36 protein-coding genes and 1 pseudogene are annotated in these 44,300 nt (G+C 68.5%); 21 read left to right on the top strand and 16 right to left on the bottom strand.

Going from position 1 to position 44,300, the window contains the following annotated elements:
* Positions 1–341 precede the first annotated feature (341 nt).
* The 6 genes from NOCJ54_RS26890 to NOCJ54_RS0118595 form a co-directional block, all read right to left on the bottom strand.
* Positions 342–953 (bottom strand): MazG family protein, encoded by a 612-nt coding sequence (locus NOCJ54_RS26890; RefSeq protein ID WP_051486070.1) that lies wholly within the window; start codon positions 951–953, stop codon positions 342–344.
* 3 nt (positions 954–956) lie between these two features.
* On the bottom strand, positions 957–1,679 hold the full coding sequence (locus NOCJ54_RS0118615) for a hypothetical protein (protein WP_028656698.1): 723 nt from the start codon (positions 1,677–1,679) through the stop codon (positions 957–959).
* Positions 1,680–1,684: 5 nt separating this feature from the next.
* Entirely contained in the window at positions 1,685–5,197 is a 3,513-nt protein-coding gene (gene mfd, locus NOCJ54_RS0118610) for a transcription-repair coupling factor (protein WP_028656697.1), read from the bottom strand.
* A 97-nt stretch (positions 5,198–5,294) separates the two neighbouring features.
* Positions 5,295–6,620, bottom strand: coding sequence for a serpin family protein (locus NOCJ54_RS0118605; RefSeq protein ID WP_028656696.1), 1,326 nt, complete (start codon positions 6,618–6,620; stop codon positions 5,295–5,297).
* Between the two features lie 55 nt (positions 6,621–6,675).
* Positions 6,676–7,134: a DUF3817 domain-containing protein gene (locus NOCJ54_RS0118600; RefSeq protein ID WP_028656695.1), complete on the bottom strand. Its 459-nt coding sequence runs from the start codon at positions 7,132–7,134 to the stop codon at positions 6,676–6,678.
* A 45-nt stretch (positions 7,135–7,179) separates the two neighbouring features.
* A complete protein-coding gene (locus NOCJ54_RS0118595; protein WP_028656694.1) occupies positions 7,180–7,953 on the bottom strand; it encodes an isoprenyl transferase in 774 nt (257 codons plus the stop codon).
* 129 nt (positions 7,954–8,082) lie between these two features.
* Between NOCJ54_RS0118595 and NOCJ54_RS0118590 the strand changes: the two genes are divergently transcribed.
* A complete protein-coding gene (locus NOCJ54_RS0118590) occupies positions 8,083–9,069 on the top strand; it encodes an AIM24 family protein (protein ID WP_028656693.1) in 987 nt (328 codons plus the stop codon).
* A gap of 94 nt (positions 9,070–9,163) precedes the next feature.
* Positions 9,164–9,904: a PAQR family membrane homeostasis protein TrhA gene (gene trhA, locus NOCJ54_RS26885; RefSeq protein WP_051486069.1), complete on the top strand. Its 741-nt coding sequence runs from the start codon at positions 9,164–9,166 to the stop codon at positions 9,902–9,904.
* On the opposite strand, the gene rlmC is transcribed toward trhA, so the two are convergent.
* Genes rlmC through NOCJ54_RS0118560 form a run of 5 tightly spaced genes read right to left on the bottom strand, consistent with a single transcriptional unit; the run spans position 9,889 to position 16,238 of the window.
* Positions 9,889–11,058 carry a 23S rRNA (uracil(747)-C(5))-methyltransferase RlmC gene (gene rlmC / locus NOCJ54_RS0118580; RefSeq protein ID WP_036518647.1) on the bottom strand — a complete coding sequence of 390 codons (1,170 nt, stop codon included), beginning with the start codon at positions 11,056–11,058 and terminating at the stop codon, positions 9,889–9,891. The genes trhA and rlmC overlap by 16 nt on opposite strands.
* A 28-nt stretch (positions 11,059–11,086) precedes the next feature.
* A complete protein-coding gene (locus NOCJ54_RS0118575; protein WP_028656691.1) occupies positions 11,087–12,574 on the bottom strand; it encodes an aldehyde dehydrogenase family protein in 1,488 nt (495 codons plus the stop codon).
* A gap of 28 nt (positions 12,575–12,602) precedes the next feature.
* Complete coding sequence (locus NOCJ54_RS0118570; RefSeq protein ID WP_157514966.1) at positions 12,603–13,502, bottom strand: DUF1353 domain-containing protein; 900 nt, start codon at positions 13,500–13,502, stop codon at positions 12,603–12,605.
* The gene (locus NOCJ54_RS26880; RefSeq protein ID WP_051486067.1) at positions 13,499–14,251 is read right to left on the bottom strand and encodes a matrixin family metalloprotease; all 753 of its coding nucleotides are present in this window, start codon (positions 14,249–14,251) and stop codon (positions 13,499–13,501) included. Before NOCJ54_RS26880 ends, NOCJ54_RS0118570 begins: the two co-directional genes overlap by 4 nt.
* Complete coding sequence (locus NOCJ54_RS0118560) at positions 14,244–16,238, bottom strand: thioredoxin domain-containing protein (RefSeq protein WP_028656689.1); 1,995 nt, start codon at positions 16,236–16,238, stop codon at positions 14,244–14,246. The genes NOCJ54_RS26880 and NOCJ54_RS0118560 overlap by 8 nt, the downstream gene beginning before the upstream one ends.
* A 148-nt stretch (positions 16,239–16,386) precedes the next feature.
* Between NOCJ54_RS0118560 and NOCJ54_RS0118555 the strand changes: the two genes are divergently transcribed.
* From NOCJ54_RS0118555 to NOCJ54_RS0118530, 6 genes are all read left to right on the top strand, one after another.
* Positions 16,387–17,793, top strand: coding sequence for a hypothetical protein (locus NOCJ54_RS0118555; RefSeq protein ID WP_028656688.1), 1,407 nt, complete (start codon positions 16,387–16,389; stop codon positions 17,791–17,793).
* A gap of 118 nt (positions 17,794–17,911) precedes the next feature.
* Entirely contained in the window at positions 17,912–19,036 is a 1,125-nt protein-coding gene (locus NOCJ54_RS0118550; RefSeq protein ID WP_028656687.1) for a DNA sulfur modification protein DndB, read from the top strand.
* A 72-nt stretch (positions 19,037–19,108) separates the two neighbouring features.
* Entirely contained in the window at positions 19,109–22,204 is a 3,096-nt protein-coding gene (locus NOCJ54_RS0118545; protein WP_028656686.1) for a helicase-related protein, read from the top strand.
* The gene (locus NOCJ54_RS0118540; RefSeq protein ID WP_028656685.1) at positions 22,201–25,635 is read left to right on the top strand and encodes a type ISP restriction/modification enzyme; all 3,435 of its coding nucleotides are present in this window, start codon (positions 22,201–22,203) and stop codon (positions 25,633–25,635) included. The genes NOCJ54_RS0118545 and NOCJ54_RS0118540 overlap by 4 nt, the downstream gene beginning before the upstream one ends.
* A complete protein-coding gene (locus NOCJ54_RS0118535) occupies positions 25,635–26,753 on the top strand; it encodes a DUF3320 domain-containing protein (RefSeq protein WP_028656684.1) in 1,119 nt (372 codons plus the stop codon). Before NOCJ54_RS0118540 ends, NOCJ54_RS0118535 begins: the two co-directional genes overlap by 1 nt.
* Complete coding sequence (locus NOCJ54_RS0118530; protein ID WP_028656683.1) at positions 26,750–28,405, top strand: hypothetical protein; 1,656 nt, start codon at positions 26,750–26,752, stop codon at positions 28,403–28,405. The genes NOCJ54_RS0118535 and NOCJ54_RS0118530 overlap by 4 nt, the downstream gene beginning before the upstream one ends.
* 160 nt (positions 28,406–28,565) lie before the next feature.
* Here NOCJ54_RS0118530 and NOCJ54_RS0118525 read toward each other — a convergent pair whose 3' ends face one another.
* Both NOCJ54_RS0118525 and NOCJ54_RS26875 read right to left on the bottom strand, forming a co-directional pair.
* A complete protein-coding gene (locus tag NOCJ54_RS0118525; protein WP_028656682.1) occupies positions 28,566–29,312 on the bottom strand; it encodes a creatininase family protein in 747 nt (248 codons plus the stop codon).
* Positions 29,305–30,144 (bottom strand): hypothetical protein, encoded by an 840-nt coding sequence (locus tag NOCJ54_RS26875; protein WP_051486066.1) that lies wholly within the window; start codon positions 30,142–30,144, stop codon positions 29,305–29,307. The genes NOCJ54_RS0118525 and NOCJ54_RS26875 overlap by 8 nt, the downstream gene beginning before the upstream one ends.
* Before the next feature lie 136 nt (positions 30,145–30,280).
* Between NOCJ54_RS26875 and NOCJ54_RS28540 the strand changes: the two genes are divergently transcribed.
* The 6 genes from NOCJ54_RS28540 to NOCJ54_RS0118495 all read left to right on the top strand — a co-directional run bounded on the left by NOCJ54_RS28540 (position 30,281) and on the right by NOCJ54_RS0118495 (position 34,869).
* Entirely contained in the window at positions 30,281–30,508 is a 228-nt protein-coding gene (locus NOCJ54_RS28540) for a hypothetical protein (RefSeq protein ID WP_051486063.1), read from the top strand.
* A 212-nt stretch (positions 30,509–30,720) separates the two neighbouring features.
* Positions 30,721–31,077: a hypothetical protein gene (locus NOCJ54_RS0118515; protein WP_028656681.1), complete on the top strand. Its 357-nt coding sequence runs from the start codon at positions 30,721–30,723 to the stop codon at positions 31,075–31,077.
* 65 nt (positions 31,078–31,142) lie between these two features.
* On the top strand, positions 31,143–32,522 hold the full coding sequence (locus NOCJ54_RS26870; RefSeq protein ID WP_036518644.1) for an FtsK/SpoIIIE domain-containing protein: 1,380 nt from the start codon (positions 31,143–31,145) through the stop codon (positions 32,520–32,522).
* Between the two features lie 15 nt (positions 32,523–32,537).
* Positions 32,538–33,806, top strand: a complete 1,269-nt coding sequence (locus tag NOCJ54_RS26865) for a replication initiator (RefSeq protein ID WP_051486061.1) — start codon at positions 32,538–32,540, stop codon at positions 33,804–33,806.
* Positions 33,807–33,808: 2 nt separating this feature from the next.
* Positions 33,809–34,105 (top strand): hypothetical protein, encoded by a 297-nt coding sequence (locus tag NOCJ54_RS0118500; protein WP_028656680.1) that lies wholly within the window; start codon positions 33,809–33,811, stop codon positions 34,103–34,105.
* An 80-nt stretch (positions 34,106–34,185) separates the two neighbouring features.
* On the top strand, positions 34,186–34,869 hold the full coding sequence (locus NOCJ54_RS0118495) for a hypothetical protein (RefSeq protein ID WP_028656679.1): 684 nt from the start codon (positions 34,186–34,188) through the stop codon (positions 34,867–34,869).
* Here NOCJ54_RS0118495 and NOCJ54_RS26860 read toward each other — a convergent pair.
* Positions 34,842–37,169, bottom strand: coding sequence for a hypothetical protein (locus tag NOCJ54_RS26860; protein ID WP_051486059.1), 2,328 nt, complete (start codon positions 37,167–37,169; stop codon positions 34,842–34,844). The two genes, NOCJ54_RS0118495 and NOCJ54_RS26860, sit on opposite strands and share 28 nt — an antisense overlap.
* A 411-nt stretch (positions 37,170–37,580) precedes the next feature.
* On the opposite strand from NOCJ54_RS26860, the gene NOCJ54_RS0118485 reads away from it, so the two are divergent.
* From NOCJ54_RS0118485 to NOCJ54_RS0118465, 5 genes are read left to right on the top strand one after another with little or no spacing between them, the layout of a single operon-like run.
* Complete coding sequence (locus NOCJ54_RS0118485) at positions 37,581–38,732, top strand: S1 RNA-binding domain-containing protein (RefSeq protein ID WP_198020269.1); 1,152 nt, start codon at positions 37,581–37,583, stop codon at positions 38,730–38,732.
* Between the two features lie 2 nt (positions 38,733–38,734).
* On the top strand, positions 38,735–38,959 hold the full coding sequence (locus NOCJ54_RS0118480; RefSeq protein WP_028656677.1) for a hypothetical protein: 225 nt from the start codon (positions 38,735–38,737) through the stop codon (positions 38,957–38,959).
* A complete protein-coding gene (locus NOCJ54_RS0118475; RefSeq protein ID WP_028656676.1) occupies positions 38,956–39,507 on the top strand; it encodes a hypothetical protein in 552 nt (183 codons plus the stop codon). The genes NOCJ54_RS0118480 and NOCJ54_RS0118475 overlap by 4 nt, the downstream gene beginning before the upstream one ends.
* A 32-nt stretch (positions 39,508–39,539) precedes the next feature.
* Positions 39,540–41,060: an AAA family ATPase gene (locus NOCJ54_RS0118470; RefSeq protein WP_028656675.1), complete on the top strand. Its 1,521-nt coding sequence runs from the start codon at positions 39,540–39,542 to the stop codon at positions 41,058–41,060.
* A complete protein-coding gene (locus NOCJ54_RS0118465; RefSeq protein WP_157514964.1) occupies positions 41,057–42,166 on the top strand; it encodes a hypothetical protein in 1,110 nt (369 codons plus the stop codon). Before NOCJ54_RS0118470 ends, NOCJ54_RS0118465 begins: the two co-directional genes overlap by 4 nt.
* 92 nt (positions 42,167–42,258) lie before the next feature.
* Here the strand turns inward: NOCJ54_RS0118465 and NOCJ54_RS0118460 are convergent.
* Positions 42,259–42,450 (bottom strand): annotated as a pseudogene (locus NOCJ54_RS0118460) (DUF255 domain-containing protein); the annotation flags it as partial.
* Between the two features lie 52 nt (positions 42,451–42,502).
* On the opposite strand from NOCJ54_RS0118460, the gene NOCJ54_RS0118455 reads away from it, so the two are divergent.
* Positions 42,503–42,805 (top strand): hypothetical protein, encoded by a 303-nt coding sequence (locus tag NOCJ54_RS0118455; RefSeq protein WP_028656672.1) that lies wholly within the window; start codon positions 42,503–42,505, stop codon positions 42,803–42,805.
* Here the strand turns inward: NOCJ54_RS0118455 and NOCJ54_RS0118450 are convergent.
* A complete protein-coding gene (locus NOCJ54_RS0118450) occupies positions 42,798–43,205 on the bottom strand; it encodes a four-helix bundle copper-binding protein (protein ID WP_028656671.1) in 408 nt (135 codons plus the stop codon). The two genes, NOCJ54_RS0118455 and NOCJ54_RS0118450, sit on opposite strands and share 8 nt — an antisense overlap.
* A 275-nt stretch (positions 43,206–43,480) precedes the next feature.
* Here NOCJ54_RS0118450 and NOCJ54_RS0118445 point away from each other — a divergent pair, with 275 nt between their 5' ends.
* Positions 43,481–44,134: a hypothetical protein gene (locus tag NOCJ54_RS0118445; protein ID WP_157514963.1), complete on the top strand. Its 654-nt coding sequence runs from the start codon at positions 43,481–43,483 to the stop codon at positions 44,132–44,134.
* The last annotated feature ends 166 nt before the right edge of the window (positions 44,135–44,300 follow it).

Genomic DNA, 44,300 nt, shown 5'->3' with positions numbered 1-44,300 from the left:
GGCGCCCGCGCCGGAGGCGCGTCGAGGGCAAGTGCGGGCCGAGCGCAGCGAGCGCCTGCGCGCGAACCTCGACAGGCGACACGCTCGCGCCAGACAACACAGGGCGGCGCGGACGGAGTCCGTGCCGGCAACCGCGCCGCCCAGCCGACCGGCGGGGGCCGGTCGGCTACGGTGCGCGGCCGCCGACACCAACCACGGAGCAACACTGACGTTTGTCGAGGTGCGAGGCGGCCCAGCGCTGAACCTCGAAACCAGCGGCCCCGTGCACCGGACTGTGCCCACCACAGCCTCCACGCAGGCCCGAAGGTTTCAAACCCTCGGCCTAGCCGGCCAGCGAATGCCTACAACCGCTCCCGCACCGCGTCCCGCAGCGCCTGCTCCGGGTCGACGCCGGCCTGCCGGGCCTCGGCGACGAGGGCGAGGAGGCGCTCGCCCAGCGCGGCGGAGGCGTCGGTGGGGTCGACGGGGTCGGCGGGGGTGCCGGCGCGCTCGAGACGGTCGAGGACCTTGTCGGCGTAGAGCAGGGCGGGGAGGGCGGTGGGGATGCCGTCGTCGACGGGGCGGTCGGCCTTCTCGCCGGCCTTCACCTGCTGCCAGAGGTCGTTGACGGCGTCGGCGTCGAGGCCGGCGGCATCGACGTCGCCGAAGACGTGGGGGTTGCGGCGGACCATCTTGGCGGTGATGCCGCGGGCGACGTCGTCGAGGTCGAAGTCACCGCGCTCCTCGGCGACCACGGCGTGGAAGACGACCTGGAGCAGCAGGTCACCGAGCTCCTCGGCGAGGTGGGACCAGTCGCCCGAGACCTCGCCGGCGTCGATGGCGTCGACGGCCTCGTAGGTCTCCTCGAGCAGGTAGCGCACGAGGGAGCGGTGGGTCTGCTCGCGCTTCCACGGGCACTCGGCCCGGAGCCGCCGCATGACGGCGACGAACTCCTCCACCGCCGGGTCGGCCACGGCTCAGCCCACCGGCGCGGCCTGCTCGAGCGGCGAGCCGCAGACCTCGGAGGCGGGGAGGCCGGCGAGCCGCTCGTAGATCGCACCCTCGTCGTCGGTCTCGAGGGCGAGCTCCTCACCGGCGCGGGCGACACCGCTGTAGGCGGCCGAGAGGTCGTCGCCGGTGAAGACCTTGCCGTCCTGCTGGGTGCCGAAGACCGGGTTGAGGACGACGGCGTTCTCCTCGAGCCACTCGTCGACGACGGCCTCGCCGACCTCGGCCGCCGTCTGCGCGTCGCCGGCGCTCCGGCCGTCGGCGAGTGCCCTGGTGCCGATCTGCTCGAGCGGCTGACCGAGGCGCTGGCCGATCCAGGACAGCCACTCGAAGGACTCGAAGGAGTCGTCGTCGGGGCCGACGCCCCAGTTGCGCTTGATCGCGGCCGGCGCGACCTTGCCCGGCAGGGTGAGGTCGTACTCGTCCGCCAGCTCCTCGACGGCGACGGCCTGGGCCCAGTTCCAGGCGATCTGGGCGCGCACCGCGGCGCGGGCGTACGACGGCGCGGTGGGCTCGGACTCGAGCAGCGAGCAGTAGTCGTGCACCGTCTGGTCGACCCGGGAGAGCTCGACCGAGCGGCCGTCCACCTCCGCGGCGACGCCCGGCTTCGCGCCGTCGTCGGTCAGGCCGCATCCGGTCACGGCCAGGGCGGTCGCAGCGAGGACGGAGACGAGGGAGGTACGACGACGCACGGTGCCTACTCCTTGGGGTCGATGACCGAGTCGATGACGAGTCGGGCCCATTCAAGCAGGGCGACCCCCTCGATGGGGGTCCCCGTCTTCCCCGGTGTGCCGGGTCGCGGCACGAGGATCGACTCGAGCTGGTGCTTGACGATCGACTTCGGGTAGAGCCGGTTCAGCCGCACGGTGCGCGACTCGGGAAGCACGACCGGGTGGAAGCGGACGTTCTTCCCGACGGTGGTGACCTCCTTGATGCCGGCAGCCCGGACCCGGGCGCGGAAGCGGGCGACGAGCAGCAGCGCGGCGACCTGCTCGGGCGGCTCGCCGTAGCGGTCCTCGAGCTCGGCGACGATCTCGTCGACGTCGGCGTCGGTGCGGACCTCGGCGAGGCGCTTGTACATCTCCAGGCGCAGCCGCTCGCTGGGGATGTAGTCGTGCGGCAGGTGCGCCTCGACCGGCAGCTCGATGCGCACCTCCTCCAGCTGCTCGGGGGCGCCGCCGTCGGCGCGGAAGTCACGGACCGCCTCTCCGACGAGGCGGACGTAGAGGTCGAAGCCGACGTCGGCGATGTGGCCGGACTGCTCGCCGCCGAGCAGGTTGCCGGCGCCGCGGATCTCGAGGTCCTTCATCGCGATCGCCATGCCGCCACCGAGGTCGGAGTGCTGGGCGAGGGTCGCGAGCCGCTCGTGCGCGGTCTCGGTGAGCGGCTTCTCCGTCGGGTAGAGGAAGTAGGCGTAGGCGCGCTCGCGGGAGCGGCCGACCCGGCCGCGCAGCTGGTGCAGCTGGGAGAGGCCGAGGGTGTCCGCGCGCTCGATGATCATCGTGTTGGCGTTGGACACGTCGATGCCGGACTCGACGATCGTGGTGCAGACCAGGACGTCGAAGCGCTTCTCCCAGAAGTCGACCATCACCTGCTCGAGCTGCTGCTCCCCCATCTGCCCGTGCGCGGTCGCGACCCGGGCCTCGGGGACGAGCTCGCGGATCTTCGCGGCCGCCTTCTCGATCGAGCTGACCCGGTTGTGGATGTAGAACACCTGGCCGTCGCGCAGCAGCTCGCGACGCACCGCGGCGATGACCTGGCGGTCCTCGTAGCCGCCGACGTAGGTGAGCACCGGGTGCCGCTCCTCCGGCGGCGTGGTGATCGTCGACATCTCGCGGATGCCGGTGATCGCCATCTCGAGCGTGCGCGGGATCGGCGTCGCGCTCATCGACAGCACGTCGACCGAGGTGCGCAGCCGCTTCATCGCCTCCTTGTGCTCGACGCCGAAGCGCTGCTCCTCGTCGACGATGATCAGCCCGAGGTCCTTGAAGCGCGTGTCGGCGTTGAACAGCCGGTGCGTGCCGACGACGACGTCGACGGTCCCGTCGGCGAGTCCGGCGAGGGTCTCGGCGGCCTCCTTGTCGGTCTGGAACCGGCTCAGCGGCTTCAGCACCACGGGGAAGCCGCTCATCCGCTCGGAGAAGGTCGCGAAGTGCTGGTTGACCAGCAGCGTGGTCGGCACCAGCACGGCGACCTGCTTGCCGTCCTGCACCGCCTTGAACGCGGCCCGGACCGCGATCTCGGTCTTGCCGTAGCCGACGTCGCCGCACACGAGGCGGTCCATCGGCACCGTGCGCTCCATGTCGCGCTTGACCTCGTCGACGGTGGTGAGCTGGTCAGGCGTCTCGTGGAACGGGAAGGCGTCCTCGAGCTCCCGCTGCCAGGGCGTGTCCTGGCCGAACGCGTGGCCCTGCGTGGCCTGCCGCGCGGCGTACAGCTTGATCAGCTCGGCCGCGATCTCCTTGACCGCCTTGCGCGCGCGGTTCTTGCGCTTGGTCCAGTCGCCGCCACCGAGGCGGTCGAGGCTGGGCTGCTCGCCGCCGACGTAGCGGGTGACCTGGTCGAGGGTGTCGGCAGGGACGAAGAGCCGGTCCGGCGGGCCGCCGCGCTTGGAGGGGCCGTACTCGAGGACGAGGTACTCGCGGACCGCGCCCTGCACCTCGCGCTGCTTCATCTCCACGAAACGACCGACGCCGTGCTGCTCGTGCACGACGTAGTCGCCGGCCTTGAGCTCGAGCGGGTCGATCTGCCGCTTGCGGCGCACCGGCATGGCGCCCTTGTCGCGGGTGGATGCCTTCGCACCGACGACGTCCTCGCCGGTGAGCACCACGAGCTTGCGGGCCTCGTCGACGACGCCGTGCGCGAGCGCGCCGCAGGTGACGGTGACGACCGCCGGGTCGAGCTCGGCACCGGCCGCCACCTCCTCGACGAGACGGGCCGGCACGTCGTTCTCGGCGAGCGCCTCCACCATGCGGTTGGCGGGCCCGTGGCCGACGTGGACGACGGCGACCCGCCAGCCCTCGCGGTGCCAGCGGCGGATGTCCTCGAAGGCCTTCGCCACGTCCCCGCGGTACGACGGCGCCGGCTGCGCCGCGGTGGGCACCTCCTCGTCCAGGCCGAACGGGCTGAAGGTCCACCACGCCTGCCCGCGCTCGCGTGCGTGGGCGCGCACGTCGCCCAGGGACTGGTAGGACGCGGCCTGCAGGTCGATCGGCGCCTGGCCGCCGCTGGCCGCGGTCGCCCACGACGCGGCGAGGAACTCCTCGCTGGTGGCGACCAGGTCCTGGGCCCGCGCGCGGGCGCGCTCGGGGTCCAGGACGAGCACCTTGGTGTCCTCGGAGAGCAGGTCGACGAGCAGCTCGAGCTCGTCGACGAGGGCCGGGATCAGCGCCTCCATGCCCTCGACGGCGATGCCCTGGGCGAGCTTGTCGGTGATCTCGACCAGCTGCGGGTGCTCGCGGCCGAGCTCGGCCGCGCGGGCGCGCACCTCGTCGGTCAGCAGCAGCTCGCGGCAGGGCGGCGCCCACAGGCGGTCGACCTTCTCGATGGTGCGCTGGTCGGCGACGGCGAAGGAGCGGATCTCGTCGACCTCGTCGCCGAAGAACTCCACGCGCAGCGGGTGCTCCTCGGTCGGCGGGAAGACGTCGACGATGCCGCCGCGGACGGCGAACTCGCCGCGCTTCTCGACCAGGTCGACGCGGGAGTAGGCCGCACCCACCAGGCCGGCGACCACGTCGTCGATCTCGGCGGTGTCACCCGCGGCGAGCTCGACCGGCTCGAGGTCGCCCAGGCCCTTGACCTGCGGCTGCAGGACGGAGCGGACCGGGGCGACGAGCACCTTGACCGGCGCGGCGACGCTGCCCGGCGCACCCGGGTGGCACAGGCGGCGCAGCACGGCGAGCCGGCGACCCACGGTGTCGCTGCGGGGGCTCAGCCGCTCGTGGGGCAGGGTCTCCCAGCTCGGGTAGTAGGCGACGCCGGAGGGGTCGACCAGCGCACCCAGCTCGTCGACCAGCTGCTCGGCCTCGCGGGTCGTCGCGGTGACCACCAGCACCGGGCTCTCCCCGCGGGCGAGGCCGGCGACGAGGAACGGGCGCAGCGCCTCCGGGCCGGTGAGCTCACCGGTCGGCTGGGCGCCCCTGGCCTGGTCGAGAGCATTCGCGAGGGCGGGGTCGGCGAGGACGGCGTCGGCGAGGCCGGCGAGGTGCACGAGGAGCTTCTTTCAGCAGGGTCGGACAGCACGAGCGCCCCCGGTCGGGCACGACCGGGGGTGGGCTCCCCAGCGTAGCGAGCGCCGCCGACAGGACCTACGCCGTCGGGTCGGCCACCCGGCCGAGGAAGAGCGGGGTGCCGTGCTCGAGGTCGTGGATGACGAACAGGAAGGGCCGGTCGACCTTGACCTCGACGGTCACCGGCGCGCTGGTCTCGGCCATCACCACCGCGGTCGCGGCGGCGGCCTCGGTGCCCTCCTCGTCGACGGCGATGAAGCCCTGGTGGAAGACGTCGTCGACGTAGAGGTCGAGGTCCTCGTCGGTCATCGGGCGGAAGTCGGCGTCGCCGAACGCGGCCTCCATCCCGAGCTGCTGCAGCGCGTCCTTGAGCGAGGAGCCGAACCGGAAGCTCCACCGCGGGAGGTGGAGGTCGAGGTTGGTGGGCTGGCCGCTGCCGATGAACGGCGCGAGGTCGCGCGCCGCCTGCTCCTCGACCTGCGTGAGGTCCGGGCCGTCGGGCAGGACGACGGTCATCGCGAGCCCGCGGCCGGCGTACGGCACGGTCGCGGCGCGCCACCCGTCGCCGGTGGCCAGCGCGCCGGAGAGCATCGGGTTGCGCATCAGGTCGACCTGCACGGTGGTCCCGTCGGCGCGGCGGAAGTCACCTGCCGCGGTCAGCCCCTCCTCGAAGGGTTGCTCCCACGGCGCCTTGAGGTAGATCGCGTTGACCAGCACCATCCGGGTGCTGGGGTCGAGGGAGCCCTCGGGCAGCAGGTCGACGATCCGGTCGTTCGTCTGCTGCTCGACCCAGTCGTTGACCCGGGTGCGGGCCTGCTCGGTCGCGCCCTCGAAGTCCACGGCGCGCAGGGCGGCGCCGTACTCCTTGGCCAGCAGGTCGAGGAAGTCGGCCGACCAGCCGACGCCCTGCTGGCCGAAGACCTGGTTGGCGGTGGCCAGCTCGAGCTCGGCCTTCGAGCCGTCGGCGCGCCCCTGCTCGCCGGCCAGCCCGTCGACGTACGACGTCAGCGCGTTCGCGCCCTTGTGCCAGCGGTCGCCGAGGTCGCTCGCGCCGAGCACGTCGCGCATCTCCTCGGCGGTGCGGCCGGCGGCGCCGGTCAGCGTCATGCCGAGCGCGACGAGGACCGAGTACGGCGAGAGCACGACGTTGCCCGGCTCGGTCGCGAGGGTGCGGTAGAGCCCGCCGGCGAGGCCGTGCAGCCCGGCCACCACGTCGGGCACCAGCGAGCCGTCACCTGCGGCGCGTTCGACGTCGGAGGAGACGAGCTCGATCCCGTCGAGCTCGTCGGGGACCGGCTCGGAGCCGGGGTCCTCCTGGCCGGTGCAGGCGGCGAGGGTGCCGGTGCCGCCGAGGACGGCGAGGGCCAGCAGGCCCAGGCGCAGCGTGTCGCGTCGGTCGATCATGGTGGTCGGACGCTACTGCGGCGCTGACGGTTCCGTCAGCCCACCGTGCCAGGTGTCAGGACGACTGGACGGGCGGGCCGACGAGGAGCGCCACGACGAACAGCACGGCGACAGCGACGACGCCCACGCCCAGGCCGCGCAGCGGCTTGACCAGCAGCCACGCGACAGTGCGGTCGACGATGCCGGTCCCGGCGCCGGCGGGGAGGCGCCAGGAGTCGCCGAGCCAGCCGCGGCGCAGGGCGACCCACTCCACGAGGATGGTCAGGAAGGGCGGCACCGAGGAGGCCAGGACGAGCACTCCACGGCCGAAGGACCAGCGCCGGTCGACCCAGAGAACCACCGAGGTGACGCAGTAGGCGAGGAACACGGCCCCGTGGATCATGCCGAAGACCCGGACGGCGAGGTCGGTGGTCTCGGTGCCGTACTTCAGGACCAGGCCGAGGATCAGGCCGGCCCAGGAGATCGCCTCGGCGGTCGCGACGACGCGGAAGAGGCGGGTGGGGGTGGTGCTCACGTGGGCCGACGCTACCTCTGTGAGCCAGCCCACCCGGGGTCCGGGTCAGGCGCCGAAGCGGCGCTCGCGCAGGGCGTAGGCACGCATGGCGCGCAGGAAGTCGACGCGGCGGAACTCCGGCCACAGCGCCTCGCAGAAGTAGAACTCCGACTTCGCGCTCTGCCAGAGCAGGAAGCCGCCGAGCCGCTGCTCCCCCGACGTGCGGATGACGAGGTCGGGGTCGGGCTGGCCCTTGGTGTAGAGGTGCTCCTCGATGTGCTCGATGTCGATCATCTGCGCGAGCTCCTCGAGCGAGGTGCCCTTGGCGGCGTGCTCGGACAGCAGGGAGCGGACGGCGTCGGCGATCTCGCGGCGCCCGCCGTACGCGACGGCGACGTTGACGATCATCCCGTCGACGTCGGCCGTGGCCTCGGCCGCGGCCTTGAGCCGCTCCGCGGTGGCGTCGGGCAAGAGGTCCAGCGCACCGACCGGGTGCAGCCGCCAGCGGCGCTGGACGGCGAGCGAGTCGACGGCCTCGACGATGATCTCGAGCAGCGGCTCGAGCTCCTCCGGCGGCCGGTTGAGGTTGTCGGTCGACAGCAGCCACAGCGTGACGACCTCGATGCCGACCTCGTCGCACCAGGTCAGCAGCGGCTCGATGTTCGCCGCGCCGGCACGGTGGCCGTGCGCGGTGTCGCGCCCCACGGCCCGCGCCCAGCGCCGGTTGCCGTCGAGCATGACCCCGACGTGCTTGGGCAGGTTGTCCGGCATCCTGCGAAGCACGCGTGCCTCGTAGGCCGGGTAGAGCACCCGTCGAAGGCCACGCTTCCAGTCCGCCACACCGCTGATCGTAGGCCACGGTGGCGGGCACGGTGGTAGACCAGAGCCGCACCCGGGACCTTCCCGCTCCACCACGGGCCTGACACGATGAGCCCCACCGGACGACAGCACGACGAGAGGTACGACGCGATGACCGCAGCCGCCTGGCACCCGGACCCCACGGGACGCCACGAGCTCCGCTACTGGGACGGCACCCAGTGGACCGAACACGTCTCCGACAACGGGGTGCAGTCCACCTCCCCGCTGGACGGCGGCTCCGACGCCGGCGCGTCAGCCGGTGGGTCGGCTGGTGCCGGGAGCACGGACCAGACCCAGGTCGCGCCCCACCAGCAGGACCAGCAGTGGGGTCAGCAGGGCCAGCAGGGTCAGCAGGACCAGCAGTGGGGCCAGCAGCCGCAGCAGTGGGGTCAGCAGGGCGGCCAGCAGCAGGTGCCGGCCGACGCCTTCGCGGGCATCTCCGGCGAGCTGATCGACGGCCGGTTCAGCGAGGTCGACGGCCACGGCCCGATGCGGCAGAACCACAAGCTGCTGCGGGTGCGGATCACCGAGCCGTTCATGGCCAAGCAGGGCTCGATGGTCGCCTACCAGGGCAACGTGAACTTCGCCTACCAGGGCGGTGGCGCCGCCAAGTTCCTGAAGAAGGCGTTCACGGGCGAGGGCCTGTCGCTGATGCGGGTCGAGGGCCAGGGCGACGTCTTCCTCGCCGACCTCGCGCACGAGGTGCACATCCTGCACCTCAACAACAGCGGCATCTCGGTCAACGGCAAGAACGTCCTCGCGTTCTCGGCGTCGCTGGACTGGAACATCGAGCGGGTCAAGGGCGGCAGCATCGCCGCAGGCGGCCTGTTCAACACCACGCTGCGCGGCACCGGCTGGGTGGCGATCACGACTGAGGGTGAGCCTGTCGTGCTCAACCCGGCCGAGGCGCCGACCTTCGCCGACGCCCAGGCGCTGGTCGCCTGGTCGGTCCACCTGCAGACCTCGATCCGCTCCACCGTCAGTGCCGGTGCTCTGATCGGCCGCGGCTCGGGCGAGGCCTTCCAGGTCGCCTTCCAGGGCCAGGGCTTCGTCATCGTGCAGCCCTCGGAGGGCCCGCCGATCCAGACCGCGGGCTGAGTCCGCGACAGGTGCGTCGGCAGCGGCCGGGTGAGTGTGGGATCACGCTCGTCCGGCCGCTGTTGCTTTCCGGCTCCGTGGGTACCCTCGTGCCATGAGTCAGGCCTTCCACCACGCGAACGACCGAGTCCGCGCCCGGCTGGACGACCTCGGTGACCAGATCAGCGACAAGGTCGCCGAGATCAAGCCGAAGCTCCGCGGCTGGATCCACCTCGTGTCCACCCCGATCGTCCTCGCCGCCGGCATCGTGCTCATCGTGCTCTCCCCGACGGCGACGACGAAGGTGGGCTCGGCGCTCTACGCCGGGTCGGCACTGCTGCTCTTCGGGATCTCCGCGCTCTACCACCGCGGCACGTGGTCACCGAAGGTGTGGCGGATCCTCAACCGGTTCGACCACTCCAACATCTTCCTGTTCATCGCGGGCTCCTACACGCCGTTCGCGCTGATCCTGCTCGAGGGTCCCTCGCGGGTGATCATGCTGTCGGTGGTGTGGACCGGCGCCCTGGCCGGCATCGGCTTCAAGCTGTTCTGGCCCGGAGCCCCGCGCTGGCTGTCGGCGCCGATCTACATCGCGCTCGGCTGGGCGGCGATCTTCTTCATCCCGGCGTTCTTCAGCGGTGCCGTCGCGCTCGGCCTCGGCGTCGGGATCGCGGTCTTCGTGCTGATCGTGGTCGGTGGGGCGCTCTACACGATGGGCGGGCTGGTCTACGGCTTCCAGTGGCCGGACCCCTCGCCGCGCGTGTTCGGCTTCCACGAGATCTTCCACGGCTTCACGATCGCCGCGTTCGCCGCCCACTACGTCGGGGTGTCGCTGGCGACCTACTCGCTGCGCTGACGGCGCTCGAGGAGCACCAGCACCTCCGCGTGCGGGGTCTGGGGGAACATGTCCAGCAGCCGCCCCCGCACCGGCGAGTACGACGCCATCGTGGCCAGGTCGCGGGCCAGGGTCTCGGGGTTGCAGCTCGAGTAGAGCACGTGCGGCACGCCCGACTCCTCGAGCCGCTGCGCCAGCTCCGGCCCGAGCCCGCGACGGGGCGGGTTGACCACCACGAGGTCGGCCTCCGCCAGCAGCGGTGCGTGCTCCGGGGCGGTGGCGTCGCCGACCTCGAACCGGATCTCCCCGGGCAGGGCGGCCTCGTCGCGGGAGCGCTCGGCGCTGGCGATCGCGTCGGCGCTGATCTCGATGCCGGTGACCTGCCGGCCGGGCGCGGCGAGGTGGAGCGCGAACCCGCCGACGCCGCAGTAGAGGTCGAGCACCCGCCGCGGCGCGAGGTCGGCGGTCCACGCCACCGCCTCGCGGTAGAGGGCTGCCGCGACGTCGGTGTTGGTCTGGAAGAAGCTGCGCGGGCGCAGGTGCAGGGTGATCGCGCCGAGCCGCATCGGCAGGGTGTCGGCCGCGGTGAGCACCAGCTCACGGTCGCCCTCGAGCACGGCCCGGTGCGCGGGCTGGACGTTGATCGTCAGCACCCGCAGGTGCGGCAGCCGCTCCTGCAGCCAGGGCAGGTGCTTGCGCACCCGCGCCTCGTCCGCGGTCGAGCGGAGCACCAGGCGCACCATCAGCTCACCGTCGGGTGACTCGGTGACCAGCACGTGCTTGAGCTCGCCGCGCTGGGTAACCGGCAGCGTCGAGGCGACGTCGTAGGGGGTCAGGGCGGCGCGCACCACGAAGTCGGCGAGCACCGGCAGCGCAGCGACGATCCCCGGCGTGTGCAGCGGGCAGTCCCGCAGGTCCACCCCGCCGCCCCGCGGGTCGAGGATCCCCAGGCTCGGCGCACCGGCCGTGCCCGCCACGACCATCTTGGCCTTGTTGCGGAACCCCTCCGGCGGGCTGGTCACCGGCGGCTCCCAGACCATCCCCGCTGCGTCGACCAGAGCCCGGGTCGCCGCGAGCTTCGCGGCCAGCTGGTCGTCGTACCGGCGTCCGAGCCAGGCGCACGAGCGGCACTCCCCCGCCGCGAAGTGGGCGCAGTCGAGCACGGCGGGACCCATGCCGCCATCGTAGGCCGGGGCCGACGAGCTACTTCATGCGGCCGTAGAGCGCGCGCACCACCTTGGTGAGCTGCTGCTCCTCCTTGACCGTTCGGCGGAAGGTCGTGAGCGCGATGGCCGGCTTGAACCGCTGCCGCGCGATCGCGTGGGGGTAGGTGAACTCGCGCAGGCCGTCGGGGCCGTGGATGCGGCCGAAGCCGGAGTCGCCGACGCCGCCGAAGGGCAGGGTCGGGATGCCGGCGAAGGAGATGACGCCGTTGATGGCGGTCATGCCCGCGCGCAGGCGCTCGGCGATCGCCATTCCCTGCTCCTTCGAGAACACCGTGGAGCCGAGGGCGTAGCGGGTGCCGTTGGCCCGCTCGACGGCCTCGTCCATCGACCGCACCTTGGTGACGGTGACGGTGGGCCCGAAGGTCTCCTCCTGGACGGCCGAGGACTCCTCGGGCACGTCGACGAGGATCGTCGGCTGCACGTAGCGGGCGTCCTCGGGGACCGGGCCGCCGATGAGCGCGCGGCCGCCGCGGGCCAGGGCGTCGTCGATGTGGCGGCGGATGATGTCGACCTGGGACGGCATGGTGATCGGGCCCACCTGGCCGCCGGGCTCGGCCTTGACGTTCTGCGCCTCGGCCAGCAGCTTGTCGAGGAACTCGTCGTAGACCCGCTCGTGGACGTAGACCCGCTCGACACCGGCACAGGTCTGGCCGGCGTTGGAGGCGGCGCCCCACAGGGTGGCCTCCGCGGCGTCGTCGAGGTCGGCGTCGTCCGCGACGAGCAGGGCGTCCTTGCCGCCGGCCTCGATCACGACGGGGGTGAGGGTCTCGGCGCAGGCGGCCATGACCTTCTTGCCGGTGGCGGTCGAGCCGGTGAAGGCGACCTTGTCGACGCCGGCGGCGGTGAGGGCGGCACCGGTCTCGCCGAAGCCGGTGACGACCTGGAAGACGGGACGGCCGACGGCCTCGCGGAAGGTGTCGGCGAGCCACTCGCCGACACCGGGGGTGTACTCCGACGGCTTGAACACGACCGTGTTGCCGGCCGCGAGGGCGTAGGCGATCGAGCCCATCGGGGTGAAGACGGGGTAGTTCCAGGGGCCGATGACGCCGACGACGCCGAGCGGGCGGTACTCCACGCTCGCGGCCTGGTTGACCATGAGCAGGCCCGGCGAGACGCTGCGGCGCTTGAGCACCTTCGCGGCGTGGCTCGCGGCCCAGGCGAGGTGGTCGACGGCGAGCGCGGCCTCCATGAGGGCGTCACCCTTCGGCTTGCCCGTCTCGCGCGACATCACCGCGGCGAGCTCCTCGATCCGGCGGGCGATCACCTTGCGCCACGCGCCGAGGGCCTTCTTGCGACCGTCGAAGCCCAGCGCACGCCAGCGCTCGGCCTCCTTGCGGGCGGTCGCGACGACGGCGGCCACGTGCTCGGCGTCGTGGATCGGGTGGGTGCCCACGACCTCGCCGGTGGCGGGGTCGAGCGAGTCGAAGGTCTTCGCGGCGGCCGGTGCGGCGTCGGTGCTGGTCACGGGTTGAAACATACCGGCAGTACGTCTGTCAGCGCATCGGTCCGACAGCCAAGACGAGCACGAGCACCGACGCGCCCGCCAGGACACCGGCGAGGGTGAGCGCCACGACAGGCTGGCGCCGCGCCAGCGACTCGGTCGCGAGGTAGCCGAGCGAGATGAGCGCGAGCACCACCGTCACGTGCAGCAGGACGGCGAGCGCCACCCCGGTGACGGCGCCGGCGACCCGGAACCGTCCCCACGTCAGCCCCAGCAGCAGGGGTACGACGACCGCGCCGGCCAGACCGCCGACGAGCTCCTCGACGAAGCCCCGCTCCCCCATCCACGGCAGCACGTCGACGACGTCGAACAGGTCGAGGGTCGCCAGCACGCCGAGGGTGGCGATGAGCAGGAGGCTGCCCGCCGCGGCGACGAGGTAGCGCAGGTGCTGCCCGCGCGACCACGCGGTCGAGCCGGCGCGGATGGTGCCGAGGGTGACCGCCGACCACACCAGCCAGCTGCGCACCGGGCCGGTGTCGGTGTCGCGCATCGCGTCGCGGAAGACCCGGTCGGCGGCGACCCGGTCGAGCACGTGCCCGTCGACCGACACGTAGTCGGCGGGCTCGTCGGCGCGGTGGACCAGGCCGTCGTGCAGCAGCGCCGGCGGCAGGTGGCGACCGGTGCGCGGCACGAGCCAGGTGAACAGCGCGGGCACGGAGGCGAGGTCGCTCTCGAAGGAGCCGGGGTCGGCGGGGACCAGCAGGACGCCGTACTCCCGGTCGCGGTAGGCGATGCGGCGCTGCATGCGGAAGCGCTCGGTGCGGCGCCGGACGTCGCCGACCTCGACCCGCTCGAGCACGACCCGCGGCGGGCAGGCGGGGTCCGGCGGGTCGGTCACGGTCCCGCCGTCGAAGAAGCGACCGGTGTCGGCGGCGGTCTCGACCGGGTTCATCCGCACTGCCCCTTCCCGAGCCGGACGAGGCCGTTGCGGTCGCCGGTGCCGAAGTCGAGGAGACCGACTTCGTCGGCGTACATCAGCTCGCCCGGGGAGTCGACGTGGTCGAGCCCGACGAGGTGGCCGAGCTCGTGCAGCAGGATGGCACGACCACGGGCCCGGCCGTCGGGGTCGCCGCCGAGCCGGTCGTAGACGTCGCTGTCGAGGGTGACCTGGCCGGTGACGTAGCGCAGCCGTCCGCCGCGGGTGTCGGACTGCGCGACCGCTCCCCCGACGCCGGCGACGTTGCCGCTGAGCTCCTCGACCTCGTCCTCGGTCGCCCAGGCGACGAGCACCGGCTCGCGGCTGCCGCGCGGGACGAGGTCGGCCTTCCACGACGGCCGCCGGTCGGTCTCGCCGAGGTAGTCGAACTGCAGGCCGGTCAGCCCGGAGACGACATCGACCGCCTCCTGCACGAACGCGACCGCGTCGTCGGGGTCACCGGGTGCGCCGTCGGGGTTGATCTCGTAGCGGACCTCGCGGCACGGGTCCCACGCCACCGGCTCGTCGGGGTCGCCCGGCTGGTGCCGCAGGAACGCGTGGACGCCTCCGGGCACGACCTCGGCAGGCGTGCCGAGCGGATCGTTGCCGATGCCGAGGACGCGGCGCACCGCGGCGAGCTCGTTGCCCGGCCCGATGACCACGACGACGGCGAGCAGGAGCACGCTCCCCAGCAGGGTGAGCCCGGAGCGCCAGCGCTCACGCACGGACGTCGTCCGGGTCGGTGACCGGCCGCTCGCACACGAACCCGCGGCAGACGTACGCCGCCGGGCGTCCGTCGACGGGGGCGCGGCCGGCCAGCAGCGGGATGCCGTCGACCGGCCCGTCCGCGACGACCACCACGGCGCCCGGGATGCGCAGCGCCCGCTCCTCGAGGGCTTCACGCTCGGCCCCCGCGGGGCCGACGACCGCGACCTCCAGGGGGCCGTCGAGCATCGTGGTCGCCGCCGCCAGCGACCAGCCCGCGAAGCGCGGCGCCTTCGCGGCGAGCGCGCCGACGGTCGGCAGGGCCCGCTCGGCTGCGTCGCGGTAGCGGCCCTCCCCGGTCAGCGCGTGCGCGTCGACGAGCGCGTGCAGGAGGCTGCTGAACCCGCTCGGGCTGGCGTTGTCGCCGGGGTCGCGGGGCCGGACGACCAGCGCCTCGGCGTCGGCACGGGTGTCGAAGAACCCGCCGTCCGGTGCGGCGAAGCCGTCGAGCGCGATGTCGACGAGGTCCGTGGCGAGGTCGAGCCAGCGCGGGTCGGCGGTGGCCCGGGCGAGGGCGAGGAAGCCGGACGCGACGCAGCCGTGGTCCTCGAGGACGCCGGCGTGCGGCCCGGCGACGCCGTCGCGGGAGACCCGCAGCAGCCGCCCGTCGCGCAGGTGCACCGAGGCGAGCAGCTCCGCCGCCCCGACCGCCGCGTCGAGCAGGTCGGGCCGTCGCAGGCGGCGGGCGGCGTCGACGAGCCCGCTGATCGCGAGCCCGTTCCACGCCGCGACCACCTTGTCGTCGCGCGCCGGGCGCGGGCGCTGCTCCCGCGCGGCGAGCAGCCTGCGTCGTACGTCGGCGAGGCGGGCCTGGTCGTCAGGGTCCGTGGGGAAGTGCCGCAGCTGCAGGGTCGAGGTGCCGTGCTCGAAGGTGCCCTCCGCGGTGACGCCGAACGTCTCCGCAGCCCACGCGCCGTCGTCGGGGCCGAGCTCGGCCACCAGCTGGGTCGGGGTCCAGACGTAGAAGAGCCCCTCCTCCGCGTGCCCGCCCGGCTCACCGACGCTGTCGGCGTCGAGCGCGGAGGCGAACCCGCCCTCGGGCGTGCGCAGCTCGCGCAGCAGGAAGTCGGCCGTCTCCCCCGCGACCCGGTCGCCCTGCGCGGTGCCGAGGCGCGCGTAGAGGCCGAGCAGCTGAGCGTTGTCGTAGAGCATCTTCTCGAAGTGCGGCACCACCCAGCCGCGGTCGACGGAGTAGCGGGCGAACCCGCCACCCAGCTGGTCGTACATCCCGCCGCCGGCCATCGCCGCGGTGGTGCGGGCGAGCATGTGGCGCGCCTTCGCGGCCAGGTCCTCGGGTCCGTCGTACCTGCGCAGGAGCTCGAGCACCATCGTCGGCGGGAACTTCGGCGCCGTCCCGAAGCCGCCGGCCATCGGGTCGAACTCGGCCGCCAGGGTGCCGACCGCCGCGTCGACCACCTCCCGGGTCAGCGGCGCCGCCGGCAGGGCCGCCTCGCGGCGCAGGTGCTCGGCGACGTTCGCCACCGTCGCCCGCACGTCGTCCCCGCGCTCGGTCCACGCGGCGCTGAGCGCCTGCAGGACCTGGGTGAACGACGGCGAGCCGTGCCGCGGCTGGTCCGGGAAGTAGGTGCCGGCGAAGAACGGCACCCCGTCGTGGTCGAGCACCACCGTCATCGGCCACCCGCCGTTCCCGGTCATCGCGGTCGTCGCCTGCATGTAGACCGCGTCGACGTCGGGGCGCTCCTCGCGGTCGACCTTGATGCTGACGAAGTGCGCGTTGAGGAAGTCCGCCGTCGCCGGGTCCTCGAACGACTCGTGGGCCATCACGTGGCACCAGTGACAAGCTGCATATCCAACCGACAGGAGAATGGGCACGTCGCGCCGCCGGGCTTCCTCAAAGGCGGACGGCCCCCACTCCCACCAATCCACAGGATTTTGAGCGTGCTGGAGCAGATATGGGCTGGTCGCGGAGGCCAGTCGGTTCGCCATCAGCAGTGCTCCTGATCCAGTGATCCTTGTATCAATCTGGTCCCGATGATACAAATAGTTGATACGAATTTCTGGATCTCGTTGGTCGAGTAGGCCGAGGAACGCGGCCGTATCGAGACCCAGTCCCCACCCTACGAGGGAGGCAGCGATGGCGACCCGCAGGAAGTCCACCCTGCTCGCCCAGGGCAAGGAACGCCGCCTCGACGGCACCGGCTGGCCCTGGCGCGTCCGCCTCTACGCTCCCCCGCCGGGCGGCACGAGCTACCAGATCAAGTTCAAGGCGCCCGCCGGCGAGGGCGAGCCATGGAAGCCGGTCCTACGCCGAGCCAACACCGAGGCCGAGGCCCGCAAGATCTTCGCCCAGGCCGAGGAGGCGCTCGACCACGAGCAGGCAGCGCCGGCCAGCGCGAAGGTGCGAGCCACCCGCACGATCGGGGCGCTCGCCGCGGAGTACATCGCCGACAGCAAGCGCCGCGGCAAGGCGCCCCGCACGATCCAAGGTCGCGAGTCGCGCGTGAATGCGCATGTCCTGCCGGCCATCGGTCATGTGCCCGTGGCGAAGTGGCGAGTCGAGCACAGCCAGCTGGTGATCGACCGAGCCTCGAAGACGGTGCACTCGGCCCGGGGGCGTGAGGACGTGCGCGGCGTCCTGGCGGCGATGCGCAAGTTGGCGTGGCGACTGGAGTGGCTGGATCGCCGGTTCGATCCGTTGGACGGTCTGGAGATAGGCCGGTCGACGGTGTTCCACGGGACGACGACGCAGTTCGTAGACCCGCGGCTGCGACCGGAGACCCGCCAGGTGAAGGCGATGGCCGACGCGGCCGACAAGCTGTGCGGTCCGGAGGGCACCGATCCCCTGCTGACCCGACTGCCACTCTTCGGCACCAAGATCCGCGTCGCCGGCTTCGGCGGGCTCCGTCTGGGCGAGCAAAACGGCCTCCGCGCAATCGACGTCTTCCTCGAGCGCGGCTACGTCCAGGTCAACGGCAGCTGGATCACGCCCCGCCACTCGCCGGGCTTCCGCGGCCCGGTGAAGAACCACGTCATCCACGAGGTCCCCCTCCCCCGCTCGGTCATGCACGACGAGCTGCTCCCGCGAGTGAAGGAACTACTCGGGCTGCCGGCCAACGCATCAATGCAGCGCGTGGTGAACGCCCAGGAGGAGGAGCGCCAGCGCCGCGCCCAGCTCGCGGCGCGCGAACCCGACAAGAGCGTCGCCTGGTGGAACTACCCCGTCCCACCGGAGGACGAACAGTGGATCTTCGTCGACACCGTCACCGGGTTGCCGGTCAAGCCCGAGCTCCACAACGAGCGCTGGCACCGGATCCGCAGGTGGGTCGACGAGAACGACCCCGACAACGCCTGGCCCCGCACCATCGTCTACCGCAACCTCCGCCACCACGCCGCGACCAAGTGGTTCCACGAGGAGCTCGGTGAGTCGTGGGAAGTCGTCGCGCAGTACCTCGGCGACAAGCTCACCACCGTCCTGAACCACTACGTCCGCGCTGGCGAGGACGCCCTCCGCGACTCGGTCACGAAGCTGGCAAATCGATAGATCCAACCGCCAGCAGGACGCCCCTACGCACGATCTACGGGTCTACGTTTGCTTTACGTACCTACGTATGATTTACTGACACTCGTCCGCACAGCACCCGTAGCAACGTAGGAGCAACATGAACATGCAGCAGCCCAAGGTCGTCCTCCACGATGTCCGCGAGGTCGACGACGCCGCCGGCACCCACTACGAGACCGTCCTCACCGGCAAGCAGATCATCGACCTGATCGACACTGACGTCCTGAAGTTCGAGGGCAACATCCGCCCCGACTGGCAGAAGAACACCATGAGCGCCAAGACCAAGCGCAAGGTCAACAACTGGGCGGCTGAGCTGCTCGAGGGCAACGGCGTGATCGGCAACCTGTCGATCCGGTTGAACCCGGACGCCGCTGACACCGACTACGAGATCGAGGACGACGCCCTCGCTCTCTTCTCGGGCTACTTCGACACCGGCATCGACTCCCAGTCGCGCATCACGGCGATCCAGAAGGCTTCGGACAACATCACGACCATGAACCCCCACGGCGTGCACCTCTATGACCGCCGCTTCGCCGTCCGCATCTGGCTGGCGAACGACACCGACGCGCCGCGCATCGGACGGTCGTTCAACAACGACGGCGACAAGGTGAACGAGAGCGCCGCGAAGTCGGCCTACCAGGAGGACTTCACCACCGATGACCTCGTGAACCGCCTCGTGCGCGGCTCGCAGCATCTCGGCACCAACAACGTCGAGTTGCTGTCCAACTCGGTGTCGGCGTCCTCCGCGAAGTTGGTTGCCTTCAACACTCTGTCCAAGGCCTTCGAGGACCACTGGTCGGACCTGCCCTTCAACGAGCAGGCGCGCACCGACCAGGTCGACTTCCTCATCAAGTTCTGGGACGCGCTCGTGAGGGTCCGCCCGGAGTTCGGGCGAGTCACCACCGACGTCCGCAAGAACCTCCGCGGCTCGTCCGTCGCCGGCTCCGCCCTCTCGGTCCACGGCGTGATCGCGATCGCGGCCGCGATCTGGGCGACCTCGACGAAGGACCTGAGCGTCCTGGACCACCTCAAGGACCCGGCGACCACCGGGAACGGTGCCACCGTCGACTACTTCTCGTACAACAACCCCGACTGGCAGAAGATCGGCGTCCTCGTCTCCTCGGTCACGTCCGGCGGGATCGCGAAGCTGACCCTGCGCACGTCCTTCCAGACGCGCAAGGCTGCTGCCGACTCGATGCTCGCGAAGGTCGGCCTGAAGCCCTGATCGTGAAAGCGCCGCTTTCCGTCGGCGCCCGCCAATAGAGTTTCAAACCGCAAGGGAGCAAGGGGACACCGCGTGGCAACACCAGAGCAGTTCATCGTCGACAACACCGCTGAGGACTGGAAGGCGCTCCAGTACGTCCGCGAGTGGTGCGACATCAGCTCGGCGATCGACATCGCTACGGGCCACTTCGAGATCGGCGCCTTCCTCGCCCTGGACGGGGCGTGGCAGAAGGTCGACAAGATCCGGCTTCTGATCGGCGGCGAAACGAGCCGCACCACGGCCGACGCCATCGTTGCTGCCCTCGACACCTCGATCGTGGTCGAGCGGCAGACCCGTGACGCCTTCCTCACCGGCGTAGACGCGGTCGTTGACGGCATCCGCACTGGCAAGATCGAGATCCGCGTCTACAAGCCGAAGAAGTTCCACGCCAAGGCGTACATCACGCACAGCAAGCTGAAGGTCGTCGGCTCGGCTGCGCTGGTCGGCTCGTCCAACTTCACCCGGCCGGGCCTCACGCAGAACGTTGAGCTCAACGTGAGGTTCCAGGGGCCGGAGGTCGCCGACCTTCAGGAGTGGTACGAGAAGCACTGGGCCGAAGCCGCGCCGGTCAACGCCGAGCTGCTCTCGGTCCTGGAGCACAACGTCCGACAGTTCACGCCGTTCGAGGTGTACGCCAAGGCCCTCCATGCACTCACCGCGAACGTCGACCCCACGGACAAGAGCTGGGAGGAGTCAGACTCGGTCATCTACCCGATGCTGGCTCCCTATCAGCAGGAGGCCTTCCACTCCCTCGTCGAGATGTCACGTCGCTGGAACGGCGGCTTCCTCACCGATGGCGTCGGTCTCGGCAAGACGTTCGTCGGCTTGATGCTCACTGAGTACTACGCGGTCCGTCACCACAAGAACGTTCTGATCATGGCCACCAAGACCGGCCAGGACGCCGTGTGGAACCCCGAGCTTCAGGAGAAGTTGCCCGACCTGTTCGGCCAGTTCTCCAACGTCCTCGTTAGGGCACACACCGACCTCAGCACCCAGAAGGGTGCCGCCGAGATCGAACACCTCGCGAAGCGCGCAGACGTGATCATCATCGATGAGGCGCACAACTTCCGGAACCACGGCAAGGCACCCGATCAGGACGACGAGGACAACCCGTGGGGATCCCGCTGGTGGCGGATGCAGGAGATCTGCAAGGGCAAGACGGTGTTCCTGCTGACTGCGACCCCGATCAACAACTCGCTGTTCGATCTGGTGCACCAGGCGGAGCTGTTCACCGGAGTCGATGAGGACGACTATTTCGCCAGCATAGGCATCAACAGCTTGCGCAAGTACACGATCGAGCTTGAGCGCCCGTTCAAGAGCGCGGTGCCGGACAGCGCGGCGATCGCAGCGCTGATGGCCCAGGACAAGCTGTTTCAGTCGGTCATCCACCAGAACAGCCGGAAGTACGCCGTCGAGAGCTCCAAGATCGCCGGCGGCAGCGAGGTCGTCTTCCCCGAGACTCAAGTCCCGCGCGTAGTGGAGTACGACTTCGGCACTCTCTACTCCCCGTTGTTCACCGAGCTTCAGAACGCGTTCAGTCGGGCCACACCTCTCTTCGTGTTGCCGATGTACTACCCGCTGGCGTTCTCGACGAACAAGGACGTCGACACCAAGGCCGAGAACCGACAGAAGCAGGTCGTGGCCCTGATCCGCACGACCTTCCTCAAGCGGTTCGAGTCGAGTCTGGCTGCCTTCGCCGGCTCCTGCCTCGATCTGTCGGCGAAGGTGCTCCGGTGGCTCGACGTCAACACCAAGATCGACCCCGATCAGGAGATCCGGCTGGCCGAGTGGCGCACCGTCAACGAGCCGACCCTCAAGGCGATCCACGACCGCTACCGGGCCACGCTCGAGGAGGTCTGGCACGAGGAGGATCTCACGGAGGAAGAGCTCAACGAGCTGGAGTACAACCTCGTCGGCGGTGACTACAAGCTGCAGGAGATGATCGACGCAGCCTTCGAGGACCTCGACCAGTTGCGGCGCTTCATGGGCCTGATCCTCGGGGGCGCGGGGTACGACGACAAGTACCTTCGTCTGCGCGACCTACTGCTTGGACCCTCGAAGGAGGGCAAGAAGACCATCGACAACACGGTCTTCACGCCCGAGTTCCGCAACGAACCGGTCATCGTCTTCACCGAATTCGCCGACACCGCCCGGTACCTCGAGGAGCAACTTCGCAAGGACGGTCTTGTCGACGTCGACCGGATCGACGGCACCCGCGGCGCCGACCGATACGCGATGATCAAGCGGTTCGCTCCCTTTTACAACAAGGTGTCTGCCGAGGACCGCAAGAAGCTCGCGCCCCTGCGCGTTCTGGTCTCTACGGACGTGTTGAGCGAAGGCGTCAACCTGCAAGACGGCAGCCTGCTCGTCAACTACGACATCCACTGGAACCCCGTGCGCCTGATGCAGCGCATCGGCCGCGTCGACCGGCGCATGAACCCCGCCATCGAGAAGGAGCTGGTCAAGGAGAAGCCGTCGGCGAAGAAGTCCCGCGGTCACATCCAGATCCGGAACTTCCTGCCGCCGGCCGAGATCGAGGACCTGCTCACCCTCTATAGCCGGGTCCACGGCAAGACGCTGATGATCTCCAGCACCCTCGGCATCCCGGGCGGCAAGCTCATCGACGAGTCCGACATGTACGACGACGTGAAGGTCTTCCAGGCCTTCAAGGACGAATACAACGGCGACATCGCGCCGATCGAGGATCTCCGGCTGAAGTGGCTCCATCTGGTCAAGGAGAACCCCGGCCTGGACGAGCTCGTCGAGCGGCTCCCCGATGGAATCTCAGCGGCCAAGGACGGCAAGCCGAGTGGTGTGTTCATCTGTCGACGAGTTCCCGTTCTCACCAAGGTCAAGGACGACGACCACGAGGCTGAGTGGACGATCGAGCCCGGCGAGATCGAGTGGTCGCTCCGCACGGCGGACGGAGTCGAACGTGCCCTGCACACCGTCGACGGCGCCATCGGAGCCGACCCGTCCACTCCGGCTGCGGCATTCAGCGACCGCGCCGAGGTTCACCGCGCTCTGCGCGAGTTCGAGCGGGACGAGACCAAGCGTCTCCGCAAGGAAACACAGTTGCCGATGGATGCCCCGACCCCGAAGACGCTCTGCTGGATGGAAGTGCGATGACTGCCAACGAACAACGCCTCCGCCAGCTCCTGAGGTCGGCGCCCCGCTCGACCGACGACCTCCTGACGTTGCTCCTCGACGGCCTGGAGTGGCCCATCCCGGATGGGCTGACTTGGGACGACCTCCAGTTGGAGTGGGAACCGGAGGAGCTCCACCTCGATCCGGAGAAGGTCGCGAAGCTCAAGCACATCTCTCAGATTCCGCAGCTCAAGAAGGATCAGGCGTTCGGCGTCTGGGTGTTGGAGTTCGACGGCGGCCGGTTGCCGGTCGGGGCGATCCGCCGCCTCGTGCAGCGTCTTGTCAAGAACGAGCGCGCCCGCAAGGGCAGCGGCACCCACGCCCAATGGGATCTCCCTGATCTGCTGTTCTTCTGCCTCTCCGAAGGCAACGAGCACCTCCTGCACGTCGTCAACTTCCGCGAGAAGGACGGCAAGCGCGTGCTCAATGTCCTTTCCTGGAGCAACGAGCCGACCTCCGCCCGACTCGATCTCCTGGTACGCCGTGGCGTACCCGACCTGTTCTGGGAATCCCCGGACGGCCCGAAGATCGTCATGAGCCCTGAGTTCGGCCAGGGCTTCCGGGGCTACCGTGAGGGCATCCGGTCAGCCAAGGCACTGTCGGCCCGCATGGCTGAGGTCGCTCAGGACGTTCGCGACGAAGTTCGTGCGCTCTACGAGGTCGAGACCGAGGGAGGTCCGATCCGGGCCCTGTTCAACGATGTCCGCGAGCAACTGCTGGGGAACCTGACGCCTGACCGGTTCGCCGATGTCTATGCCCAGACGATGGTCTACGGGCTGCTGACCGCCCGCATCGCGCACCCCGAGGAGTTCAAGGCTGACCAGTCCGTCTCCGCCCTGAAGTTCGACAACGAGTTCCTCGACGCGATCTACTCGCGCTTCCGCGACGACTCCGATGGGGTTATCGACGTTGACGAGCTGGGCCTGAACGAGCTTGCGGAGCAGCTCGCCGTAACGGACGTCGACGAGCTGCTCGCCGACTTCGGTGCCGACAACCAGCGCGACGACCCGGTCGTCTACTTCTACGAAGAGTTCCTCGCTCAGTACGACCCCGACCAGCGGAAAAACCTGGGTGCGTTCTACACGCCCCTTCCGGTGGTGCGCTACATCGTCAAGACCGTCGACGACGCGCTGAAGTCCTTCGGGCTGCCGCTTGGTGTCGCAGACTCCACCACCTGGGCCGAGTACGTCGAGGCGAACCCCGACATCGACATCCCGAAGCGCGCCAGGGCGGACGACGCAGTCGTCTCGATGTTCGACCCCGCCAATGGCACCGGCACGTTCCTCGTCGAATGGCTGCGGCAGGCCAGGCGCAACGACAAGGAGTCCGGCGAGGCAGCCGCCCTGGCCCATGCCTCCGCATGCGAGATCTCACTCGCCTCCTACGCTGTCAGCCACCTCAAGGTATCGCTCGACATCTCCGAGGAGCTCCGGGAGAAGGCACGCCTGCCTATCTACCTCGGCGACACGCTTGGAGCCAAGCACCCACACGTCATCGAAGCGCTCGCCGACCCGATCAGCACGGAGGGCGCACACGCCGATGAGGTCAAGTACGACTGGAACCACAACGTCCTGATCGGCAACCCGCCCTACGACCGCGTCGAGAGCAGCGGCACGGGCGGCTTCATCACCGCCCTACAGGACGGCGCATCTCGGTCGCTGTTCGACGACATCTTCGACGATGCCAAGAAGCACGTGATCTTCAGCGCGCATGCCAGCCTCTACAACCTCTACGTCTACTTCTGGCGCTGGGCGATCTGGAAGGTGTTCGAGGAGAACACAGGCCCTGCCGTCATCTCGATGATCACAGCGTCGTCGTGGCTCGACGGCCCCGGATTCCTCGGCCTTCGCCGACTCGCCCGTGAGGTCGCGGACGAGATCACCGTCGTCGACCTCCACGGCGACAACAAGGGCACCCGCAAGGACGAGAACGTCTTCGACATCGAGTCGCCGGTCGCGATCGTGACCCTCGTGCGCCATGGCAACGGCGATCGAAGCAAGCCAGCGCCCGTGCGGTACGCCAGCTACTGGGGCACCAGGGCTGAAAAGCTTTCCGCGCTCACCGACCTCGCCGCTGGCAAGACGACACTCACCACCCTTGAGGCGAGTACTGACTGGCACGCGCCCCTGATCCCGACCGCAGGCGGCGCCGACTGGGCAGCATGCCCGAAGGTGACCGACCTGTTTCCGTGGCAGCAGCCGGGGTCGATGATCAGCCGCACCTGGCCGGTGGCACCCATCGCCTCGCTGTTGGAGGAGCGCTGGGAGCGGTTCGTCGACACGACTGTGCCTGACGAGCGGCTGAGGTACTTCTCGCCCTCGAAGACCGGGCGCAGCATCACGACGAAGGTGCCGGGCATGACCCCGCTTGTCGATCTGAAGGGGGGCGCTCCGCACCAGGCGATCGTCAGGTTCGGGATGCGCTCCTTCGACCGACAGTGGACGTTCCAAGATCCCCGGCTCGCCAAGACGGAGAGTCCTTCCCTCTGGGCATCCCTGTCGGACAAGCAGGTGTTCCTCACGACGATGACGACCACGAGTCTCGGCAGCGGACCGGCCGCGACCCTGACGACGGCCGTGCCAGACAAGCATCACTTCCGGGGCTCCTACGGCGGCAAGGACATCGTCCCGCTGTACCGCGACGCCAAGTGCACCCCCAACGCAGACCCGGCGGCGCTCAAGGTCCTCGGCGGCAAGCTCGGCACCAAGGTCACCGTCGAGCTGCTCTTCGCCTACACCTTCGGGGTGCTTGCTGGCACCGACTACACCGATCGGTTCCACGAGGCCCTCGAGACTCCAGGCCCCCGCGTTCCGCTCACCGCCGACCCCGAGCTGTTCGCCCGTATGTCGCAACATGGCGAGAAGTTGATCTGGCTCCAGACCTTCGGCGAGCGCTTCGGCGCTGGCTCGCTGCCGACCTCTGGTGTCGCCTGGCAGGCCGAGCCGTCCCGTCTCCCGGACGCGAAGGCAGACATCAAGTTCGACGCCGCCTCCGAGACCCTGAAGGTCGCCGACGGCGTACTCACCGGCGTTCCGGAAGAGGCTTGGGTGTTCGAGGTCAGCGGCATGGCCGTGATCCCCAAGTGGCTCGGCTACCGCATGTCGAAGCCGGCTGGCCGCGCTGCTTCCAGCGCTTCACCGCTCGACCACATCCGACCCACTGCTTGGGCGCCTGAGTGGAGCCATGAGCTCGTCGAGATCGTCGCCGCCATCAAGGAGACTCTCGCGACCGTGCCTGACGGAATCGCCTTGCTGGAGCAGATCCTTGCGGGCCCGCTCATTCCCGCTGACGAACTGCCTCCCGTGCCCGACGCTCTGCGCAAGCCGCCGAAGGGCGGTACGTCATCGGACAACGCTGCCTTGTTCTTCGAGGACGGGATGCTTCCTGGAACGCAGGGCGAGGTGATCTTCTGATGACCTTCAAGCCGAACCTGTCCGTGAAGGAAGGGCTCGACCACCTCGCGAAGAGGCTCGATCCGATCATCGCCGCGAAGCTCGCACCCAACCTCGGCGGCCACGCGTGGACTGTGGTGCTCGACATCCTTGACCAGAAGAAGGGTTTCTCGGGCGGCTACCAGCATTGGACGTACGACCTTCAGGCCCAACTCCGCATGCTCACCGAGCGGCTCGGCGACTTCGGTTACCCGTTTGATGACAAGCAGCGCACAGTCAGCACCATCGGCAACGAGCTCCGCATCGTCCGGAAGCAGATGGCGCACATGTACGACTTCTCGGTCGAGGAAGCGTTCCGCGCCAACGACTTCTGCGTCCGCCTCCTGGAGCATTTCGACGACGACGGTATTGAGGATGCACGGAGCATCCGTCACGAGGCGCTCACCGCACTGGCCGTGGAAGCGGGAGTCACCGAGCAGGCTGCCGAAGCGTCAGCAACGCCACCCGCCTCGCCCTCTCCAGCTCGCGCCGAGGTTCCCACCCCCGGCAACACAGAGGGCACTGACAACCCCGAGGTCGTAACCCCGGATCCGGAATTGTTGGAACGCGAACCCAGCGTCATTGGCAGCATGCGCCTGGAGTTCGAGCCATGGACTGTAGTCCCGGTCGGCGCGGTCGACGTCCTCGATGACCTGCCCAAGAAGGTGGCCAAGGAGAAAGTGAGGGCAGTCGCCGTCGAGATCGCGACGTACGAGGGTCCGATCCATCTCGATCGACTCGTGGACAAGACCGCTCAGTCGTTTGGACTGCAGCGTGTGCGGGCGAACCGTGAGAAGAAGATCGCCTACCAAATCAGGCAGGCCGGTCTCTTCGTCGACGAAGACGAGTTCGTCTGGCCTCGTGAGATCGACCCCGGTTCCTGGACCGAGTTCCGCCCCAACGACAGCAACGCTGACCGTCCGTTCATCCACATCAGCCCAGTCGAGATCGCCAACGCAGTGCGGCACATCAAGACCAAGCGCGTCGGCATCACCGACGACGAGCTCGACGTCGCCGTACTGCAGACCTTCGGGCGCAAGCGTCGCACCAAGCCGGTCGCTGCCCATCTATCGCGGGCGAGGGACCTGGAGCTGCAGTGACCGAAGACGCCCTCGATCGGCTGAGACAGACCCGAGCGCTCCAAGAGTTCCGTGCCAATGGCACCGGTCCGTGGACCGTCGTCTACTCGTCCTGGCGTGATGATGCCGGTAACGGTGCGTACTTCTCGGCGTTCTCCGAACCTGGTCGACGGGCGGAGGCGGTGGCCGATGCTAGTTGGGACTTCCACATCGGCTACGGGCTCCCCGGGTTCTCGCAGTCCTACGGGGAGGGCGGAACTGAGACCCATTACCACCGCTACGGCACCGACGATGGGTTGGAGCCGCTCGTTCTCATGCAGGAATTTCACGGCGGCCTCCCCGACATGCTTCCGCAGCTCTCGGAGGAGTTTCGGCTCTACCACAACCTGTGGATGAGCCCGGACGCCGCCAAGCTCATCAAGCTGAGTGACGACGGCACTGAGTACGTAGCCGCGACGGTTTCGAGCACCGAAGTGCGTATCCGGACCAATCTCCTCAAGCAGTTCCAAGCCGGCCGGCAACTCGACCTGCTGCTATTCACCGACTCCGTGCAGTTCGTCGAAGACCTCGCCGACGCTGACACGGTTGACTACGACGCGCTGGATATCGAGATCGAGGGCGACCAGGAACGCATCTCGTTCACCGCCCAGCGCCACCTCGGTGGCGGCATGCGGAAGGGACCGTTCTCCCGGTTGCTCGGGACGAGGGTTCTGCCGGCGCCCGAACAGCGCCACGCCGGCGTCTGGCCGTTCGACGAGACGAGCCCCGAGCACTACCCCGAGTTCATCATCGGGGAAGACGAAAATGGACGGCCAGTTCGCCACACCTGCGACCCAGACACCCTGGCCAACTACTTCGGCAAGAACCCGGACGCGCCCCACTATCTGACGCCCGTTTTCTTTCGCCGAGACGTCCTGCAGAAGTACTACGAGGATTCTCGGAAGTTCACGGTCTCCGACGGGCGCTTGAGATGTGCTGGGCTCTGGAGCGTCCAGATCGACAACGACCACCCCGACCACATCGTGGTGTTCCTGGGAGATCTCGGCCGCGACCTTCCCGAATCAGAGCGCGACCACTGGCGAAGCCAGAACATCACACCGACGTCGTCGATGAGCTCGACGAATATCCGCCGATCATTCCTCGCGCAGCCAACCTGGCCCGAAGCGCCAGATCTTCGCTTCAAGTATCGCTACGACAAGCTTCGCGCCGACTGGCCGAAGGCACTCGGGTGGGATCTCTTCCGCGAACCCGTCGAGGCCGATGCGCATGTGATCAAGCGTCTTCGCATCCCGCTTAACGAAAGTCAGCCGGAGTTCGAAGCACAGATCCTCAACCTCGCCAAGGTGATGATCGACGCTCTCAACGACTCGGCAATCGACGCGGTCCTACCGAACAAGATCAAGGACGAGCGCAGCATCGCGAAGCTGAAGCGCTGGTTGGACCACGAGAGCTATCCATATGCCGACGGCGACGTCGCCGTCCTCCAGAAGGTCCAGCGACTCCGATCTCGGGCTGCCGCACACCGGAAGGGGTCCGATTATGACGACTTCCTCGCTGCCGAACTCGGAAGCGACAGTCTCGCCTGGGGCTTCGCCAAGCTGCTCGTGGAAGCGATCGAGGTGCTGATCCATCTCCGGGCCCACTTCCTGCCGGGTCTCACCGACGACTCGTAGGTGAAGGCAGGCGAGACCTCAGACTCTCGATGCAGTAGAGAAAGTCTGAACAGCGACGCTCGCGCAGTGGCGGTGCCGTCCGCTGTTCCTTGGACGGCGCACGCCTCGCAACTCCGCCGTTCGCGGCGCGGGGAGCGACGGAGGAGCGGACCGCGTCGCCCTACTGGCTGGGTGATCCGTTGGTCAGAATCTCCACCACCTTCGCCGCGTTCTTACCCAAGGTCTGGAGAGCCTGCCGGCCCTTGGCCTCGGTTGCCAGCGATGGCCTGCCGATGATGCCGGTGGTGGTGTAGGCGTCCATGCCGACGGTGAGCAGCTCGCGGCGGTCGACGGCCGTGTGGTCGTCGTCGGACCAGGCTTGCTGCCAGCCGTCGCGGACGTATTCGGGCCAGGCCGCGAGCAGAATCGACGCCTCAAGCTCGCCGGCGTGCATGTCCTCGTGGGCCGTGGTCGTCATGCCTGCGGCAGCCCGGGCTTCGTCCCAGTCGACGCGATTGGGGTACAGCGCCATCGAGCCCCGGAGCTCTGCGTTGGCCTGCTGCACGACGTTGGAGAGGACGTAGTTGCCGCCGTGGCCGTTGACCACGACCAGGTGCTCGATCCCCTGTCCACGCAGCGAGGCGGCTACGTCCGTCACGATCGCGGCCAGGGTGGTGGCGCTGAGGCTGAGCGTCCCGGGGAAGGCGGCGTGCTCGTGGGAGCAGCCGATGGTGACGGGTGGGAGCTGTCTTACGGGCACGACGTCGGCGATCGCGTTGCTGATCGCGACAGCGACCAGCGTGTCCGTGGCGAGCGGCAGATGCGGGCCGTGCTGCTCGAAAGCTCCCACCGGTAGTACCGCCACTTGAGGCTCGACGACGGCGGCATCGGTGCTCGCCGTCGCGGGAAGGACATGGCGCTCAGCCATCGGTACTGCCTCCTTGTAGGGCGTCCTTGATCCGGCCGCGGAGTTGGTTCAACGGTAGTGCCGGCTGCCGACGAGATCGGTCCCGCAGAAGCCTCCCGAGCTGCTCGAGCTCGTGCCGGGCCCTGGCGGACGGAGTTGCTCGCCAAGCGGCGACGGCGTCCTCGACGTACTCGAGCGCGGCGCCGTAGTCGCCGGTCACGGCAAGTGCCCGCACGAGGCGGAGCTGGGCGATCCCGTGGTCGCGCTGTTGGCCGTCTGGCCAGTGCGGCAGGTGCTCGATCAGCTGGTCTGCTGCTTCGTCGGCTCGATTGAGTCTGATCAGGCCGGGCGTGACCTCGGAGATGACGTCGCCGCGAGTGGCGTAGGCGGCGAGGTCGTCGGCCGCCCTGTCCTCCTGAGCGAGGTCGAGTGCGTAGGCGACGTGCTCGTTGAACGTACGCTCCTCCCCTGCGGCCAACGCCGCGAGCGCCTGCTGGCGGCCGATGGCAGCGTGCAGGCGGCCGGTTGGGAGATGCTGCGCGAGCTGCGCGGCGACCTCGGCGCACTCCATCGCGGTGCGTGGATCGCTCGTCGTGAGGATGTTCGAGCGTCGCATCATCAGCATCGCCTTGAAGGCAGGGTCGACGTGGTTCACGACGTTCAGGTGGCTCAGCGCCTCGTCGGTGAGCGTCAGCGCCAGCCTGGTGTCGCCACTGTCCTGGGCGATCCAGCCGAACAGTTCGGCAACCGAGGCCGCCGCGCGGCGCATCTCGTGTCGAAGCTTGGCCGGTGTGACAGCGAGGAGCTGGTTGACGATCTGGAGGTCGGCGTACGCCTGCTGCTGGACGTGCATCGGGCCGAAGATGTGCTCGTTCTCGGCGTGGAGTGCGCGCTGCCAGGAGGATCTGAACCGTGGCCTCCGTGACGTGCGTCGAGGCGAGCATCGGGCTCGGCAACGCGCGAGGCGCGGACGGGCCGAAGAGGCGATCGTGCGGGATCTGCAGGGCGGCGGCAATGAGCTGCCGCCATTGATCACCCGGCTGGTGGTCACCGCTCTCGAAGCCGATCAGCTGGCGCCGTACCGACTCGTGCTGGATCTCGCGGTGGCCACGCCGCCGGCGTACCGCCTCGACGCGTTCTGCCAGCTGCTCGACCGTGAGCCCTGCTTCCTTGCGCGCAGCACGGAGGGCAGCGCCAGGGTCGTTCCCGACCGCTAATACTGACCCGAGGAGACCGCGGTCAGGCACAGTCATCCTCCGATCATCCATGGATCCCGGGTCGGGGCCAACTGGCCCGCGTCTTGGCGACCCGGATGCGCGCGGCGGATATCACCCCGTGTCACTCCGGCTCACTGATGGTCGGCGCGGATTCTCGGTGTGCTGATGGAGCGGTCAACACCGACCGCGACATCACTGAAGGCGAGAACGCGATGAAGCTGAACATCGATGTGAGTGGCGTGCAGTTCTTCTGCACGCGAGGTGCCGAGGCGCGGACCGATCGGGACACCGGCGTGCCGCGGATCGACCGCGAGACCGGGCTCCCGCTGTGGCAGGTGCAGGTCGCCGCGCTGGACGCGACCGGCGGCGAGGTGCTGGCCGTCACTGTGGCCGGCGAGCCGTCGGTCTCTGTGGGCCAGATGGTCGCCATCGAGGGACTCGTGGCCATCCCTTGGTCGCAGGGCGACCGGTCGGGTGTGGCCTACCGGGCCGCTTCGATCCGGGCGTGCGGTACGCCGCTGCCGGGGAGGTCTTCGTCCTCGTCGTCCTCCGGGGGCAAGGTGGCGTGAGCGGGAGTGGCCCGGGGTCTTGCTCGATCCCGGGCCTTCCTGCTCCCCGGAAGGGGTGATCGGTGATGGTGCGGAGTGAGACTCGTCAGCGCTACGAGACCGCGCTGCCGTCGGACGTGTTCGAGCAGGTCGTCTGGGCGGTGCTCAGCGGGTTGTCTCGGTTGGTCTGGATGCTGCTGCGGTGGGTGGTGCTGTTCCCGATGATCAGCGTGCCGCTAGCGGCTTGCGGCTTTGCCGCGTACCGCTGGGACTGGCCGACTGGCGCCTGGGCCTTCGGCGCCTTCCTCTTGCTCCTCGTTGTCTGGCGGCTGGCTTTCCCGCGCACCTTCCGCCGCTGGGTAAGCCGGCGCATCCGGATCCGCTGGCGCGCTTGGAGCGTGTATCGCGAGCAGTGGGCCTCGGTCTGCGCTCTCCATGGCCTGACGTCGCAGCTGAACGACAGCGTTCTCGTCCCCGCTCTGCAGCGGCTCGTGATCGGCGACGCCGTCGACGTACTCACCGTCAGGATGCTGGCCGGGCAGTCAACCACCGACTGGCAGCGGCAGTCCGAGGCACTGGCTCATGCGTTCGGAGCTTCCTTGGTCCGCGTGCGGACCGCCCAGCCCGGGTTGGTCCAGATCGAGGTTCAGCACGCCGACCCGCTCTCTCAGGTCGTGCCCGTCGCCTCACCCGACGACTGCCCGGACCTCGCTGCGATCCGCATCGGAGTGCGCGAGAGCGGATCTCCGTGGTTCGTACGACTCATCGGCCGGCATCTGCTCGTCGCCGGGGCCACTGGCGCAGGTAAGGGAGGTGTCGTCTGGTCGATCCTCGCGGGCCTCGGACCAGCGATCCGCGACGGGCTCGTCCAGGTCTGGGTCGTCGACCCCAAGGGCGGCATGGAGTTCGGCGCCGGGCATGCACTGTTCTCACGGTTCGCGTACGACACCGGCGAGGCGACGCTCGCCCTGCTGCGCGATGCAGCTGCTGTGCTGTCGGCTCGCGCCGAGCGACTTCGCGGCGTTGCCCGCCAGCACGTGCCCGATGTCGCCGAGCCGCTGATCGTCGTCGTCATCGACGAGATCGCCTCGCTCACGGCGTACATCACCGATCGCAAGGTGAAGATCGAGGTCGAGCAACTGCTCGGGCTGTTGCTCTCACAGGGCCGCGCGGTCGGCGTCTCGGCGATCGCCTGCGTGCAGGACCCGTCGAAGGACGTGCTCGCGCTGCGGCAGCTCTTCCCCACGCGGATCGCGCTGCGTCTGACCGAAGCCACCCAGGCCGCGATGGTCCTGGGTCAGGCCGCCCGCGACCGCGGCGCACTGTGCGAGCTGATCCCGGACTCACTGCCCGGCGTCGGATACGTCGCCGAAGACGGCAGCGCCGAGGTCACCCGGGTCCGCGCCTTCCACGTGACCGACGACGACATCGCGCAGATCGCGTCCAACTACCGGCCGCCGGCTTGAAGGGATGTGGCTGCCATGGAACCGCCACCCGAGGTTGTCTCCCAGATCGTCGCGCGAGCCTCATCGCCCGGGTACGACGACTGGTGGTCGCGAGTCGAGCACGCGGGTTTCTGCTCCTCCCCCGTCGAGCTCCGCGGCCGGGATGCCTCCGGTCGGCCGGTGACGATCCTCGCCCGTTGCAAGAACCGTCGGGCAGCGGTCTGCCCGTCCTGCTCGGCGCTGTACTCCGGCGACACCTGGCAGCTCGTGCACCGGGGCATCGCCGCTGACGACTCCGAGGACAACGGGCGGCCGATGGTGTTCGTGACGCTGACGGCGCCCGGCTTCGGGGCAGTTCACTCGACTTCACGCTCGGGCGATCCATGCCGGCCGGGGCCCGCCGCTCGGTGCGAACACGGCCGTTCGCTGCGCTGCACGCTGATCCACGAGGCCAGCGATCTCCGGCTCGGTGAGCCGCTCTGCCCGGAGTGCTACGACTACTTCGGGCACGTCCTCTTCACCTGGCATGCGCCCCAGTTGTGGCACCGCTTCACCGTTGCGCTCCGGCGCCTCGTCCAGCAGCGCGCGGCCGATGCCGTGCTGTCGTACGTCAAGGTCGTCGAGCTGCAGCGCCGCGGAGTCCCGCACTTCCACGCAGTCATCCGGCTCGACGACACGACCGCGCTCTCGGCAGCCGACCTGGCCGCACTGATCCATCGGGCGGCCGCTTCCTTGCGCCTCGATGTGCTGAGCTTCGGCGGCGAACTGGTGACCCTGCGCTTCGGCTCGCAGACGGACGTCCAGCCGCTTCGCATCACCCCGGGCGAGGACGACGACCGCCGGGTCGCGAGCTACCTGGCGAAGTACGTCACCAAGTCGGTCGCCGACTTCGGACTGAGCCCGCGCCGGCTCTCGCCTCGGGCGGTCGCGAATCTCGACGTACGGCCGCACGTCCGCGCGATTCTCGAGACGGTCCTAGAGCTCGCCGACTCCCCTGGTCCGGAGGAGATGACGCGATGGCTGCACACGCTCGGCTACCGCGGCCACATCACGACGAAGACGCGTGCGTACTCGACCACGATGGGCGCCCTGCGGGCCCACCGTGCGCAGTGGCGAGTCGCGAACGGCAAGCGGGTCGAGGACGAGAGACCGGCTCCGGCCATTCGTTGGCGCTTCGTCCAGGTCGGCCACCGCAACAAAGGCGACCGACTCCTGGCCACGACCGCCGACGTCGCGGCTCGTATCTCCCGCCTCGCCGCCCGCGAGGAACTCGCCTGCCGCCCCGACGACGGACTCGGGTTGTGACGATGAGCGCCATCACCGAGCTCGCTCCGGGCCTCGATCCGCGCCACGTCTTCCTCGACGCCCGCGACGTGATGGCGCGCTATGGCTGGGGCAAGACGAAGGGCTACCAGAACCTCAAGGACCGTGACCTCGTCCCGCCGCCGGTGATGACCCACCCCGACCGCTGGCGCCTGGACCAGCTCATGGACTGGGAGGACCAACGAATCGCGTCTGCTGCCACCCAAGCTGTCTCGATGTCACGCCCGGAACTTGTTGACCTCCTCCCGCCAGCCAAGCGCCCACGTCACTCCTCGCGATGAGTTCGACGACGCCTGGGAGACGTGGGCTACCCAGGCGGTCGGATCTTGTCGGCGCGACACGGGCACGCCACGCTCAGAGGATGCCGAACTCGCTCGACGCCCTGAACGCCTCGAAGGAGGTCAGGGTCGCGCACCACGTGGCTTACTCCCTCCATATTCTCTCGGAGATCACCGCTGGCTACGACCACGCAGTAGACGAGGGCCAGTTCCTGACGGCTCGCTGCATGGTCGACACGTTCTACGTGCATCTGCGCCTCATGGCCGACTTCCTGGTCAAGAACCCGAGAGGCGACATCGGCCCTGCCGACTTCGGCGTGAAGTGGACCAAGCCCGACTGCACCGAGGCCCGGAACCTGATCCAATACCACGACGACGCCAGCAAGTACGTCGTGCACTTCGGCAGCCGGCGGGTCCCGGAGGACTTGGACGACCTCGCCACGTTCGACATCGGTGGAGCTCACTGGCGGGAGCGCCTCGCCGACGTCGTGGCCGTCTTCCAGTGCTTCTTCACCGTGCTTGAGAACCTGGCATCGGAGTGGGATCAGGACGTCCTTCTGCCGAATCCAGAACTCGAGCCGGACGCGTGGAGGCAACGCTTGCGCTGGGAGCAGACCCAGATCCTGCGACGGGCGTTGGCTGATGCGCGATCGGCGCTTGTGCCGGAATCACCTTACTCGGCGGCGTGCCAGCGGGATGAACTTCAAGGGTCGGTCCGCTGCGCAGACCATCCACGGGGTCAGCGCCTTCGACGTCGCTTCGCCTGAGGAGGAAGGCGGTGCGACATAGTGTCCGGTGGCCTCAGCAACTTGATCTGCTCGTCTAACTCGGGGTCCGGATCAAGGGGGGAACCCTCGTAGAACACGCCGTCCAGCTCACCTGTGTCCTCGGCGAACAGGAGCACGGCCGCACGCCGGATCCCCAACTGGTACTTCTTGGCTCGGACGTAACTCACCGCATGACGGCGAGCGGCCTCGCGAGTCCTTCCCGCCGGGCGTGTCATCCACAGAAACAGCCAGGCGTCTTCCTTGGTCGTCCCGACCGGAACGGTTGCGCTCCGCTCACGGCCGTGCGGATCCGGATTCCTCAGCAAGTCCCTTGGCTGACGCAGCATGTCAGCCTGGGCCTTGGTCGATTCCCCGAGGAGCGTCGCGCCGATCGAGAGCCACCCGAAATCGCGGCGCTCGGCGAGTACTTTGGCGACTTCCTTCATCGGCGAATGCTGCAAGTCCGGCTTGGGGGCCGGGGGTGCGCCAGGCGTGGTCCGGCTCCAATGCCACTTGTCGAGCGGATCCGTTCGACTGGTGACGAGTCCTCTCGCGACCTTCCGTCTCCGTCTACGAGATCCAGTCTCCGCGCGCATGAACGGAAGTTCCTCCTGCACCTTCGCCGGATCGGGCGGGACATAGAGGCCTTGTTCGTAGAAGTAGAGGAACAGGTCGAGTTCGTCGGGGGCCGCGTAGACGCGCGCAGTCTCTGAGTCTCGGCGACGGCGCAGGTAAAGAAGGAACTCCGCTGGGGTATCGACAAGGTCCGCGATGATCTGGAGGTCGTGGAGCGACACCGTCCAGGGGATGTCCTCAGCCTCAAGGATCCCAGCATCGATCAGGTCTCCCGTTGCGGTTGCCACTCCCGACAGATCGTCAAGGCTGACCGCGACGAGGTGGATCTCGCGCACACTCGACAGATCCAGCCAGTCGCCACCGCGCAGCCGAAGGCCACCATCCGCACGGAGCCGGTCCGCCGTACGACGAGCCTGCTTCGACGCGTTGCCGATTATGCCGACAAGGTCACGGCGCAACTTCCGGGTGTCGCCCGAGCGAGCCTGGGGATTCGTCGCAATGGCCTTTGCCTCGACGATGACAGCAACGTCATCGAGCACCACCAACAGATCGCCCTCGACCAACTTGCTGTAGCCGTCCGGAACGCCGACGTCCTCACGCTCGCCGGCTGGAACGAAGTATTCGTAGCTCGCGTAGATGTCGGCGCCGGGCATGAGACACGCGAACGCCTCCTTCACACGGTCCTCAAGCACCTTTGCTCGGTGGGCCTGATAGATCTCCCATGCGTCGGTGGTGCGCAACAGCTGTTCGGAGTTCTCGCGAACGGCTGGGAGGTTCATCGCATCGTGAAGAAGCATCGCGGCGCCGTCCTCGGATACCAAGACCGGGTTCGTTCGCCACGGGTTGTCACCAGTGGCGAACCCCCGGACGAGATCGAGTGCTGATCGGCCGGAGACGTCGATACAGAATGCGCCGATCACCCGTTCGACCAACTCGAGCGCCAAGCCTGCGTGATCAGCAATCGCCGCGGGGGCGACGGCGACATCTGCGGCCTTCGCGTTCCACGCGGCCTCCCAGCTCTTCGTGAACTCGATCACCCTGGGGTCGTCGTGGCCAATCTCCCCGGGCGCGGCGCCGCTGGCCATCAGCGTGTCGAGAGCGCCGAAGGTCCGCTCGAGGCGCGAGTTCCAAGCGGTCATCTGGATGTCATGTAACGCGTCCAGGACCTGCATTGCCTCGATGGCCGTGAAGCCGACCGCCTTCTTCATGGCCTCCGCGACGGCCTCCGCCGCGAAGAGTTCGTGGCAGGTCTTCGCCACCATGTCGGGATACGAGCTGTTGCGTACCCACACCTCGCGGAAGGTGCTCGCCAACTGGACCTTGGTGAAGGCCTCGTGGTCACTCGCAAGGTGAGCACGCGCCATTACGTCGATCTGTGCAACGGTGAGCAGGTGATCGGCCAACTCCTGCCACCGCTCGACGAGCGCATTCGGATCGCCTGCCTCGTGTGCCGGCGAGGGACCCGACCCTGAGAGTGCGAGCAGCATCAGCAGTTCGACCAAGGCCGGCCCGCGCTCCGTTCCAGGACGCGCTTCTCCATCGATGGACCAAGGCAGAAGCGCGACGCGGAGGAGCTCGCACAGCTCAAAGAGTTCATATTGTTGGAGCGCCGTCACCAACTCGTTCGCGATGTGCACCATCGCCGTCTCGGCGTCGGCACCAGGTGCGCCCGAGTTGAGGAGCATCTCGAGCCAGCGCTCCGACTTGTCGATGCTCTTGAGCACTTGAGCGGCGTGCCGATCGAGCGCTTCCTCCCGGCGCGCCGCCGCCCTCTGACGCTTCAATCGACCCGCCCGGCGCTTCGATCTTGATGCCACGGCTGCATGGAAGCATGCTGCGCCGACAGAATCGGAGACGGTGTGGCAGCCAAAGCTGACCGAGATCTCCGGGCGGCATCGAAGCCAAGGCGGTCGATAGAGGACGTGATCGCTCCGCTGGCCTCCCGCCGGCATGACCGAGGTCGCCGGACTTGACCCCGGACTCGTCGCGCGCGTGCCCTCTCAGCCCAGCGATCGGTCATCACGAACCGCGCCGCCCGCTATCCCCGTGCAGCAGGACTTGACAGGGGTGTTATGTTTCTCGACTTTGCAAGTTTCGGTCAGCATGCCGTCGGCCGACAACCCAAGGAGGTAACCATGGCGAAGGGATCCCGGTCGGCGGGTGGTCGTAGCACCGCCTCGTCCCGAGGTTCCTCGCGCACGTCCGCAGGTTCATCCGCAACCCGATCGTCCAACTCGCGGATGTGGTCTGAGCCGGCGACGGCCAGGCAGATCGCTGCCCTGAAGTCGACCGGCAACTTCGACGGCAAGTACTACAGCAAGGGCCGGGCCGGACAGACCATCGGCCAGTCGGTTCGACGCGGCAACGGCAGCCAGAGCAAGGCTGCCAGCTCAGGTAGCACCACGTTCCACCCCCTCATTGACGAAGTGCTTGAACACATGACCGCGCAGCGAATGCCTGCGCACATCGCCTCGCCAAACGAGGCCATCTCGGACGTCACACCGTGGACACCCGAAGACACAAACATCGTCCTTGAGGAAGGAACCACCATGTCCCAGCTCACCGTGCATCGCGCTCCCGCGGTCGCCACCATCACCTCGGTCGTGGCTACGCCCGTTGCCTCGGTCGGCGCGACTCCGTTCGCGTACGTCCCGGAGCTCGTCACCACACTGCTCCAGCCTCTTGTGGAGTCGGCGGATCCGGCGCAGATCCGTGCACTGGAGAAGGCGCTGACGATCGCGAAGGGGACGCTTGCGAAGTCGCTGACCCGCGCACGCAACGACCTGATCGGAATCCTCCGCGGCGCACCGTCCGGTGTGATCGCTTCTCCCGAGGCTCGCGCTGACGAGATCCTGTGGAGCGCCTGCTCGGCAGACCTGGAGCAGGAACTCATGGTCGCGACCCGTACCCGCCGGGGGCGCACGCATCCGTCGAAGGTGATCGACGAGATGCTCGCCCAGGTTCGGCACCGCGTCGAGCTCGCCCTGATCGAGGCGACCGACATGGTCGAGATCGCCAAGATCCAGGCCGCGCTCCCGCCTGCGCCTGCACGCGGGTACGAGCCGTGCTGGGGTGAGGTCACAGGCGTCAAGCCGTTCGGGGCCTTCATCCTGCTGCCCTCTGGCGAGTCGGGCCTCCTCCACGTTTCGGAGATGCACGGTCTCAATGGCGAACGTCGTGTCGAGGACGCCTCGCTCGTGGTCAACGTCGGTCAGTCGGTCTACGTCAAGGTGACCGGCAAGAACGAGAAGGGCCAGCTCAACTTTGCCCTGGTGAGCGAGGCCTGATCGTGCTCACGTTGCTGCTTCAGTCGCTTCTCGCCGACGTCATGACCAACAGCGTGGCTCCTGCCGTCAGCCGCGCCATTCTCAAGGTCGTGCCGTCCGCCCCGCCAGCGGCTGTGCACGAGACAGTTGACCGTCTCTTCCGGCCCGCGGCATGGACCTTCACCGAGGGAAGCCAGAAGGCTTGGTACGCCGCGCTGTCCGCCCCGGCGAACGAGGCGGGCCGATGAGCAGCGCGCCCGACCTCGTCTCGCTCTCCCTCACTCTGGCGGTCGGCACCGTTTGGGCGGTTCTCATTCTGCTGACCGTCCGGAACGTCGTTGCAATGCGGCGCCGTTCACTCCAGGGCCGGAGCCACGCGGCCGCCCAAGTCACTCACCTGCTTGAGGAGCAGCGCTCCCGCATGCGCCACCTCGTCGCCGTCATCGGCAGAGACGACCTTCATTCCGCGCTCCTGCAAGCCGAGGCGGATCGAGATCGGGTGACTCTTTCGCCGGAGGCGCAGGCCGACATGGCTCGGCACAACATCATTGCCGAACACGTCGAGGCCGTGATCGCGTACCCGTCCAAGCGGCGGCGCCGCCCCAAGAACTTCGCCAACGAGCTGACCCGGGACATCGGCAGTCGCACCCTTCTCGTCGTGGTCGCAGACCCGGGTCCTGGCTTCGGCCCGCCCTACGTCAAGAGCGTCGCCTGGCAGGAACCATCGCGTCTCGGCCGCTTGACCCAGGCCGTCGGGCGTTGGCTCGGATTCCACCGCAGCCGATCGATCGGCTGAATAGCATTCGCACAAACCCAAAGGAGCACTCCATGTCCGACTCGACCCGCACCTCCGGGGACGAGCGCCCGATCTCGCCCGAGTGGGTCGGTCTCGACCGCGAGGCGATGAAGGCCCGGCAGGATGAGACCGTACGTCGCATGCGCGAGGCCGGCGAACGCTGGCGCGAAGAGCAGAAGCGCAGCGAGGAACAGCTCCAGACCTTCCTCGATCGACATGCCGACGACTCGCGTCCTGCGGAGGGCAGCACCCAGCCGCAAGAGCGGAAGCAGCGCCCTCGCCCGCGGCCACTCATCGAGCGACTCCACGTGGAGAATCTGAAATCGCTGGCAGGCCGTCACGAGATCCCGCTCGCGCCACTCACCTTGGTGTACGGGCCAAACTCCGCCGGAAAGTCGACCGCGCTCAAGGCCCTGCAACTGTTCATGCATGCGGTCGACACCGGCAAGTCCGACGCCCTGAACCTCTGGCGTCGAGCGTTTCCAGACGTTCGTCCTGACAGCGTGGTCACCTGGGAGCCGCAGCCAGAAGACACCCCGTTCTCCCAGACGAGGACGCTCGTGCTCGGTGTCGACTTCCGCCTCCCGAGCTCTGGCGACCTCGGCCGGGCCGAGCTTGGATTCCAGAGCTCCGACATCGGTCCATGGCATTCGTCGACCATCGGCCTGGCAGGCGACCCAGACCAGGTCCGCAAGGAGTTCTTCCTGAACTTCGAGGACGCTGACCCGATTGATCGTGGCGACTTCGGCAACATCGGACCCCGGTGGGAGGTAAGTGAGTGGTCCGGCGGTAAGCGCTCGGAGCCAATGAAGCGGGACGTCGACCACCTGCTGTTCGGGGATGCCGACGTCCACCTCCAGCGAACTCTGTTTCGACTGGCCGGTCAGCTCACCCACTTCGGCCCCCATCGGGGCAACCCTGCGGAGAGGTACTCCCCGGTTGACCTCGACAAGATTGCCGGCCCCGATCACTGGGGAATCGCCGGCGCGCCACGTTGGGGCGTCGCAGGGTTCGAGGGACACGAGGTCCTCAACCAACTCCTGGAACAGCTGGAGATCCCCCACTCGTTCGAGCCAACCTTCACGTCCGACCAGGGCGGCGTCCGTGTATCCGACTGGATCTTGGCCGACCGACGCTCTGGAGCGCCCGTTCCACTGTCCGAGGTCGGGTACGGGGTCAGCCAGCTGCTGCCCGTGATCGACGCATGCGCGCATGCGACCCAGCGCGTGATCTCGATCGAAGAGCCTGAGCTTCACCTCCACCCGCGTCTTCAGGCGAAGTTGGCGAACCTATTTGCCTTCTCGGTCTTGCGGCGCGGGAATCAGGTGATCGTGGAAACCCACTCGGAGAGCCTGCTTCTCCGCGTGCGTCGTCTCGTGCGGAGCGGAAAGCTGCTCCCGGACGAGGTCGCCGTCCTGTACATCGACAACACGTCGGAGGTTGGCGTGAGCGTTCGTCGCCTTCGCCTTGGCGAGCATGGTGAGCTGCTCGATCCGTGGCCAACCGGGTTCTTCGACGACAGCCTGGACGACGTGCTCGGAGGATGGGGGTGATCACCCGCATCGCGCTCGACTCCCATTCGCTGAATCACGGCCCCGGCAACGCCCTCGATCAGCGTCTTCAGAGCCAACGGCTCGCGGCGACCGTACGGGACTACGGCCTCCTGTCACTGTTGGGAGAGCATGACGCCGCTGAACTGAAGACCGTCCTTGAGCAACAGGCGGTGTCCCTTGGATACGACTTCTGGCGGCCGCTCTTGCGATCTTTGGCCGATGGCGGGCAGGGCATCCTGACGGCCACGCCTGCGAGCGAACAGTCCACTCACGACCTTTGTCAGCAAGGGGATCTGAACAGGCTTCGGGCAATGGCAGATCTCGTCGTCGTTGATGGTCGCGGCGACAGAATCCCAGGTCTCAGCCCGACACAGGTCGCAAGCTTGTACGAGACGAGCGGATACGTGGACGGAGGCGGAGGCGCAGGCCCTGAACTAGCACTAGCCACAGCGGCCGACCAGTGCTCGTCAGTCCAGGGCGTCAAGCGCCTCCGACGCGAGACCGTGATTCCGAAGGACACTTCTGAATCTGTCCTTTGGTCTACCTACTTTTCGTCCCTGGGGCGCGTCTCGACCGAAGTCAACATCTTCGATCGATACCTGTTCTCTGGACTCATTCGGACGGACCGTCGACGTCGGACCGATGTCCGATACCTGCAGTGGTTCCTCAACTCGTTGGACCGGGACCTTCCGTCCCGATCGACTGTCAACCTCTTCGCCTGGACGGGGCAGAAGGTCGCTGACACCCATCGTGACCCGACTGCGCGGCCATACTCCGTTGACGACATCGCCAATGCCATCCGAGGGCTGGACAGGTGGGACCGACCAGGCCGACTTCACCTCTACCTCTGGGACGGACTCCATCACGATCGCCATCTGCGCTTCTCTAGCGGCCACGCGATCATGCCTCAGCAGGGGCTCGATCAGTTGCAGTTCCGACAGGGGCAACTGACCAAGAATTTCAGCTACTCGTTCGTCCCATCCGGCCCAAGCCTGACCGCGAGAGCCGACGAGGAATCCCGCGCACGGGCCAGAGGCGCCCACTGGGTGCACAAGTCCAAGAAGCACGGGTTCGCTGGCGCGGTTCCAAGTGATACGAACTCTTGATACGAACTCGTGCGGACGAGGCGTCCAATGACGTCATCGACCGGATCAGAACGACCTGGTTTGGCCTCAGATCAAGCGTGAACCGGCCCCGCCGGCCCCGACCTGAGCGCAAGCCCGGCCACGTGGCACCAGTGGCAGGCGGCGTACCCGACCGACAGCAGGACCGGCACCTCGCGCCGCCGCGCCTCGGCGAACGCGTCCGGGCCCCACTCCCACCAGTCGACGGGGTTGTCCTTGTGCTGGAGCAGGTAGGGGCTCGTCGCGGACGCGAGGCGGTTCGCCATGCCTCCAGCCTGCCACCCGACCGCAGTGGGTGGCCGTGCCTACGCTGTCGGGGTGGGAGAGCCGGAGCGGACGCCGGACGGGCGCTACCTCGTCATCGACGGCCGCCGCTGGCGCGCCACCGACCCGGCCATCCCCGAGGAGCGGCGCGCAGAGCTGACCCGGATCCTCATGGCCTGGCGGCGGGAGGTACGACGCACGAAGGGCACCGACGAGGAACGGACCTCCCGCGACGGGGTGCAGGCCGCGAAGGTGGCGCTCGGCGAGCGGGGCACGCCGTGGTGGGATCAGGACGACGCGGAGCGCGAGGCGCGGTGGAGCGCCGAGGTTCCGGAACCGCGGGGAGACCTCAGGTGAACGAGGCGAGCAGCTTCTCGCACGCCTCGGCGCACCGCCGGCACGCGCCGGCACAGACCTCGCAGTGCTTGTGCATGTCCGCGTGCGCGCTGCACTCGTCGGCGCACGCACGGCACGCCTCCAGGCAGGCCTCGAGCACGAGCCGCGTCAGCGGGGCGACGTACCCGGTGTGCCGGGTCAGCACCCGTGCCGTGGTCGTGCACACGTCGACGCAGTCGAGGTTCGCCCGTACGCACTTGCGCAACGGGTCCACGTCGCGCTCGCTCAGGCACGCCTCCGCGCACGACGAGCACGCCTGCGCGCACTCGACGCACGCCGCGAGGCAGTCCTCGAGCAGTTGCTTGTCGTAGCGGATCTCGGTCGGGTGCGTCTCGATCATCGCCGTGATGGTCTGGGTCATCAGGGGCCTCCGTCCTCGATCCCGCGGTGCCCTCCCCCGCCCGGGCCATACGACCCGGTCCGACCGTGGCCGCGTGGACGGAGCGCGGCTGGTCCCGGCGGGGCTGCGGCGCGTAGCCGGTACAGGTCCGAAGGGCAGCGACGAGAGGGCTGGGTGGGTGGTCGGGTCCGGCGGTCGGCCTGCGGTCCCGTAGGCAGCGCAACTCCCGGTGGTTGAGGTGCGTCGAGCGCCAGCGAGGAGCCTCGAAACCACCGGGCCTTGGAGGCGGGCTGTGGATGGAGAAATGGGAGAATCGCCAGTCCACAGGCGGGTTTCCGGCGAATCAAAGTGTCGGTGGTCTCTGGAAGAATCCAGTCATGGAGCTCGGAACCAACGCATCGATCGGCCAGTACGACGGCCGGTCCGTGCCCGAGCTCCTCGGCGATATCCGGTCCGAGGTCGTGGCCCGCAAGTCCTCCCAGGTTCGGGAGTGGATCGCCATCGTCGCCTGGGCCGACCAGAACGTCGTCGAGACCGAGGAAGGCGCGGCGACGTTGCTGGACGGTGTTGTCGACACCGGCGTCCCGATCGCTGGTCCGGGCGCGCCCCTGATTAGTGAGTTCGCGTTGATGGAGCTCATCGCTGTGCTCGGCCGCTCACCCACTGGTGGACGTGCCTACGTCGGCCAGGTCATCGAGTGCGCCTGGCGCCTCCCCCGCCTCTACCAGGCGGTCGTCGCCGGACGTGTGGACACGTGGAAGGCCCAGCGCATCGCCGACCTCACCCACCCGCTGTGCCCTGAGGCGGCCGAGTTCGTGGACCGCCAGCTCGACGCAGCCGTCGACGAGGTGGGCTGGAAACAGCTCGAGAGGTTGGTGGCCGAGGCTGTCCTGAGGTTGGGGGTGTCAGATGGTCTGTGTAAGCGGTCGGTCTCAGCAAAGGAACGATGATGACTGCTGTGACCGAAGGAACCGGGCGACCGGACTACAAGAAGGCCGCCGCTGCTCGACGGGCTGACCGTGCGGACATGCCGGGCGCGAAAGCTGCGGCCGAGTTCGCAGCGTCGGGTGCGATGGACGAGCTGTTCGCCAAGATCGACGCCGGCGAGATCGAGCT

Source organism: Nocardioides sp. J54 (assembly GCF_000519005.1).
Lineage (GTDB): Bacteria > Actinomycetota > Actinomycetes > Propionibacteriales > Nocardioidaceae > Nocardioides.
This window is presented reverse-complemented; position numbering and strand designations above follow the sequence as displayed.

Bases quoted from the DNA above. Each gene is read 5' to 3' on its own strand.
- NOCJ54_RS0118605 (WP_028656696.1), bottom strand. From the start codon at position 6,620: ATGATCGACCGACGCGACACGCTGCGCCTGGGCCTGCTGGCCCTCGCC.
- NOCJ54_RS0118590 (WP_028656693.1), top strand. From the start codon at position 8,083: ATGACCGCAGCCGCCTGGCACCCGGACCCCACGGGACGCCACGAGCTC.
- trhA (WP_051486069.1), top strand. From the start codon at position 9,164: ATGAGTCAGGCCTTCCACCACGCGAACGACCGAGTCCGCGCCCGGCTG.
- rlmC (WP_036518647.1), bottom strand. From the start codon at position 11,058: ATGGGTCCCGCCGTGCTCGACTGCGCCCACTTCGCGGCGGGGGAGTGC.
- NOCJ54_RS0118570 (WP_157514966.1), bottom strand. From the start codon at position 13,502: ATGAACCCGGTCGAGACCGCCGCCGACACCGGTCGCTTCTTCGACGGC.
- NOCJ54_RS0118560 (WP_028656689.1), bottom strand. From the start codon at position 16,238: ATGGCGAACCGACTGGCCTCCGCGACCAGCCCATATCTGCTCCAGCAC.
- NOCJ54_RS0118555 (WP_028656688.1), top strand. From the start codon at position 16,387: ATGGCGACCCGCAGGAAGTCCACCCTGCTCGCCCAGGGCAAGGAACGC.
- NOCJ54_RS0118550 (WP_028656687.1), top strand. From the start codon at position 17,912: ATGAACATGCAGCAGCCCAAGGTCGTCCTCCACGATGTCCGCGAGGTC.
- NOCJ54_RS0118540 (WP_028656685.1), top strand. From the start codon at position 22,201: ATGACTGCCAACGAACAACGCCTCCGCCAGCTCCTGAGGTCGGCGCCC.
- NOCJ54_RS0118535 (WP_028656684.1), top strand. From the start codon at position 25,635: ATGACCTTCAAGCCGAACCTGTCCGTGAAGGAAGGGCTCGACCACCTC.
- NOCJ54_RS0118525 (WP_028656682.1), bottom strand. From the start codon at position 29,312: ATGGCTGAGCGCCATGTCCTTCCCGCGACGGCGAGCACCGATGCCGCC.
- NOCJ54_RS26875 (WP_051486066.1), bottom strand. From the start codon at position 30,144: ATGCACGTCCAGCAGCAGGCGTACGCCGACCTCCAGATCGTCAACCAG.
- NOCJ54_RS0118515 (WP_028656681.1), top strand. From the start codon at position 30,721: ATGAAGCTGAACATCGATGTGAGTGGCGTGCAGTTCTTCTGCACGCGA.
- NOCJ54_RS26870 (WP_036518644.1), top strand. From the start codon at position 31,143: ATGGTGCGGAGTGAGACTCGTCAGCGCTACGAGACCGCGCTGCCGTCG.
- NOCJ54_RS26865 (WP_051486061.1), top strand. From the start codon at position 32,538: ATGGAACCGCCACCCGAGGTTGTCTCCCAGATCGTCGCGCGAGCCTCA.
- NOCJ54_RS0118500 (WP_028656680.1), top strand. From the start codon at position 33,809: ATGAGCGCCATCACCGAGCTCGCTCCGGGCCTCGATCCGCGCCACGTC.
- NOCJ54_RS0118495 (WP_028656679.1), top strand. From the start codon at position 34,186: ATGCCGAACTCGCTCGACGCCCTGAACGCCTCGAAGGAGGTCAGGGTC.
- NOCJ54_RS0118485 (WP_198020269.1), top strand. From the start codon at position 37,581: ATGGCGAAGGGATCCCGGTCGGCGGGTGGTCGTAGCACCGCCTCGTCC.
- NOCJ54_RS0118475 (WP_028656676.1), top strand. From the start codon at position 38,956: ATGAGCAGCGCGCCCGACCTCGTCTCGCTCTCCCTCACTCTGGCGGTC.
- NOCJ54_RS0118470 (WP_028656675.1), top strand. From the start codon at position 39,540: ATGTCCGACTCGACCCGCACCTCCGGGGACGAGCGCCCGATCTCGCCC.
- NOCJ54_RS0118450 (WP_028656671.1), bottom strand. From the start codon at position 43,205: ATGACCCAGACCATCACGGCGATGATCGAGACGCACCCGACCGAGATC.
- NOCJ54_RS0118445 (WP_157514963.1), top strand. From the start codon at position 43,481: ATGGAGAAATGGGAGAATCGCCAGTCCACAGGCGGGTTTCCGGCGAAT.